Consider the following 57,513-nt stretch of genomic DNA (forward strand, 5'->3'; position numbering starts at 1 on the left):
GTTGGCTGGTGGCAGGACAAGCTAACCTACCTAGCGATGTAGTTTCCCGTTCCCTCGCCGTGCCAGAATCCGCAAAGCGCAATGCTATGGGTCGACAGCTCGACCCGGCGGCATATGTGCGCTCCCGCAGTTGGGTAAAGGAAATGGTAATGCTAGTTCTGGACGATCCCAATGACCCTACCCCTTACTGGCTTGTATCCACTAAGAACCCAGAGGCCATTCTCAAGGCTTTCCTTCCTCACCAAGCGGAAGAAGCTATCAAAACACTACAAAGCTAACTGGCCAATTTAAAAAACCTCCAACTACTTCCTTTAGCTCGAGCGTAGTTGGAGGTTTTTCCTTTTCACATGTTTTAGGCGCAGTCTAGGCAGACTGGGTCACCATTGTCCTCAGTGTGCGAGATTCGCTTATTGGACTGCACGAGGAAGCAGATGGAGCAGGTGAACTCATCAGAGCGACGTGGGACAACCGTCACATTCAGTTCCTCACCAGAGAGGTCATCAGCTGGAATGTCGTAGGCTTCAACGATTTCGCCGTCATCGTCCATGTCATTAGTTGCCTCTTGGGCCTTCAACCCCTCGAGGGAATCAGTTTCGATTTCGTCCTCTGCACGGCGACGAGGCGCATCGTAATCGGTTGCCATGAGACACAGCTCCTTATGGTTCTAAACGTATGGCTTCAAGGATGAGAAAAGGGCTTCACCGGGTTCGTACCACTGGGTTCATTCGACATGTTCCTAGGAGGGCTAACCGGCGAAGTAAATGGTTGTCAACGCGCATATTAAAGCACACATCGTCAAAAGTCATAACATTTGAAAAAATGCGTGTCCCTACCCCATACCATTGATGCCGCGACCATGGTTTAAATCACGCCCAGTTTACTTGACCAAGGGTTCCGGAAAACCGCTAATAAGCTGGCGAAATTGATCGACCACCCCGGGCGTGGAGGCCCAAATCAACCTACCCTCATTACCACTGACACTCAGAGCGGGGGCAACCACGTGGGCACCTGCTTCTTCAGCAATGATTCGCCCTGCAGCATAGTCCCAACTATTCAGGCCGTGTTCGTAGTAACAATCCACCATTCCTTCGGCGAGTGCGCACAAGTCCAGCGCCGCGCTGCCAAGGCGGCGGATGTCACGCACCGTGGGGAGCACGCTGCCTAGTATGTCTGCCTGCTGGGCGCGTCGGGAAGCACTATACGAGAACCCCGTGGCCACCAGTGCTTGGGTCAAGTCGGTTTCCTTGGTGGTCTCAAGGCGGGCCAACTGCCCCGCCGCGGTGACCTTGTGGGCACCGTGCCCACGGGCAGCGACAAACAAATCACCCGTAGCCACGTTAACCACCGCACCAGCGACAACCTCTCCGTCGATAGCTGCAGCGATAGAGACCGCGAAATTGGGGATTCCGTAGATAAAGTTCACCGTGCCGTCAATGGGATCCACCACCCAGGTCACGCCACTGACCGACGTAGCAAAAGATCCCTCCTCGCCAATGATTCCATCGCCCGCGCGCCTAGAGGCGATGCGCTCTGAAATGAGGTCCTCAGCTAGAGAGTCCACTACCGTCACTGGATCCACACTGGAGGATTTAGTCTGGGAGTATTCCCGTAGATCTCCGAGTTCGTTGCGCTTCTCTATAATCGCGGCGGCCGCTTCAATCGCGGTCTCTACCGCAAACCGGGCCAGCGATGCCCCATCGCGAGAGCCCGCCTCCACCGCCACATCAGCTATAAAATGAGGCAATTGGTAACTGGACAAGCTATGAGAGCGGTACATGATATCTTCCTCCGTGCAGTCAAGTGTCACTGTAAGGTCCTCTCTATTGTAGGGAGACCGCCACGATGACGCATCGACTACTCAACCTGAGACGAAAAAATAGCTACCATGGAAAACCATGACGAACATTGGTTTTGGAATTGACGTTGGCGGATCAGGCATCAAGGGCGCGAAAGTTAACCTTGACACCGGTGAGTTCATAGGTGAGCGCATTAAAATCGCCACGCCTCAACCCGCTACCCCAGATGCAGTGGCTGAGACCATCGTTGAAATCCTTCGCCTTGCACAGTGGGACGGCCCCGTAGGAGTAACCCTCCCAGCTGTAGTCTCCCACCAAGTTGTTAAAACTGCTGCGAACATCGATAAGTCATGGATCGGCACAGACGCTGCCGAACTTTTTCAACGTTATCTTCCTGAACGCGAGATCTCAGTGCTTAACGACGCCGACGCCGCCGGTGTGGCCGAGCTCGCCTTTGGCGAGCCACGTGCCAATGACGGCGTAGTCTTGCTACTTACTTTGGGTACTGGAATTGGTTCGGCACTGTTTGTCAACGGCACCCTTGTACCCAACACTGAGCTCGGGCATATGGAAGTAGGTGGCGAAGAAGCCGAACACGTTGGGGCATCCTCCGTTCGCGAACGCGAGGAGCTTTCCTACAAAAAGTGGGCTTCCACTCGCGTCTCTAAAGTTCTCACCATGTATGAGAACCTCTTCTGGCCCGATCTCATCATTGTGGGCGGTGGAGTAAGCCGTAAATTCGACAAGTGGGGCGAGTACCTCAACTGCAGGACAGAAGTTGTCCCGGCCGTCCTGCGTAACCGCGCTGGTATTGTGGGCGCCGCGATGGCCATCCAGGCCGGAGTCAAACCTTAACGTGCACTCATCCACCACGAGCCGTAGAGAAGAAATTGTAGAATCTCCTGCCAGTCAAAACAGCACGACGCAGTGAAATGTTTTATAATGGCAGATTGATCGAGACAAAGGTCTTGTTTACAGAAGTGATTAATGCTAGGAGCATGTATCGCTGCAGGTAAAAGGACTTTCTTGGGGGCTTATCTGAGGCCACCAAGATCGGCACTGCCGAGGTTTCAGACGAGATAATTTCACTCCACTGCTCGTAGATCAGCTATCTACGCAAGAAAAAATCTCAAATATTTGGAATTTTTTTGGCGCAAGGTGGTTTGGGAGAACTGAAAATGATTGCCCGCCTTTATAGCTCTTGGCTTTGAAGGCGGTGCATGATTTTTAGTCCCTCTCAACCAAGAATTATCCGCCCGCGATCTTTTAGCTCGTGCTCGGTTGTTTAGTGTTCGATTGTGTAGTTTCATTTTCCCAAAGCGAAAGGGCGTACGTGGCAGCCACCGATAACCCAGAATCTTCGGCATCCGCACCTACCCGCAAAGCAGTAAAGAAGACAGCAAAGAAGTCAGCCCGCAAGGCGGCTCCTCGCGTCGCAGCTAAAGCGGCTGACGTGCCCAATCTGACTGCAACTGAAGTTACTGCAGCCTCGGAAGTAGGTGCAGGAGATGAAGCACCTGCGAAGGCTCCAGCCAAGAAGGCAGCTAAGAAGACCGCTAAGAAAGCAGCAAAAAAGACGGCCAAGAAGGCAGTGAAGAAGACTGCCAAGAAGGCAGCAAAGAAAACTGCTCGCAAGTCGGCTGCCAAGGCCAAGGCTCCAGTCAAGGATGAGAACATCACTCCTGATGATGATCTCGACGTCAATCTAGATCCTCAGGACGATGACAACGACGACTTCAACCCTGACATCGATGATGACATGGATGATGATTACAACGATGACATCGAACCAGGTCTAGAAGACGACTCTGACGACTACGATGACGATGACTCCGACGATTCTTCTGCAGACGATGACGATGAAGACGACGGCTCCTCTGTCTGGGACGAGGACGAATCCGCCGCTTTACGTCAGGCGCGCAAAGACGCCGAGCTCACTACGTCTGCGGACTCCGTTCGCGCCTACCTCAAGCAGATTGGTAAGGTTGCCCTGCTGAACGCTGAGCAGGAGGTTTCCCTAGCAAAGCGCATCGAGGCGGGCTTGTACGCCACCTTCCGTATGGAACAAATGGAAGAAGCCTTCAACGCCGGCGACAAGGAAGCAAAGCTCACCCCTGCAGTTAAGCGTGACCTAAGGGCTATCGCCCGCGATGGCCGCAAGGCAAAGAACCACCTCTTGGAAGCAAACTTGCGTCTGGTGGTTTCTCTTGCGAAGCGCTACACCGGTCGCGGTATGGCCTTCCTGGATCTGATCCAAGAAGGAAACTTGGGTCTGATCCGTGCAGTTGAGAAGTTCGACTACACAAAGGGCTACAAGTTCTCGACTTACGCCACGTGGTGGATTCGCCAGGCCATCACCCGAGCCATGGCAGACCAAGCACGTACCATCCGTATTCCGGTTCACATGGTTGAGGTCATCAACAAACTCGGTCGCATCCAGCGTGAGCTCCTGCAGGATCTTGGCCGAGAGCCAACGCCACAGGAACTGGCTAAGGAAATGGACATCACCGAGGAGAAGGTACTGGAGATCCAGCAGTACGCTCGTGAGCCAATCTCTCTTGACCAGACCATTGGCGACGAGGGCGATTCCCAACTGGGTGACTTCATCGAGGACTCCGAGGCTGTCATTGCGGTGGACGCCGTCTCCTTCACCCTGCTGCAGGACCAGCTGCAGGACGTTCTCCACACGCTTTCCGAGCGTGAAGCCGGCGTGGTTAAGCTGCGCTTCGGCCTAACTGACGGCATGCCACGCACTTTAGACGAAATCGGCCAGGTCTACGGCGTTACCCGCGAACGCATCCGCCAGATCGAATCCAAGACGATGTCCAAACTGCGCCATCCATCGCGCTCTCAAGTACTGCGCGACTACTTGGACTAGGATTGCTAGGACGTACAAAGGCCCGCACCAACATGGCGTTGGTGCGGGCTTCGCGTATATGAGGTTGCAGCCTCTGGCATAGGCTTTAGTTTCGTGTGGATTCCATTCCGCTGGGACGCTTAGTGGAAGCTTGGTTATACGATTGAGCGATTACCCAGTAACTAACGGCCCATGATCAACAAACGTTGATCATGGGCCGTTTGCCTAAGTCTTACTGCTGGGTGTTCACACGCTCGTTCACGTAGTCGTTCACACATTCGGTTAACTGAGCTTCGTTGAGCCCCTGGCAGGCTTGCCAAAGATCAAGGCCAACGACAACGCCCAGACCAACTATGACGCCTGAGAAGACGGTGACCAGAATGGAAACCACCAGCGCTGCGATGGACATTCCCTTACGGCGCCCATTACCCGCGATCTTCTTGGCCTTGGACAGTGCCACAAAGGAGAGGATCACGCCAATGAGGCCTGGTATGAAAGCAAAAATGCTCAATGCCACGGAAATGAGCATGACAAGCGCGAGGAGAGCAAAGACGAGTGCTGCAATAGCCACGCCGTTCTTACGGGTGTCCTCTACCGCAAACGGCGAGTCGTATTGCCCGTACTGAGGTACACCGCCGTAGGCCTGCACGTTCTGCCCTTGAGTTGGGTACTGGCCGTAGGATGGAACACCGCCCGCAGGGTCCTGCTGGTTGGGATCGAGCCCACCGTAGTCCGGCAGATTTCCTTCCTCCCGAGGCGCCTGTGGATCTTGGGAGTTGTAGGGTTCGCGTGGGTTAGTCATAATCTTTGCGCCTTTCGGTTGGTTTCGCTCCCTAGCCTATACGAATCTGCCGTAACGGACCGGAGGGAAGTAAGCCGTGTTCCCCACTCTCCTACGTTACTTAAGACCCGTCAACGCGGGGACCTTAAGTCCTAGAACCGCTTCAAGTAAGCGATGCGTTCTTTAAGTTGCTCGGCGGAACACATGGCGGTTGGCGGACCACCGCATTTCTGGCGCACTTCAGTATGAATAGCACCATGGGGGCGGCCGGTGCGCGACGCATGGATGGAGACGAGGGCGTTAAGCTGCTTACGCAACTGAGGAATTTCCTGGCTGGCCACCTGCGGTTGCTGATGGAGTTCATCCGCTTTGCGCTGTGCTTCTTCTTTCCGCCGTTTCTTTTCAGCCGCTTCCCTAGCGTCAAGCTGCTCACTTTGTCGCTTGCGTAGAAGCGTGCGCATCTGATCAGCGTCAAGAAGCCCAGGAAGTCCCAAGTACTCCTCTTCCTCAGCGGAGCCTGCTATAGTTCCTGTACCAAAAGATGAACCGTCAAAGATCAACGAGTCAAGTTCGGCCTCAGCACCTAAGGACTCGTACGCTGGAAGATCGTCTTTTTCAGTCTCCTCTTTATTAGCTGCCGCAAGAAGATCATCATCCCACCCTTCTTTCGGTCGATCTGGTTTACCCAAAACGTGGTCACGGGAGTTCTCCAGCTTGGCGGCGAGATCCAGCAGCACTGGGACGGAGGGAAGGAAAACGGACGCGGTCTCACCCTTTTTTCGAGAACGCACAAAGCGACCAATGGCCTGAGCAAAGAATAGCGGCGTAGAAGAGCTCGTCGCATAAACACCCACGGCAAGCCGAGGCACGTCCACACCCTCAGACACCATGCGGACGGCCACCATCCACTCGTCCTCGGACGCGGAGAATTCATCAATGCGCTCGGATGCTCCAGCTTCATCAGACAGAATCACCGCAACAGGGGTAGATGACAGGGTCTCCAGAATGCGCGCGTAAGCGCGTGCTGTCGTCTTGTCAGTTGCAATGACGAGCCCTCCAGCGTCAGGGATGTGGGTCCGCAGCTTCATTAAGCGCTTATGAGCTGCGGTGAGCACCGCAGGAATCCAATCGCCCTTTGGATCCAGCGCGGTTTTCCACGCGCGCGCAGTCTGCTCGGCATTGAGCGGCTCGCCCAGGCGAGCCGCATATTCCTCGCCGGCACTGGTTCGCCAGCGTGCTTCGCCTGAGTACGCTAGGAAAACTACGGGTCTGACGACGCCGTCGTTAAGCGCATCAGAGTAGCCATAGGTGTGATCAGACTGGGACACCAGGTGCCCCTCACCATCTTCCTCATAGCGCACGAACGGGATAGCTGCGTCATCGGAACGAAACGGGGTACCCGTGAGTGCTAGGCGACGCTCAGCATCACGATAAGCCTCGCGAATGCCGTCGCCCCAGCTCTTCGCGTCGCCACCGTGGTGGATCTCATCCATAATTACCAAAGTGCGCTTTGACGTAGCCACTTGATAATGCTTGAACGGGTGCATTGCCACTTGGGCATAGGTGACAACCACACCGTCGTACTGAGGGTTGACCGCATCCGTATTCTTGAAGTGCGGATCTAGCGAAAGCCCAACTCGCGCTGCCGACGCAGCCCACTGCACCTTTAGGTGCTCAGTTGGCACAACAACGATGACGCGATCAACTGTCCGATTAGTTGTTAATTCTGTAGCCACGCGCAGCGCGAAAGTAGTCTTACCGGCACCTGGAGTCGCCACCGCAAGGAAATCCTTGGGCTTGTTCATCAGGTACTTGGTCAGAGCCTTGCGCTGCCAGGCGCGAAGGTCACCACTCACTTCTTACGCAGACCCCTGTAGATTCGCTCGCAGTCTGGGCACACAGGGGAACCCGGCTTGGCTTGTTTGGTCACAGGGAAGGCCTCGCCGCAAAGAGCAACGACCATTTTTCCGCTAACAGCCGAATCCACAATCTGGTTCTTCTTCACATAGTGGAAGAACTTCGGTGTGTCATCACTCGTGCCACGATCCTCGCGCACATCTGGGCGTTCAATAGTTTTTGTCGTTGTACTCACCTCAACCATTATGGCGCAACTTATCGCATTCGGCACATATCCGGTCTAGGCTTGGGAAATATGACAGGCAAGTTTGAACGCGACGGCGAAAAGTATGACGAAACCGTCTACGACGCCCAGGAAGCCCCGCAAGAGGTGGATTCTAGGAAATCGCGTTTGTCCAAGTTTAAGCGCAAAGCAAATGTTGCGCTCGTAACTAATGTCACCAAATCACCTGAACAAAACCTCCACAAACGCGAAGTCCAATACAACTGGCTGCAAGGGTCCCGCATTCCCCTCCTACTGGGATCAGCCCTAGCGTGGTGGCTAGGTTATATTTGGCTCGCAGTTGTCTTGTTCGTGATCTCAGTACCAATGCCATGGATTGCGGTGGTGGTAGGTAACGCCCATGGTGAAGCACGCGATCCCCGCGCCCCAATCGTGTACAAGCCGCAGGCTCAGCGCGACTACTTCAACCATCAATTAGACGCTGGTAACGCTCAGGCACTACCACCTGGGCCTCTTACTGACGAGGATGGTAAGGCGATTGATCTCATTAGGGAGCAATACCGATTCGCGGAGCGCCCGGCGCGCCCAACACCTCCTCAGTCAGATGATGATTCCGGTATTGAGTATAAAAACTCGCGCGGGATGTTCTCCTGAGTTTTCGGTTCGGAAGGTAATTAAGCTTTGTGCCGTTTTCAGCACGCTGTGTAGCGATTAAGTGGAAAACGCCGTGGAAGTTAGTTTCGAGACCCGTTGCTGGCATACTCTTAAACCCAATGTTGTACTAAAACCGCGTATGCGGTGAGAGGTTGGTGTTGGTGATGGTGGCAGTGGAGCCCACCCGTACTCAGCTGGGCCTGGTTGCTCAGGATCTTAAGGAAGCATTGGTGAGGCACGGCTTTACTGCCGCGGGAGTAGCTTCATTTTTGGGGCCTCACGCCAATGATGCATTATTTCGTGGTGAGCCAGGGGCTGTTAGTTTTTCGCTGCGCGGCCGCGAAAATGCTCCTCTGTCAGTCTTGATTCGTCTCTTCTTGCTGCACTTGCCCACTGACCGCTCTTTGGTCGATGACGTGTTGGGCGCTGCGCTGACACGCAAGATCATCGACGCCGGTGTTGTGGGTTATGTTGGCACACGTATTGGCAACATTGGCCAGCCAGGTATAGCCAGTGGCGTAGTTGACGAGTCGCAGCTTCATGCGTTGATGGATGTGCGCCCACATGTAATTAATGGCGTTAACCGCATCGTGTTCTCAGATATGGATGCTTCCATGGTCCTTGGACACGTGCCGGGAGCAGATCATGTCTTAGGTGTAGGGGCAGCTAGTTTGTCGCTTTTATCCACCTCTGCAACAACCCCAGTGGAATCTGTGCTCGATGTGGGTACTGGATCCGGAATCCAGACGCTGGGTCAATTGCGCTGCGCTCAGCGGATTGTTGCTACTGATGTACATCCGCGCGCTCTGGATCTGGCGGAGGCCACCTTAGTTGGTGAAGATGACGCTTCCGGCCATGCGTCCGTATCTCTTCGCGAGGGATCTTGGTTCGAGCCGGCTAGTGGTGAGCGGTTTGACCGGATCGTTTCTAATCCGCCGTTTGTCGTAGGCCTGCCGGAGGTCGGTCACGTCTACCGCGACTCAGGGTTGAATCTTGATGGAGCCACCGAGATGGTTGTCTCCCAATCACCTGATTACCTCAATGAGGGAGGCACCGCACATATTTTGGGTGCGTGGATCCACCAGGAAGGTCAATCGTGGCAGCAGCGGGTAGCGTCTTGGATACCGAGCCACGGTGTAGCAGCATGGGTTCTGCAGCGTGACATTGCAGATCCTGCGTTGTACGTGGGCACTTGGCTCAAAGACGAGAGTATCGATCCTCGCAGCCCCGAAGCCGCTGAACGCACCCAGGCTTGGTTACAGCATTTTGCCGACAACAAGGTATCCGGAATCGGTTTTGGCTACGTAGCTATTCAGAAATTGGATGACGATACCCCAAGCGAGATAGTGGCTGAAGATCTTGCAGGGAACATAGTGGGCACCCTAGGCGAGGAGATCGAAGAATACTTCCTGCGAACCGGATGGCTTCGAGATGCCACAAAGGAGGATATTCTTTCTTCCCAGTACGCTCTGCGCCCAGGCGTGGCAAAGGAAGAGATCGCTATTCCAGATGCTTCTATTGGGATGGGTTTTACACCGTTTGCCATCCGCCTTAGCCGAACCGAGGGCCCGTGCTTTAGCCATGAGGTGGACGAACACATTGCAACCATTGTGGCGGGTCTTCACCCGCAGGGCATGAGTCTTGCTGAAGTAGTGGAACTCTACTCGATGAGCAAGGGAGTTGACGAGGAAGATCTTTTACAAGCCGTAATCGCCCCAATAGTGGACTTAGTACGCCACGGATTGTTACTTCCAGCCGAGCTGCTGAGCCAGAACTAGATGATTTTGCAATAGGAGATTTCCGATGAAAGCAGTTCTCACCCGAGTTAGCGAAGCCAGTGTCACCGTAGATGGCGAAGTCGTGGGCCAGATTCATTGTCCGGAAACCGGAGGCATCCTCGCACTGGTAGGCGTGGGCGCACAAGACTCCGATACCGCGTGGGAAACCGTTGCCCGCAAGATTGCCGAGCTACGCATTCTCGATGGAGAGAAGTCGGTTGTGGACGCTGGGGCACCCGTGCTCCTAGTAAGCCAATTTACGTTAATGGGTAAAACAGCCAAGGGCCGCCGGCCCTCGTGGTCTGATGCAGCCAAAGGTGACATTGCGGAACCAGTGATCGAAAAGATTGCCCAGAACTTGAGGCAGCGTGGAATCACCGTTGAAGAAGGCCGTTTTGGAGCAATGATGAAGGTAGCCAGTGTCAACGAAGGACCTTTTACCGTTTTGGTAGAGGCTAATTAGTAACCCTTGCCCCCTTCACTCACCCCCAGGCGCTCATTTTTTTGTGATTCTCGGAACTAAAGTATCAACAATGGCGTTACAAGAGGGTAGAAACCTTAAACACCATGAGGAGGTCATCGGATGGCTAGTAACCAGGCCACAGCGGTCGAGACTGAAGAAGTGGATCGCGGAAGCCGTCGAGGGCACACTAACGACAATCCTTCTGCTGACCTAGTGCGTGTTTACCTGAATGGAATTGGTAAAACAGCACTCCTTACCGCTGAAGACGAGGTTGAGCTATCTCAGGCAATTGAAGTAGGGCTCTATGCCGAGCACTTACTGAAGCATTCCGAGGAACCACTCACTCGTGCTATGAAGCGTGATCTAAAGGTTTTAGTGAAGGAAGGCCGTAAGGCTCGCTCCCACCTCTTGGAAGCCAACCTTCGCCTAGTTGTGTCCTTGGCTAAGCGGTACACAGGCCGCGGAATGCCACTGTTGGATCTCATCCAAGAAGGGAACTTGGGTCTCATCCGCGCAATGGAAAAGTTTGACTACGCCAAGGGGTACAAGTTCTCCACTTATGCCACGTGGTGGATCCGCCAGGCTATCACCCGAGGCATGGCGGACCAGTCCCGCACTATCCGCCTCCCAGTGCACCTAGTAGAGCAGGTAAACAAGCTCTCCCGGATCAAGCGTGAGATGTATCAGCACTTGGGTCGCGAGGCCACCAATGATGAGCTCGCAGAAGAGTCCGGCATTGATGAGTCCAAGATTGAGATGCTGCTACGTCAATCCCGTGATCCGGTGAGCTTGGATATGCCAGTGGGTGCAGACGAAGAAGCTCCATTAGGAGATTTCATCGAGGATTCTGAGGCAGCTGACGCTGAGGCCGCTGTAGTAGCGTCCCTACGTCACTCAGATATTCGTGACGTACTTGACACCCTCGAACAGCGCGAGCAAGACGTCATCCGCATGCGTTACGGATTGGATGACGGCGTTCCTCGCACCTTGGATCAGATCGGCCGTCAATTCGGTCTCTCCCGTGAGCGTGTTCGCCAAATTGAGCGCGAGGTGATGGCAAAGCTGCGCGACGGTTCCCGCGCTGACAAGTTGCGAGAGTACGCACTGTAGAAAAACCGTACGAGGGCGTGAAGTTTCAGTCGACTTCACGCCCTTCGTGTTGATTCACCACTGTTACTCACCATTAGATGTAGACTCTGTTCAAGAGCACGTTCTACAAAGCAGAAAGGTCCATTGTGCCGTGAAGGATTTGGTCGATACCACTGAGATGTATCTGCGCACCATCTACGAACTTGAAGAAGAAGGTATCACCCCTCTCCGTGCCCGTATCGCAGAACGATTGGAACAGTCTGGCCCAACCGTGAGCCAGACCGTTTCACGCATGGAACGTGACGGACTAGTCAGGGTTGAACCTGACCGATCACTCCACATGACAGAGCAGGGTCGTGAACTCGCCACCCAAGTTATGCGCAAGCACCGTCTTGCGGAAAGGCTCCTTACGGACGTCATTGGCCTCGACGTGGCTAAGGTCCATGAAGAAGCCTGCCGGTGGGAACATGTTATGAGTGAGGAAGTTGAGCGCCGCCTAGTAGAGGTTCTCCCAGGCGTCGATTCCTCCCCTTTTGGAAACCCAATTCCAGGATTGGCGGATCTGGGTGTGCCTGAGACCACCACCGCTTTGGGCATTCGTGCAACTGATATTCAGTCCGGTGAGCGCGTTAAGGCTCGCATTGCCCAAATCAACGAGATCTTGCAGGTGGATGTGGAACAATTTGATCTGCTTCTGACAGCAGGAGTCCAGGTGGGCAGCGAGGTAGAGATTGAAAACGACATCGAGCGGGTTGTGCTGTACACCGGCACCCACGAGGTAGAGCTCATGTACGATCTGGCCCACGCAATCCGCGTAGAGCTGCTGTAAATAGCCTGTCAGGGACGTACCGCAGGCTTCCCTCACAACACTGCGCCCGCCCCAGTGAAATTCTCACACCGTGCGTAGTAGCTAACGGTGTTGCTTAAGTAGGAAGTATTTTGGAGGAAGAATGAAACTTCTTGTAACCGGTGGCGCTGGATATGTTGGATCGGTCTGCGCAGCGGTATTGGTAGAGCAGGGACACGACGTCACCATCATCGATAACTTCTCCACCGGAAACCGCGAAGCTGTTCCAAATCAGGCAACCATCGTCGAAGGCGATGTCCGAGACAAAGCTTCTGAGGTTCTCGCGCAGGGTGGCTTTGAGGGTGTCATTCACTTCGCCGCTCGTTCTCTCGTTGGCGAATCCGTCCAGAAGCCCGATGAATACTGGCAACACAACCTCGTCACCACTCTGGCGCTGCTAGACGCTATGCGTGCGCACGGCGTGAACAATTTGGTGTTTTCATCCACGGCCGCAACGTATGGCGAGCCAAAGGAAGTTCCTATTACGGAGGACTTCCCTACTCAACCTACCAACCCTTACGGCGCATCAAAGCTGGCCATTGACTACGCCATCACCTCCTATGCCAACGCGTTTGGACTGGGCGCAACTAGCTTGCGTTACTTCAACGTAGCTGGTGCATACGGAAACATTGGTGAGAACCGTGAGGTAGAAACCCACCTTATTCCTCTCGTCCTACAGGTAGCCTTGGGCCACCGCGACAAGATCATGATGTTTGGTGATGACTGGCCAACTAAGGATGGCACCAACGTCCGTGACTACATCCACATCCGCGATTTGGCCGATGCACACCTTCTCGCGCTTGAATCCAATACTCCAGGAAAGCACCGAATCTTCAACTTGGGCTCCGGCGAGGGCTACTCTGTGAAAGAAGTAATTGAGACCTGCCGTGAAGTTACCGGTCACGAAATTCCGGCTGAGGTTGCGCCACGGCGAGCAGGCGACCCAGCAGTGTTGATAGCTTCTTCCGAAAAAGCCATGAAGGAGCTAGGTTGGAAGCCAACCCGCACCGACCTTCGAACCATCGTGGAGGATGCATGGGCCTTTACTTCCCAGCTTGGAGATAAGGCACACAGCGCCAAGTAGGGTACAAACGTTTAAGGACCTTGGGAAAATCAAGGTCCTTTTCCTATGCCGCGTTCTCGTGCCCTTGGTCAATCAAGGCACACAGGCCCGGTAACGGGTCGGTGACGTCAACGTCAAGAAGTTCCAACAGCTGTGGCAGAAGATTGGCTTTGAGTTCACTGCCGCCGCGCACAATAAAATCGTAGACGCTACGTGCGGCAAAGCTAACGGCGCTCGGGTCACCGTCGGCCATGTCCATGACCGCGCCCTTGTACATGACCTCCGCAAGCAATTCGGAGCCACCTCGTGTGTATCCCACCGTCATCAATTGACTCAGGCGGTGCCCCGGCTCTTCTTTCTGGGCCGCAGACAGCGCCGGCATGAGGCGATGCGAGGTAGGTGAGCCCAAAATGCACAACGCGTAGCAGCACAAAGCGTTGGCACGGGCTTGGTCTGGAAGAGTCCGCGCCACCGCCAAGCTGATGTTGCGCACTGTATCTTCCATACCAAAGCTGGCCATGATTATGACATCACGCAGCCTAAGCACGCGAAAGTAGGTACCAAAGAACTCGATGGCATCCTCATCTTCCATAAGCTCCTCCGCGCTAAAGCCCTCGCACTCTTTCAACCGGCAAAGCAACGCCTGCCTGGCCTCATCCATCATGTGGGCATTATTGCTAACCAGCTCGCCTAGCTGATTGGCTCTGATGCCGGTGAGTTCGTTCAGCTTGTAAATGGTCATGGGTTCTAGGGCCTTAGTGGTGCGATCAAAAAATGAGTATGCCTCTGCCCGCGTGAGCTCGGGCAGTTCCCCTGTCTTCACTAACTCTCGCATTGTCACTGACTCCGTGATTTCACCCACCGTGCCATCGCGGAACGGGCTGCCCTGGCTGAACACACCGTCGAGCCCAAGCTTATGGAACTCTTCGTTGCCAAATAGCAACGTGTACTTGGCTCCAGTTGATATCTCATCCACACACCAACACCCCAGCACTGGCATCATCTCACATGACACGGCGTGCATGAGATAATCAGGCAGTGCTTCTGCGAGCCCAGAGCGGTTTGAGGTAACTACGAACATCATCACTAGGTCTGGAGCAACGGATTCCATGGCATCTGCGATGTCCGGAATTCGATGCATTTCCAGAATGTCTAGGCGGAAAACGGGGCCTATGGTCATCGTGGTGGTTACCGAATCAGAATCTGGCTGGGTGGTGTCAGTGGAGTCATAGAGACAAACGAACACCAGAGAATCCGTTGGGTAGTATCCAAGAATGCCCGGGAGGTTAGTGAGTATCGTCGATGGTGTGAACAGACCATGTGCGGCTGCCCCTTGCTGAGAATGATTATTTTTGGTCATAGACCCAATCAATCACCCCGAGCGTACGGTTGATAAGACGCTTCCTCCAAAACCGCGGTTTTGTGTATAACTGCGCTAGTAGCAGAAGTTCTATCCACAGGTTTTATTGCGGATGGAACAAATATCCACCTGCTGGCGTTTTAAAAGGCATCGCAGCCGTGTAATGAGCAAAGCACACAATCCAAAACACGGTAATGTGGAAAGCCATTACTCTTGGCAATGCGTTTATCACACGGTAGGAGGAAAACATGTCACAAGAATCCCAGCACATGTATGAACTTGAGTTCCCTGCGCCAAAGATCTCTGACAAGGGCGCCACCGGACCTACACTCGTGGTTGCACTCCAAGGCTATGCTGATGCGGGGCACGCTGTAGACGCCAGCGCTGATCACCTGCGCGCTGCCCTTGATAACGCGCCGGTAGCATCGTTTAATAATGATGAGCTCATGGACTACCGGTCCCGTAGGCCAGCCGTACTGATTGACCACAACGAAGTAGTTGAGGGAGAGGATTTACGTCTCGCCATTGACGTAATCCGAGATACCAACCAAAAGCCTTTCCTTCTACTTTCAGGCCCTGAACCTGATTTGCGCTGGGATGGCTTCACGGAAGCTGTGGCTGACTTAGTAGAAAAGTTTGGTGTGGCTCAAACCATCTGCTTGTACTCCGCTCCTATGGCGGTGCCACACACCCGCCCAATGGTTATCAGCGCACACGGCAATGACGCCAAGCTGATCAACAGTCAGTTTACGTTGGACACCAAGATCACCGTTCCAGGTTCCGCGGCGCTCCACTTGGAGCGCCTACTCAACAAACGCGGTCTGAACGTTGCTGGTTACACTGCTCACGTGCCGCATTACTTGGCGGCATCCACGTACCCAGAAGCCACCTTGAACTTGCTTCGTTCCGTCGCCACCACCGCTGATTTGGAGTTCCCTCTTGGCGCGCTAGAGGAGGACGCAGCCCGCATTGCAGAACAGATTGACGAGCAGGTGCAGGGTTCCCCTGAAATTCAGCACGTGGTTGGCATGCTGGAGCGTCAATACGACGAAGAACTGGAACGCTATAAGGAGCGTAACCCTCAGGCAGTCCTACCAGGTGAATCCGCTTTACCAAGTGGTGAGGAGCTTGGGGTGGAGTTTGAGCAGTTCCTAGCTGGGTTGGATGAAAACATTCTGGATGCTGAGGTGTCTGACCATGAATCAGAGGTAACCCCTCCACAGGATGACTCCGAGGATCCTACGGACCCCAAGGACTAAGGTTTATTAGTGCTCGCCTATACGTGCCGCAATGAGAGTGCACGTGTGGGCGGGTTTTTCCACTAGGGTAGTACAGTGTGAATCTTTCCCAGATGCTGCCTGATTTAGAAGAAGTACCCGAGTCCTTAGTAGACGAGTCCATTTTTGATTCGTTCCTAGCTTGGACCAGGGAGAAGAACATCACCCTCTACCCTGCCCAAGAAGAAGCAGCGTTAGGGATCTTGGCCGGTGATAACGTCATTTTGGCCACTCCTACGGGCTCCGGAAAGTCCATGGTAGCTATCGCGGCACACTTCATGGCTATGGCCCGAGGCCAGCGCAGCTTCTACACCGCCCCGATCAAAGCGTTGGTGAGCGAAAAGTTCTTCGCGCTGTGCGATATCTTTGGGCCAGAAAATGTGGGCATGATGACCGGTGACGCCACCGTCAACGGGTCTGCACCTATTATTTGCGCCACCGCTGAGATCGTGGCCAACATCGCACTTCGCGACGGTGCACGAGCCGACATTGACCAGGTAGTAATGGATGAGTTCCACTACTACTCTGAGCCAGACCGCGGCTGGGCATGGCAGGTTCCACTGCTTGAACTACCCACAGCGCAGTTCCTCCTTATGTCTGCAACGTTGGGGCACACTGAAAAACTAGAGGAAGACCTCACACACCGTACGGGACGCACTACGTCCTTAGTTGGCAGCGACGCAAAGCGCCCCGTGCCCCTAGATTTCACCTTTGTGTACACCCCCGTGCACGAAACCATTGAGGAACTGCTGAAAACAAACAAAGCACCTGTGTACGTGGTGCACTTCACCCAACGTGAAGCAGTCGAGCGTGCCTCCGCGCTCACGAGCATCAAAATCATAAGCGATGAGGATAAACAGAAGATCGCTGATGAAATCGGCGACTTCAAGTTCACCACCACCTTTGGCAAAACCCTTTCCAAGCTGCTCCGCCGCGGAATCGGCGTCCACCACGCTGGAATGCTGCCTAAGTACAGGAGGTTGGTAGAGAAGCTTTCCCAGACTGGCCTCCTCAAGGTCATCTGCGGAACAGACACCCTAGGTGTGGGCATTAATGTGCCTATCCGCACCGTGCTGTTTACCGGTCTCGCAAAATTCGACGGCACCAAGCAGCGCATCCTCGCCTCCCGTGAATTCCACCAGATCGCGGGTCGAGCAGGCCGAGCTGGCTACGACTCCGTGGGGCACGTTATCATCCAAGCCACGGAGCACGAGATCGAAAACTGGCGTGCCCGCGAGCGGGCCGGCAGTGACCCTAAAAAGCTTAAAAAGATCCGCAAGAAGTCTGCCCGCGACGGAGAGGTAACGTGGACTGAGAAGACCTACGAGCGCCTGATCAACGCAGAATCCGAGCCACTTACCAGCCAGTTCCGAGTATCAAATTCCATGTTGCTCAACGTGATTGCCCGACCGGGCGATGGCTACGACCACATGAAGAAATTGCTGCGAGACAACCATGACTCAAGGGACAAGCAAAACGCAGACATTCTCAAGGCATTGGAGCTCTTTCGCGGTCTGGTCAACGCCGGAATTATCGTGCGGCTGGACCAGCCTGATGAAGCTGGCCGACGTTACAGCCTCACACAGGAACTGTCGCGGGACTTTGCGTTAAACCAGCCCCTAGCGCCATTTGCACTGGCAGCTCTGGAACTTCTGGATAAGCAATCTGATTCTTTCACTCTGGACGTCATCAGCATTTTCGAATCCATCTTGGATGATCCTCGTCCTTTGCTGATTGCGCAGCAGAAGGCCGCACGTGGTGAAGAAATCGCTGCTCTCAAAGCGGATGGTGTTGACTACACCGAACGCATGAACATCGTGGAAGACATCACCTGGCCGATGCCACTCCACGATCTGCTGGAGAACGCGTATCAGGTATACGCAACAGGTCACCCATGGGCTAAGGAGTTTCACCTGAGCCCCAAGTCAGTGGTACGCGACATGCTGGAAAATGGCATGACTTTTAGTGATCTCATTGCCACATACGGCTTGGCTCGCGCCGAGGGCGTGGTACTGCGCTACCTCACAGATGCCTGGAGAACACTTACCCATACGGTCCCAGAGGATTACCGTACCGAAGAACTCGAGGACATCATTACATGGCTGGGTGAGTTGGTCCGTCAAGTTGATTCGTCCCTAGTGGATGAATGGGCACAGATGGCAGATCCTGATCAGCCTATTGACAAAGAAACTCTCGCCCGCGAGCTGGCCTTTGGTGTGGAAGATCCCAACGCACTCACAGCTAACATGCGCGCCTTCCAAGTCATGGTACGTAACAGTCTGTTCCGCATTGTTCAATTGTTTGGCCTTGAGAAAGAAGATGAGCTAGATCTAGCCTTCGAGTACTTGGAAGATCGTCCCGATTGGGGCGCAGCCATGGATGATTACTTTGACGAATACAACGACATCGATACATCTCCTTCGGCGCGTGGCCCTGAATATTTCCGCATTATTAAAGAGGTCAATGGAAATAAGCGCCTGTGGGCAGTTCGCCAGATCTTGGCGGATCCGGAAGGCGACAATGCTTTCGCGTTTGATGGTGTTATTGACTTGGATGCTTCAGATGAAGCCGGGGATGTCAGGTTCTCTCGACTAGAGTTCAGTCAGAGTTAAGAACGTAGAGATTGCGTGTATCCCCACTATTGGGGTTAGTAGCGTGCAACGGCAGCTCACTGTGTGTGAGCTGCCGTTTTCGCTTACCCGTGAAAGGTAATAACTAAACTAAAGGTTTCCCCTATCGTCACAGCTCAGCGACGATAATAATGTTCACTCAGTGAGCAACTATAGTAATAAGCTATGAGCAATAAGGAGTACCGACCAACGCTGGCGCAGCTGCGGACCTTCGTTACTATCGCCGAGAACAAGCACTTCGGCACCGCAGCAGCGAAGCTGAACATCTCCCAGCCTTCCCTCTCACAGGCACTCGTTGCACTCGAAGCTGGCTTGGACGTCCAGTTAATTGAGCGCTCTACTCGCCGCGTGATTGTGACGGCTGCCGGTGAGTCACTGCTCCCCTATGCAAAAGCAACACTTGAGGCAGCAGACGCGTTTATGGCACATGCTCAGGGCGCATCCGGCACACTAGCAGGCCCACTAACCCTGGGTGTAATCCCGACGATCGCTCCCTACATCCTGCCTGGCCTCATTTCCATGGTGAAAGATGACTATCCGGAATTAGAGCTTCGCATAGTTGAAGACCAGACTAAGTACCTTATTCAGTCCCTGCGCGATGGCCAACTGGATTGTGCTGTGATGGCATTGCCATCTGAGACTCCAGGCCTCATTGAGCTTCCTCTTTACTCAGAAAATTTCGTCATGGTAGTTCCTGATGACCACGCCTTCGCGCAGCGCACGGACTTGCAGCTTATTCACCTGCGCGACGTTGATTTGCTCCTGTTAGATGACGGGCACTGCCTGCACGATCAAGTTGTGAACCTGTGCCGCCAAGTTGAGGTAAACCCTGAGAACTCACCGATGGGCGAGACTCGGGCCGCGTCGCTTACTACCGTGATTCAGCTCGTAAGCGCTGGAATGGGTGCCGCGCTGGTGCCCGAGTCCGCACTCGCTATTGAAACGAACCGACCAGGGATTTCGGTCGCCACCTTCGGTCGCGGCGTTACAGCCGCCCGGCAGGTAGGCATGGTCTTTCGAGGCTCCAGTTCACGCGCGGACGAATATCAAAAGCTTGGAACCCTCGTTGGGGCGTCCTTTCACAAGCTGGTGCGCAACGACGCGTAGTTAGCGAACAAGTATGGCTCCGCAGATCAATTAGACTGCGGAGCCATTTATCCAGCCCAAGCACTAATGTGCGACTGGTCGCACACCACCAGTAATGGAGCGGAATACGTAACACGTTGCATTAATGAGGAATGGCAGCATGATGAGCAAGCCAATGCCCAGCGTGAAAAGAATACCGATCATACAGATCACTGTTGCCACGATATAGAACCCCAGCAACGGCAGATAGTGTGCACCGACAACTTTGAAGCCCTGCGAGAAGCTCTGCGCTACACTCGCGTCGCGGTCAATCGCAAACAGCTGGATAGCTGAGATAAATGGAGAGATCAAGGTACTTCCAAGAAGCATCAAGGCCATTCCGCCGAAGAATCCACCCCAGCTTACTTGGGATAGGACGGCATCCGAGTTAGCATCTGCCGCAAGAGTATCGGTAGCTAACAGGAGATCTGACGCTGAACCGATGAGTAGGATAAGGCCAGGCAGCATAGCAGCGAAACTGAGCAAGCCAGCAAGAATTGCTACTAGGAGTGCTCGGGGGAAGCTGTACCCCTTAACTGTGCCACCAATACTGAGCTTTTCACCATCTAGCGCGTTAAACGCCAGCCTGTAAGCACAGATGCCAATAGCCAGGGAGAATGCTGCGGAGATAAGGGCAATCAAAGCTCCTGCACCACTGGTTTGAGAAAGCTGCCCCTCCACAGCGGAAAGAACGACGGTGACGACAAAATATATAAACGTTCCGAGGATCCAAAACAGGCCATTTTTAAAAGTTTCTTTGAAGCCGTAGGTAATTGCTGCGCCGATGGGCACTCCTGTTGGCTCGCCTTGATACATTGGCCATCCGGCCGTTGGGTGCAAGCCATGACTGTCTACCCCGTAGGCATTAAATGATGAGTGTGGCGAAGCTGAATCGGTGGATGGTGATGAATAATCGCCGTACTGCGGCAGGGAGCTCCCCCGATCACCGTACGGGTTCGTGCCAAAATCCGGCCGATCTTCAGGGTGTTGGGATGGCGGGTAGGGATTAAAGTTGTCATCCCTTGAATCGCCGTTACTTGGATCGTATGGGTTAGTCACTGTAGTAGTTCTCCTGCTTTAACGATGGCTAGTGAGCCGCTTGCCAGCTCACCTCCGAGCCTACAGCGAACCACAGTCACGAGCATCTGGATAAGCTCACTTCCGTCCATTCGCCGCAGCCTCACGAGGATAAGCACATATTACTCTCCATGAATATAATCTGGCTACGGTTCACCGCCGTTCGCTGTTACCTAAAAAACTCACTAGACTTAATCGCTGATTATGACTAAACAACCTGCGACTGACTCCTCAGCCAATACTGCTAAAACTCGTCCTTCTCAGCCACGCCACCACCAGCGCCATAAGAATGCTGGTGAAGGGCCAACAAAGAAGGAGCTGTACGCCAAGCTAGGTAGCGTGGCCGGCAGCGACGTACGGTGGTTTCGCAAGCGCTTGAGCAAGGCTAAGTCCTCGAACGCGCTGGCGCAGATTAATAAGGACATTGAGAAATCAATCGCTTCTCTAGTCAAGCGCAAGGCAGCGTTACCTCACATCACTTACCCCGAACAGTTACCTGTCTCCCACCGAAAAGACGACATTAAAGAGGCCATTGCCAACAACCAGGTGGTCATCGTGGCCGGTGAAACCGGCTCCGGTAAGACCACTCAGTTGCCCAAGATTTGCTTAGAGCTAGGCCGCGGCATCACCGGCCGCATTGGCCACACGCAACCGCGTCGTCTTGCTGCGCGCACCGTTGCGGAACGCATTGCTTCCGAGTTGGGCCAGGACATCGGCGAGTCCGTTGGCTACGCCATCCGCTTCGATGATCAGGTGTCTGATACCACTGCGGTGAAACTGATGACCGATGGCATCCTGCTCGCCGAGATGCAACGCGATCGCTACCTCAACGCCTACGACACGATTATCATCGACGAAGCACACGAGCGAAGCCTTAACATTGACTTCCTCCTGGGTTACCTCAAACAACTGCTTCCTAAGCGCCCAGATCTCAAGGTGATCATTACCTCCGCGACCATTGATCCGGAACGCTTTGCTGAGCACTTTGCAGATAAAGACGGCACCCCTGCGCCTATTATCGAGGTCTCCGGTCGCACCTACCCAGTGGAAGTCCGCTACCGCCCGCTAGTGGCCGAAAACGGTGAGAAACTCAAGGATATAGACCCTATTGACGGACTCATTGCCGCTCTTAAGGAGCTGATGAACGAAGGCGACGGCGACATCCTGTGCTTCTTTGCTGGTGAAGCCGACATCCGCGAAGCCCGTGAAGCCATTGAGGGGCAAAAGTGGAAAGGCGTGGAAGTCACCCCACTCTACGGTCGACTTTCCAACCAAGAACAGCATCGCGTATTCACGCCACACTCCGGCCGCCGAATTGTTTTGTCCACCAACATTGCGGAGACTTCGCTGACGGTCCCCAGTATCCACTACGTTGTAGATACCGGCACCGCACGTATCTCGCGTTATTCCAACCGAACAAAGGTACAACGCCTGCCCATCGAGGAAATCTCTCAGGCAAGCGCAAACCAACGTTCTGGCCGCTGTGGGCGCGTAGCCGACGGCATTGCCATCCGCCTGTACTCCGAGGAAAACTTCCTCTCCCGCCCTGAATTCACGGATCCTGAGATCCTGCGCACCAATCTAGCCAGCGTCATCCTCCAAATGGCTAGCCTACGCCTCGGCGATATTGAGGATTTCCCATTCATCCAGAAGCCAGATACCCGAGCCATCCGAGACGGCGTACTGCTTCTCCATGAGCTCGGGGCGCTGGATAATGAGACGCTTGCCGACGGCACCCCGAAGCTCACGGAAACAGGTCGCACAATCGCACGGATCCCAGTGGATCCGCGCATGGCGCGGATGCTTGTGGAGGGTGAGCGACTAGGAGTCCTGGGCGCGATTTACGTCGTCGTTGCTGCTCTGACCATTCAGGACGTGCGCGAGCGCCCCCTTGAACACCAAGCCCATGCGGATCAGCTGCACGCACGCTTCAAAGACACGACGAGTGATTTCCTGAGCTACATCAAGCTGTGGGATTATCTCAAAACCCAGCGCAACGAACTGTCCGGCAACGCTTTTAAGAAATTAGTACAGCGCGAATACTTGCACTATATGCGCATACGCGAATGGTGGGACTTGGTTCGCCAACTCAAAAACATTGGCGATCAGCTAGGTTGGACAGATCCAAAAGACAACGTCACTGAACCTGACGCGGACGCGATGCACCAAGCGCTGCTTTCTGGCTTGCTCTCTCAAATTGGACTACGTGATGGCAACTCCAAGGAGTTTATAGGTGCACGCAACACTCACTTCATGATTTTCCCTGGTAGCTTTCTGGCAAAGAAGCCGCCACAATTCGTGATGGCCGCGGAGCTCGTAGAGACTTCCAGGCTGTGGGCACGCGACGTTGCCGCCATTGATCCACGGTGGGTGGAGAGGCTGGCAGGTGACCTACTCAGACACCAATACTCCGAACCCCACTGGTCCACCAAACGCGTGGGCGCCATGGTCTACCAGCGTTCTACGCTGCTGGGAGTGCCGGTTGTGGCGGACCGTGTAGTCCCGTTCCACAAGGTAGATCCAGTTGCAGCCCGTGAGATGTTCATTCGCCACGCACTGATAGAGGGTGAGTGGACTACCCACCACAAGTTCTACAAACTCAACCAACAAAAGCTCGCCGAGGCTTCAGAAGTTGAGGCCAAGGCGCGTCGTCGCGACCTCCTAGTAGATGAAGAAACGCTCTTCAACTTCTATGACTCCAAGCTGCCAAACAACATCACTACCGGCAACAATTTCGACCGATGGTGGAACCGCACGAAACAGAAGCATCCACACCTGCTCGACTTTGATCCTGATAAATTGCTCAGCGACGAGGCAGGGCAGGTCACTGAGGAGCAGTTCCCAGACACATGGAAAAAGGGTTCCGTGGAGTTGGAGCTTACCTACCGCTTTGAGCCGGGAACAGCTGACGACGGCGTGACCGTCAATGTCCCTATCCCTCTACTTGCTGGCCTGGATACAGACGGCTTTGAGTGGTTGGTTCCGGGTGTTCGTTTGGAGCTAGTCACTGAGCTCATCCGAACCCTTCCTAAGGCACTGCGACGCACGGTAGTTCCTGCTCCAAACTATGCTGAACGCGTGTTGCCACTCCTCGATCCTTCGGAGGGGCCACTTCTGCACCAGATTGCAGATAACCTGCGAAAGATTGGTGGCAAAGGCATCAACGCAGAAGACTTCAACGAGGCCGAGCTGCCTGATCACTTACGCGTACGCTTCGCCGCCATTGATAAACGTGGCAACGTTGTGGATGCCGACCGCGACTTGGAAAAGCTTAAGCACCGACGCGCCGGTCAGATTAAGTCGTCCGTATCAAAGGTATCGCGTGCAGTAGAACATGAGACTGCAAAGGAATGGACACCGGATACCCTAGGGGAGATCAAGGACAAGGTAGTAACCAAGGTTGATGGACAAAGTATCACCACCTACCCGGCACTCGTAGCTACCAAGGATGGTGTGGCTGTCAAAGCAATGCCAACCAAGGCGGAAGCAGACGCATCGATGATGCAGGCCACTCTCACGCTGCTCATGCGCGAGATCACCGTTAACACCCAAAAAATGCTCAACGGACTGCCCATTAAGCAACGAGTGGGCGTGGAAAACTACCCTCACCGCGGTTCGCAGGGCCTGGTAGATGATGCGCGCGTAGCCGCAATCCGTGATCTCATGATCGAACATGGAGGGCCTACCCGCAGCCCAGAAGGATTTCAGAAACTAGTCAGCACCATTCGCCCTCTAGTTCCTGGGCGAGTTCGTCAAACGGTTGTAGCTCTGGCTCCAGGCTTGGTTTCGTACGTGGACATACGCAATGAGCTCAAAGACTGGGATGGCCCAGCCATTGATGATATGAAACGCCAACTGGACTTTCTTCTACCAAAACACGCTGTTTCCATTCACGGGTCGGCGCGCCTTAAGCATCTACCTCGCTATATTCAGGCCATGAAGATAAGGCTGGAGGACATGGGTCGTGAGCCTGCCAAGGACGAACAGCGCCAAATGACCGTGAATAATTTGGAGCGGCAACTGCGTGACAAAATCAACTCCCTACCCAACAAGCGTGCCAACGCTCGCGCGGTAAAGGACATCCAGTGGCTCATTCAAGAGCTCCGCGTGAGCCTGTTTGCACAGCGTCTGGGCACTGCACAGTCCGTATCTGAGCGCAAGATATCTAAAGCTATCAGCGCCCTCAAAGCCTAGAGATTTTTGTTAAAGCCTAACTCTCTTGGCGCTCTCGGCGTCTCATCAGACGAATCTCAGATTCGAAGTCATCCGCGCTTTCAAAAGATTTGTAAACAGACGCAAAGCGCAGATACGCGACCTCGTCCAGCTCCCGCAGGGGATCCAGAATTGCCAAACCAATGTCATTGGCGTTGATCTGTGAGCTCCCCTTCTGGCGCACCGTCTCCTCTACGTCTTGGGCTAGGCGTTTAAGCGCGTCTTCCGGCACATCACGGCCCTGACAAGCGCGACGCACACCCACGATAACTTTCTCACGAGAGAATGGCTCAGATATACCGTTGCGCTTGATTACCAGTAGCTGTGCTTTCTCTAGCGTAGTAAAACGGCCCGAACATTCATCGCATTCGCGTCTACGTCTAATGGCGGAGCCAGCCTCAACAATGCGAGAGTCAATAACCTTGGAATGACCATGGTGACAGAACGGACAGTGCATGAAAGAGTGCTCCTTGTGGCGCCGGTATGAACTACAACTAAGCACATACTAACAGTGCCCGTAAGGCCTATTTATTCCAGAGAAAACGGCCTCACGTGTGTTAGAGCTTACTGCCCAACAGAAGAAACACCGGCAGAAAAGGAATTCACTGGCGGCTGCTCAAAAGATTCATCCTGGGCTCCCATAGCCACTCCAAAAGTAAGCGTTAGACCAAATAAAGCGCCGAGGATAACGGATGCCCTAGCATCCTTCCGAATTTCATTACCTCCCGTATCTTCCACCACACGCGCTTCGCTCCTACGCAACGTGCGTGGATGTGGAAGTGTATGGGAGTTCTCTAACGGAAGGCCACCATCCCACGTGGAAGCACTAGGAACGACCATTGCGTGATTGCGCCCGCGGGAAGAGTAAGAAGCATTAGGGTTAATAGGAGATACGATAGTCATTTTATCCTCTCAGTTTTAGGCGTTGCAGTTCTACTGCCAACCTGCAGCCACAGTACTTACTGATGGCACCATCACTATCAGTTTCAATCGCCTAAGTGTTCGAATTTCGTTCAACTGTTCGAATTATCGAACAGTTTTCGAACATTGTCAAGAGTTTCAAAATTTTTTCGAACGCTTGTCCCGTTTTCGAACAAATTACGCTAAGGTAGAACCAATAACTTAAGAAGGCGGTTCGAACACCTACAGTGCGCAACATTAGCGCGCCGGTGAAGCAGTAGCTCCAGTTTCGCCGTCAGAAGATCCCACCTTCCCATCGTTCATTAAAAAGCCCATAGCAGCACAGGAAAAAATCTGTGACGCAGTAAAAGGAACGTCTACCCATGGCAGCCAAAGAAAAGAAGACCAGCAAACCCAACGCCCGACTAACCGAACGGCAGCGCAGAATCCTAGAAGTAATTCGTGATGCGGTTGTGCTTCGCGGTTATCCGCCCAGCATTCGCGAGATCGGAGATGCAGCAGGCCTGCAATCCACGTCTTCCGTCGCCTACCAACTAAAGGAACTTGAAAAGAAGGGCTACTTGCGCCGCGACCCCAACAAGCCACGGGCCGTGGATGTTCGCACCCTTCCAGAGGAAAAACAAAAACCAGGAAAGAAGACGGTAAAAACTCCGGACACAGTATCACCTGCACCGGAAATTGCAGAGATTTCTTCCTCCGCTAACTTTATTCCTGTCGTTGGCTCCATTGCCGCCGGATCGCCAATTCTTGCCGAGGAAAACATTGATACTTATCTCCCTCTACCAGCCGACATCGTTGGCGATGGAGAGCTTTTTATGCTCCAGGTAGTTGGAGAGTCAATGCGTGACGCCGGAATTCTGAACGGTGACTGGGTAGTAGTTCGATCCCAGCCAGTAGTAGAGCAGGGCGAGTTCGCCGCGGCAATGATTGACGGAGAAGCCACCGTTAAGGAGTTCCACCGCGACAACTCCGGTGTATGGCTGCTGCCACATAATGATTCCTTCGACCCCATCGACGGTACCCACGCCGAGATCATGGGCAAGGTGGTCTCAGTAATGCGTAAGCTCTGACGCCCAACAAACTCTAGTCGGCCAGGATTCGTACGAATCCTGGCCGACTCCGCGTTTCCTCACCCCTTATAGGGGCAAGATGGGTTATCGGGGACAATCTCACATTTGTGTTGGTTTTTAGCCGAATACAAATGCTTTGCGGAAGTTTTTCCTGTGGTTTTACGCCTTTCTAGAACCCAAGGATGCCCGATCACTACCGAAACCACGTTGTCAAAACAGACAAACCTCACCCACACGTGACACAATAAGAGACATTAACCGTACGCCCTCTGCCCTGATTCGGACATCCCCCACCCACCCAGTGTTGTTTTCCGTTATCAAGCCATGGCGCACGTTACCCACGTAGATAAAAAGGATGGTTTCGAAGTCATGTATTCAGAGGAACGCCGCAGGCAAATTGCCTCCCTCACGGCTGTCGAGGGACGCGTAAACGTCACTGAGCTTGCGGAACGTTTCGATGTGACTGCGGAAACCATCCGCCGCGATTTAGCGGTACTTGATCGCGAGGGAGTTGTTCACCGCGTGCACGGTGGCGCAGTAGCAAACCAAACCTTTCAGACCGCAGAGTTTACCCTCGACGCCCGCGCAAGATCAGCGTCCGGAGCCAAGAACTCCATCGCCCAAGCAGCATGCAAGTTCCTTCCCAAACCAGGCGGCGGCATGTTCCTTGATGCCGGCACCACTACAGCCGCGCTAGCAGATCTCCTTACTTTGCAGCCCAATGCAAAGCAATGGTCTATTGTGACAAATTCACTGTCGATCGCTCTTGCCTTGGCTAATTCCGGTTTAGATGAAATTCAGCTGCTTGGCGGTAGTGTACGTGCGATTACGCAAGCAGTTGTGGGTGATACCGCACTGCGTACGCTGGCCCTGATGCGAGCGGACGTAGCCTTTATTGGCACCAACGCTCTGACTCTAGACCACGGCCTATCCACCGCGGATTCGCAGGAAGCCGCTATCAAATCAGCGATGATTTCCAATGCTCGCAAGGTGGTAGTCCTGTGCGACTCGACCAAAATGGGGACGGATTACTTGGTCAGCTTTGGCGCCATCACCGATATAGATGCGGTGATCACGGATTCCAACGCCCCAGACTCTTTTGTTTCAGCACTGCGCGACGCCGGCGTTGAAGTTGTGATAGCAGACTAGGTAATCCTTCTATCCCAACCACCCCTGCATTTGAGAAGCGATTGGTTTTTGCGTGTTTTTGGTTTTGCCTGAAACATCGGATAAATCCAACAAATGATGTTGCGATCAAAAAGAAAACAACATAAATTGGGTATTCAGTTGTTTTTGTTTAATTTTTACCAATTGCTGAGTCTCACCCGACTTTTTACGTTGGGGTGAACCTGACTCAATCACTGAATTAGGAGGCCGTGGTGGCAACATTCGCTGAAGTAAGCGATCGCCAAGTCGCCATTGCCACCCTCACTCACAGCTACGGACGCTGCAGCGTCAGCGATCTGTCAACACAGTTTGACGTAACTCCCGAGACCATCAGGCGTGATTTACGGGCGCTAGAGGCCAGAGGACTCGTTCAACGTGTCCATGGCGGAGCAGTTTCTCTGCAGTCCTTTGCACACCCGGAGCGCCTAGCCTACGAGGATGACGGACTACCCGTCCATCAGTCACAACGCAGAAAGCAATCAATCGCTCAGGCCGCTCTCGCGGAGATCCCCAGTCCAGAATCTTCGATTTTCATTGACGCCGGATCGACCACAGAGGCCTTTTCCCATGTGCTAGCAAACAGTTTCTTGGGACAGAACTGGTCCATTGTCACGACTTCCCCCAACGTTGCAGTCACCTTAGCTACAGCCGGAGTTCCAAACGTGAATGTCATCGGCGGTGTTGTCAAAGCTCGCACCCAGGCGATTGTAGGCGACCAAGCCGTGCATGAGATGGACCAGCTTCGCGCCGATGTGGCGTTTATTGGAACATCAGGGTTGAGCGTTCATGGTGGATTCACTACTTCTGATCCCAAAGAGGCGGACATCAAAGCCAAAATGATTCAGAGTTCGCTTAAATCTGTAGCGCTGTGCGATTCTGCAAAAATTGGCGTGGACTCTATCGTGCGGTTTGCTGAACTGGAATCCGTAAACGTTGTTGTAACGGACCGCTTTGCGCCACAATCATTTAGGGATGCGATGAAGAATTCCACAACGAGCTTGGTGATCCCATGATTCTAACTTTTACTGCGAATCCGAGCATTGACTCAACGCTCCAACTTTCCGGAGAACTCACTCGTGGTGAAGTTCACCGTCTGCAGCTAACCACCATCGTGGCGGGTGGCAAGGGAATCAATGTCTCCCATGCCTGTACTTTGGCCAACGTGGATAATCTGGCCTTTTTCCCAGCGAACCCCACCGACATCATCCACCAACTGATGAATGAGACTGGTATTCCCTACCAAACATATTCGGTATCTGGTTCAACTCGTGTAAATACTTCGATTACAGAGCCAGACGGTACTACCACCAAATTCAATGGCTCGGGGTCTGCCCTCCTTCCGGAAAATCAACGCAAGATTGAACAAATTTTGGTGGCTTTGTCGCAAGACTGCTCATGGGTTGTTCTCGCAGGTTCCTTGCCGCCCGGAGTGGAACCAACGTGGTACGGCCATCTAGTATCGCTTATCCGCGCGTCCAATAAGGACGTAAACATTGCGGTTGACACCTCAGACAAGGCTCTCATCGCTTTGGGTGATCAGCTCAGCAAGGATGTCAGACCAACTCTTCTGAAGCCTAATAGCACTGAGCTTGGCCAGTTGGCACACATTGATCCTCACCTGCTAGAGCAGAAAGCGCTCGAAGGCGACTTCTTGCTGGCAGTGACCGCCGCACGCAACCTGATTACCGCTGGCGCGGAAATGATCCTCGTTACTCTGGGCGCCGCCGGGGCCCTGATCGTCACAGAAGATTCTTCTTGGCACGCTGTGGCCCCTGCACCACAGGTAGTGTCCACCGTCGGCGCAGGTGACTGCACCTTGGCTGGGTTCATTATGGGCCGCAATAATGGCGAAGATTTGCCCACATCTTTGGCACGTGGCGTAGCCTACGGCACCGCTGCAGTGAGCCTTCCAGGCACCACCATTCCAGACCCAGAACTCATCAACATCGCTGATACGATTATTACCGAAATCGATTAATTAACCGTGGCGAAAGTGGTGTTCCTATGGGCAACGAGTCATCAGCGTTACAAGTAACGTTGCGTTACTTAAAGGAAACTACCCACTCGGTTGAAGGAGTCCTCGACGCAGCGGTTGTGGATTTGGTCTCTGCTGGTCTGTGCACCGCCCCTACCACGCTCCTCCGAGACGCTTTAGCTCGCCAAGAGCAGTCGCCTACTGGCATGGCGGGCCAGATTGCCATCCCGCACTGCCGGTCCACCGGCGTGAGCAGCCCAGCTGTGGTTATTCTCAGGCTGGAGAATCCAGTGGATTTTGGTGGGCCCGACGGCAACGCCGATATTGTCTTCTTCATCGCCATTCCCGACGGAGCCGATAAATCTCACATGAGAATCTTGTCGTCACTAGCCCGAGCGGTGGTACGTGCAGACCTCGCCAACAAGATCAGGGATGCTCGTGACGGAGAAGAAGTCACTCAGCTCGTTCGCTCGGCGCTAGCGCCCAAACCCAAGGCTGATTCATCGCAAGTAAAACAGATCGAGGATGCTCCCGTTAGGCGGCGAAGCATTGTGGCGATTACCTCCTGTCCCACAGGGGTTGCGCACACATATTTGGCAGCTGACGCGCTAAAGAAAGCGGCGAAGCAATCAAATATTAGTCTTGCCGTAGAGACGCAGGGGGCGACAGACAATAGCGTTGTGTCGAACGAAGACATCGCCCGCGCAGAGGTTGCCATTATTGCCAGTTCCGTGGGCATAGCGGGCGAGCACCGATTAGATGGGTTACCGGTGCTGAGAGTGGACGCGCGCGCGGCCGTGGACGATCCAACTGCGGTCCTAGCACGGGCACTCGAGCTGGTGGAAAAGCAGTCACATAATGGGGAAAGCTTTACCAGGGGACTGAGGATTGGCCAAGCACTGCTGTCCGGAGTATCTGCACTCATACCGGTACTGATGATTGCCGGGGTGGCCCTCAGCCTCGGACGGTTGGTAAGCCCCGCCACTCAGTCTGGCTTATCGTCGCTCCAACTTCTTTCCAGCGGCAATGACCAAGTCCAGTTTCTTGGAACGGCTCTTGCTCAGGTTGAGACACCAGCAGACATGCTTGTCGCTGTAGGGCTCCTGGGGCTGCTTGGCTCCCCAGCGGTTATGGCCATGGCCGTGGCTTCGTCACTATCCCCTCGCGTTGGGAGCACGCCCGGCTTGGTGCTGGGGGTGCTGGCGGTTGTACTGGGCACGGGATTTCTTGGCGGTCTTGTGGCCGGTGTTCTGGCAGGTATCGTGGCCCGCGCACTTCAGCGGTGGAAGGCGCCACCATCGGTGTCCCCCGCGGTGCCTATAGTGGTCATCCCTGTTGCCGTCACAATTACTGCTCTTGCATTCTACGGTGCTTCGTCAAGCCTTGGTTTCCTTTATGACACCGCCCTTGCTGCTTACCTTAACGTTCCCACCGCCGTCACCGTGGGCGTAGCAATTGCCCTTAGTGTGGCCGTGAACTGGGATTTTGGTGGCCGTATTAACAAGGTAGCCTACGGTATCGCTGTGGTAGGACTGAGCACTGCTACCCCATCAGCATTCGTGCTGATGGCGGCGACGATGGTTTCAGGAATGGTGGCACCGATTGCGCTGGGTATCGCTACCAAAAAGAAATCAACGGTTATTTCTGGCTTATTATTCATCACGGAGCCGGTGCTTGAGTTCATTGCTTACCGACCACGCGCAGCGTGGGCAATGCGAGCAGGCGGCGCTGCCAGCGCCGCGATCTCAGCAGGCTACGGTGCAGGAACGTTGCTACCACACGGCGGTGTCTTTGCTGTCGTCGGCACCCAAGCATACCCCATGGCGTGGATGGGCGCGCTGCTAGTTGGTGTCGCAGTCACGGCCGTAGGAATAGCTGTCACGCAAAATAAAAAGCGCGATGCGAGTGCACCGCGCTAAGAAGCGTGAAGGTTAGTCGTAGAACTTCGCGTTCTTACCTTCTCCCAAGTTGACGTAGAGCCACTTGAGGATTGGGTAAAGGATGATAACACCGAGAGAGCCCCACGCGATGCCCTCTAGTTCAGTCCCAAAGATGGCAATGGTGAGATTACCGATACCGGCAACAAGACCGATGCCCGCGATGGTGAGGTTCACGGGGTTGGTGAAGTTGACCTTGTTGTCCTGCCAAATACGGATTCCCAGCATACCGATCAGGCCGTAAAGCACCAGACAAGCGCCACCCAAAACACCGGTTGGGATGGTAAAGATCAGAGCGCCAAACTTAGGAATGAACGCCAGCGCGATTGCAGTAAGAGCCGCCACCCAGTACGCGAGGGTGGAATACACGCGCGTAGCAGCCATCACGCCGACATTTTCGGCGTAGGTGGTAGTGCCGGAGCCACCACCCAAGCCAGCCAGTGCAGTTGCTACACCGTCAGCGATCAGCGCGGTGCCAGCTAGGTCATCCATATCACGCTTAGTCATCTCAGAAACGGATTTCACGTGGCCCACGTTCTCTGCGATGAGCACCACCAGCACAGGCAGGGCCACTGCGATGGCGGAGAAGTTGAACTCTGGGGTGTGGAACTCCGGCAAGCCAATCCATGGCGCGGCCGCGATAGTCTCACCCGCGCCATCGGCCAGGTTGCCGGTCAGCGCGGCGAATACCCAGCCAACAACTACACCAATCAGGATGCCCAAGCGGGAAATCATTCCGCGGCCTGCGACTGTGGCCAGCAGGATTGCAATCAAAGTGATGATCGCAACCATTGGCTGCGACTGGAAGTTGCTGGCCGCAGTAGGTGCCAGATTAAAGCCGATCAGGGCAACAATGGCGCCGGTTACCGCAGGTGGCATGACCGCGTCGATTACCTTACGGCCGGCAGCCTTCACGATGAAGCCCACAATCGCCAGCGCAATACCGGTAACAAGAATGGAACCAGACTGCGCTGCGATACCGTACTGCTGGGAAGCCATCAGTGGCGCAATGAACGCGAATGATGATCCTAAGTAGGAAGGCAGACGGTTGCGCGTGAAAAGAAGAAATAAAGCAGTGCCCACGCCTGAGAAGAAGAGCGTGGTGTTTACTGGGAAGCCGGTGATAGTTGGCACCAGCAAGGTGGCGCCGAACATGGCCACCACGTGCTGCATACCGATGCCGATGGTTCGGCCCCAGCTGAGTCGCTCATCAGGTGCTACTACCGCACCTGGCTTGATGGTCTTGCCATCGCCGTGAAGGGTCCAACCCCAGGAAGTAGTGCTCACGAACCCTTATTATTTACCAAACCACCTTGTAAGACCAAAGCACCACCCCCAATTTCTATAAACCTTTAGAAAATGGGGGCGGTGTTTTAGGAGTTGGGCGTAACTGACGCGAAGCCTGTACGCCTCGCAGAATCCGCATCTTGGATTAGCCCCACCATGGAGAAAGGATGGCTAACTTTTTCCAGTCGAGACAGACACTAAGAGCGACACTAAGTGTTTTCCTGTCTAGTTAGATCTGAAACTCGCGGAGCTCATCAGCCAACTGCTGTGGCAGGCGCACATCCACACGGGTTCCTTCCGCTACATACTCTTCAGCTAGTACGGTTCCGTACTCGTGCAGACGAGAAACGATATCACCTCGGGTGAATGGGATGAGTAGTTCAACGTGCGCATCAAGGGAGTTGAGGAACAGTTCGACGCGGGCTTCAAGCTCAGGAATTCCCTCACCAGTATGCGCAGAGACGAACACCACGTCATCCAACGCGTGGCGCAGTTCCGCTAAAACTAGCGGATCAGCTGCGTCGATCTTGTTCACCACGATGATCTCCGGTGGCGCTTCAACCTTAAGCTCGCGAACGATATCACCAATAACACTGTTGACGGCCTCGATCTGCTTGAGCGGAAATGGATCAGAACCGTCTACTACATGCAGGACCAAGTCTGCTTCAACCACTTCCTCCAAGGTCGAGCGGAACGCTTCCACCAACTGAGTTGGAAGGTGACGGACAAAGCCCACGGTGTCGGTAAAGACCACAGCGCGGCCGTCGGCAAGTTCGGCGCGACGAGTTGTGGGGTCCAAGGTCGCGAACAAGGCGTCTTCCACCAGCACGCCTGCACCGGTCATGGCATTGATCAACGAAGACTTGCCGGCGTTAGTGTAACCAGCGATAGCAATCTGCGCGATGGTTGATTCACGGCGGGACTGCCGCTTGACCTCGCGCGCAGTCTTCATCCCCGATATTTCCTTGCGTAGCTTTGCCATATCCGTTCGAAGGCGACGGCGATCTGCCTCAATCTTGGTCTCACCGGGACCACGCAGGCCCACGCCACCATTGGATCCAGCGCGGCCACCAGCCTGACGGCTCAAGGCTCCACCCCAGCCACGCACACGGGTGATCAGGTACTCCATCTGCGCCAGCGATACCTGCGCCTTACCTTCCCTGCTCTTCGCGTGCTGTGCGAAGATGTCGAGAATCAGCATGGTTCGGTCAATGACCTTCACGTCCAGAGCCTTCTCCAGCGCAATCATCTGGCCAGGAGAAAGCTCACCGTCGCACACCACCGTGTCAACACCGGTAGCAGCGACGATATCCTTTAGCTCGGCCACCTTACCGGAACCAATGTAAGTACCAGGGTCTGGTCTGTCGCGCTTCTGGTAGAGCATTTCCACCACCTCAGAGCCCGCGGTCTCGGCAAGAGCCGCAAGCTCATCCATGGTTGCCTCAATCTCTGCGGTGGTGCCCTCGGTCCATACTCCAACCAAGATCACCCGCTCAAGGCGAAGCTTTCGGTACTCAACGTCATATCCGTCATCCTGATCAGTTGCGCGGATTTCCGAACCACGAGTGAGACGGCGAAGGGAGGAACGAGCCTCCAAATCCAATTCACCCACGGTTGGTGATGTCGCGGCCATCTCATCGGCTTCCGGATGCAAGAGACCCGAAAGGTCCTTACCTTCTGCATCCCGGCCGCCTTCAGGCACCGTCGGAAGGTGGTCAGCAAAAGCCTGTGCCAGCAAATCATCGTTGTTTGCGCGTGACTCAGGGGTGTTAAAAGCTTTGCTCAAAAGTTGTTCATTCCTCAATTAAATTGATGCGCACGTGCGCGGATAAGAAGGTAAATGAGAATACATCGCCCCAGTTTATAGTAGGAGCCACCCAACGTGCCTTAACGGTGGAAAGTGGACGTTGTACCGTCCTTACCTGCGGACTAGCCATCGTCGTCTCCTTGGAATTATCCATTGCCTATAGCGCTTTGTCATGTGGCTATATTCCCCTCGACCGTGTGATATAAGGAATCGCCACGAGAAGATGTAGAATCGCGCAGTATGAGTGAAGATCTTCGTAGCCTAGGCATGAATTTTGACAAGTGGCAGGACGCCGTGGAGGCGGCTATCGCTACCAATAAGCTGTCCGTGACCGGCGAAGTCCGCGGAGGCCAGCTTATCCAATACGCAGATTCCTCCGGCGCACAGATCAACATCCTCGCGGTTGAGCCTTTCGCTACTTTCGCTGGCTTTGCCTCCCAAGTACAGTGCTTTGCCCATGTGTCTATGTTGAATGACGTGCTGGCGCTGTGCGACATTGTCGACTACAACGGCCAGCCAGTCACGAGCGTGACCTGCAACTTGGCACAGGGACCGCTGCTTGTCGACGAACCAGAGCAGCGTTGGCAGCAGTTGGCCATGACCGCCCTCGTGACCGAGCACGAATATTTCGAATCCGTTGAAGCCTACGAAGCAACCCACGATGGCCCAGTTGGCATCCTAGAGTCACACGGCGCAAAGGCCATTGGCAACGGCGCGGTCGTCCCAGATGCCTCCGCCACGTTCACCGCCCGAGTGCTAGAAGCCGACTTTAGAACCAACGCACTGACTGGTGATCGATTCATTCACGCAACAGTAGACGGCTCTTTCGCGTTTGATCTGTGCATCCCAGATTCCGGTGTACTTCCAGCCAAGAACTCCGTCATCACAGGCAAGGCGCTGATGGCAGGGTCCCTCATCGCGCCACAAGGATGCGGTGGCGATGGTGGTGGCTGCGGTTCCGGAAGCTGCGGTTGCGGTGGGCACTAATATTTAGGCCACAGCCCCAACCACAAGCCATATTAAAAAGCTAGCTCACAGCACGATCGATGCGCTGTGGGGCTGCTCATTATCACATCCCCCACAGCGCTATTGTGTTAGATTGGCACCTGATATGCCGGAACTAGATAACATCTCTCCGCAGCCTAATAGGCCACGAGTCCTGTTGGCAGCGCTGCTCATTCTGTGCATCGTACTCATTATTCTTCTGAAAATGTGGGGTGTAGTCCTAGCACTGCTCCTCATAGGTTTTTCCGCACTTTTTATCTTTTTCCAACCACGAAACCGGGAAGCCGAAGCACTACGCTTATCCATTGAGCTGTCTCTGCAAGATATTGAGACCACTTTGGCCGCGTTCGAACATTTCAAGTACTCCGGTGACGCTGACGCGATCGCTGATCGAACCCTACACCGCCCAGCCCTCCTCAACACCGATTCCACAAACAAGGACATCGAGGAATTCCACTACTTAGAATCCACCAGCAAGCGTTTCATCAACCGCGTCCACGCAAAGCTGGCAGGCGAGCTCAGCGTGGGCCAGCTTGAGTCTCTCCTATCTATCGCCGACCGGCGCTCTGACCAACTTGAACAAGCATGGGTTGCAGCACGGCGTGCGGCGTTGGAATTGGGATCTGAGTAAATCCTTTTTGCCTGCCTAATTACCCCCAGGTTGGTGGAAACTAGCGCCATTAAGAGTTTTCAAATCAAATTTTCAGAATGCGAATGCAAATTCTTAGAAATGCAGTTCAGCAGTGAACGGAAATTCTCAGAAAACTAACGCGGCCACGCCTCTGTGTTGCCCAGGTCACTTAATCCCCTGAACGGCACCGCTTTGACTTTTAAGATGAGACGCAATTACTTCCACTTATCTCTCGAGGCTTGGAACATTCTCCTCACCCAGGTCTCAACAGAATTTGAAAGGTAATCTCATGGGCAATCCGGCTTTCCAGGCTCCTCACGCTGACTCCTTTACTACTGACGAGTTCGGCATCATCCGTCTCCGCAAGCAACACCATCTCACCGATGCCGCGTCTTCGCTAGCCGAAGCAGCTGGCTCTCAGCGGATCATCCGCCTCAGCCGGTCCTCATTCATGGACTTCGCCCAGTTCCACAACGCACTACCGTGGCACCAGCACCTACTTTCCACAGCAGCTAACGCTGGCGATTTTCACAACGCAGTAATTGTGGGCCACTCCGCAGCTCTGTGGCATGGACTGTGGATTTACGATCACGCACCAACCGAAGTAGAACTACACCGCTGCCCCGCCACCCGAGGCTTTGACACTGGAATTCGCCACTACGATGCGCCGGTGACAGAAGAAGATGAAACGATAGTTGACTCCCTACCTGTCACCACCGTTGCACGCGCCATCCTGGATGTGCACAGGATGCACGGCCCTGGTGCTGCTTTTGTCACGCTATGCAGCGCCCTCAAACTAGGGCTATGCACTACAGCTGACATCCAAGAGGCGTACGACAAAGTAAGTTGGAAACAACGCCTCAGTGGTCTCGACCGTGTACTAAAGCACGCTACCGGCAGCCATAACTCTCCACTGGAGGCAATTGCCCACGCACAAACTGCACTCACTCAGTTTGTGGATCTCAACCCCCGTAAAGAAGGCAACACCTTTATTCTTTCAGAAGGAACCACCTTCACTGTGGACACCACAGCGTGCCCACTGAATGATCAAGCCCTAGCCCAAGAGCAACCTCAAGATTCTATCGATGGCAACGCCACAACTGCACATACCACCGGCCCCGATTCCAAGGTCGTTAACGCAGCCAGCATTTTCAGTGGTGGTTTCCTCACAGACATCCTCACACCGCTGTGCGAAGACGATAATGAGATCGTTCCATTGAACGAACGTATCAGGGCCGAGTTGGCCAACATGTTCTTTTAGCTAGTCTCCGCTCACTTCCGCGTAGTAGCCTGCCGGTAAAACAGCCAACTTTTCCTGTCACCGGTATGTTCCTGATCAGGCGGAGAGAACGTGGACTAATTCCAGAGAGGAAGTTCTCCCTACTTCTGGATGAAGCAGGGAGTCTTCGTGAATGTCTTATTCCGCACAACAGTTTCGGGGTTCCAGATGAACTGGGGCAAAGCTACAATGCAGGCGATTACTGGAGCTGCTCGTGTCCCTCGATATCGATTGTTCCTTCAAACACAATCTTTGACGGCCCCGTGAGGGTTGATTCATCGCCATCAATAGTAACTTCCACCGTGCCACCTGGCACATGAACGGTGACAGTGCCGTCAACGTGGCCAGCATCTGCTAATGCGCTGCGGGCTGCGGCTACAGTGCCGGTTCCACAGGATCGGGTCTCGCCACAACCACGCTCATAGACGCGCATATGTACGGCGCCATCCTCTAGCGGGGTGAGGATTTCAACGTTGACGCCCTGCGGGAAGAATTCAGCATCAAACTTCGGTTCTACTAGATCAAGGTCGGCCAAATCCCCAGCAGTGAGGTCAGGGACTACACACGCAAGATGTGGGTTACCCATGTCCACGCCCAAGCCTGCGAACTTTTCCTCATCTATGAAAGCGCTTGACACTCCGGTGACCTCTGCGGGCCCCATGCCCACGGAAACGGTTGCATTAGATGTATCGCAGTCGCTCACCACCACAGGCTTTGCCCCGGCGCGCGTTCCTACCACGAACTCGTCAGAAGCAACGAGGCCACGGGATCGTACAAAGTGAGCGAAGACGCGAGTGCCGTTGCCGCACATCTCGGCGATGGATCCGTCGGCGTTGTAATAGTCCATGAAGTAGTCGTCATCATCAATGCCCTCCTCCACAGATTCAAGTACACCAGCTTGTTTCAGCGCACCGGCAGTGGCTACTCGGAGCAGACCATCACCGCCAATTCCTGCGCGGCGATCGCACAGCTGGGCAACGAACTCGGGCGTGAGGCTAAGCTCAGCATTCTCGTCGTGGAGGATGACGAAGTCGTTTTCAGTGCCGTGGCCTTTAGTGAAATTTAATTTAGTCATGGAGTTCTCCTTTGATGACGGCGAGTGCTTGGGCCAAGGTGTCGTCCTTGGCGTCGAGCCAATGAATACGTTTATCCCGATTGAACCAGCTGCGCTGGCGGCGAACGTAGCGCCGTGTTCCGGTAACGGTGCGTTCGAAAACCTCGTCCCAGGTAAGTTCGCCTGCCATTGATTGAAGTACTTGGGCGTAGCCAATGGCACGGCCGGCGGTGGATTCAGCGATCAGGCCGCGGTTGTCCACCAAGTCTTTAACTTCGTCAATCAAGCCTTGGTCGAACATCATTCTGGTGCGCTGCTCAATACGGGGGTTGAGCCACTCGGGTGTTGTACGCAGGCCAAGGATAATGGTGTCCCAGCGAGGCGGAGCGTCCTTGGGCGGTTGGCTGGCCTTGAACGGCTGGCCCGTTAGTTCGATTACCTCCAAGGCCCGCACGGTGCGACGAGGATCTTTGTCCTCAATGATCTCGGCTGCGGCTGGGTCCACTTGCTTCAGCTGCGCGTGGAGGGCATCAATACCCAACTCTTGGAGCCTTTTTTCCCAGCGTGCACGCACTTCAGGATCTGTAGGTGGGAACTGCCAATTATCCAACAGTGCCTGGGCATAGAGCATAGAGCCGCCCACGATGATCGGCGTCTTTCCGCGTGCCATGATATCTTCCACATCCGCCACGGCGTTTGTCTGATAGGTGGCCACGCTTGCGGTTTCAGTTACGTCCAATACATCGAGTTGATGATGCGGGATACCCTCGCGTTCGGCTTCGGTGAGCTTGGCGGTGCCGATGTCCATGCCGCGATACATCTGCATGGAATCCACGTTCACTACTTCACCGTCGAAATGCTTGGCCAAGGCAATACTCAGAGCAGACTTGCCGCTGGCTGTTGGGCCGACCACTGCAATGGGGCGAATAGCCATCATGCTTCACCTCTCACAAGGCCTACATAGCGTCCGACACCCAAGGTGGTGTCATGGGCTAACAATTCGCCCTCTACTTCACGCTTTCCGACGATCTCCGCAAGCTGGCACCACGGCACTGGGTCCATCACACCACGGTCTGAGAGCCAGGCGGCGTCCGCTGAACCGTCGCAGTCTCCTGCCACCAGCCTGCGGCACCAGGCGTCGGCTTCGATTGCACCGCTCACGAGCGCCAGCGGCGCTCGGTCCGTGAGCCCTGCGGAGCCATCTGCAACAACGACGGTCAGCACACCAGCAGCCAGCGTGTCTACCTCCTGCCGAACGTCGGTAATGAGGTGCTCGTGTTCGCCCAGCGCGTAGCGTGCCACTAGCTCCCCCAGCTGGTGCCCGGCAGATACGGTGACGTGGGGTGCTCCCCACGCGGCGAATGATCCATCGATTTCAGTACGGTAACTAGAGTCCTCGTGCACCACCAATTCAATCCGCTCCGGACGAATCGAGTTCACAGCCCGCCTAATGGCCGTAATCAGTTCATGCGACGGTTGATGGGCTGGGGCGAGTTCATGAACCAGCGCAGGTGAAGATGGAATTACGAGCAACGCACATTGAGATGGTTCGAGTGGCGCCTGATCTACCGAGGGCGCGGATACGGCTGTGATGTTCAATCTCCCTTTGCCATATAAATCTGAATGTTTAACGCACACCATCTTAACGCCCCGTCACCCCAGAACGGTGAACAAACCCTATACGCAACCCTCGCCAACCGAGTATGTTTTTAGATGACATATGTGTGCCTTTAGGGAAACCTTTCGAGCAGAATGTGTCACTAGCTAATTTTTTCGGCACCCGCGTCGCGCGGGATGATTTTTTAGGCAAGGTAATTCACATGAGCACTCCTTCTGCACCAAAGCCAGGCCCAAAGCCAGGCCCAAAGCCAGGCGCACGCCCTGGTGTAAAGCCAAGTGCCCCAGCAGGCCACCGTCCGGCCCCTTCCCCTGCCCGCACAAGCAGCGATCCATCCAAGTTTGGTCGCTACGATGACGAAGGCAATGTCTACGTCACAACCGCCAACGGTGAGCGTCTGGTAGGCAACTGGCAGGCGGGAACCCCAGCAGAAGGTTTGGCACATTACGGTGCTCGATATGATGACCTTGCCACCGAGATTGGTCTGCTAGAAGCTCGTCTCGTCAGCCACCCCTCTGATGCACAGCACATTAAGGAAAAGGCCACTGAAATTCGCGAGACGCTACCCGAAGCCGCCGTCGTTGGTGATATAGACGCGTTAGACAAGCGCCTCGGTGCCATCATTGATAACGCAGATGACGCAGACTTGAAGGCTAAGGAACAAAAGCAGGCTCGTCGCGAGCAAGCCATCGCACGTAAGGAAGCATTGGCCGCTGAGGCGGAGGAAATAGCAGAGAATTCCACCGACTGGAAACTTGCTGGTGACCGAATCCGTGAGATCCTAGAAGAGTGGAAGACCATCCGTGGCATCGATCGTAAGACTGATGATGCACTATGGAAGCGCTACTCCCGCGCACGCGATTCCTTCAACCGACGCCGTGGTTCGCACTTCGCGGAGCTGGATCGCTCTCGCGCGAAGGCAAAGCGGGTGAAAGAAGAATTGGTAGAAAAGGCTGAGGCCTTGAAGGAGTCCACCGATTGGAATGACACTGCACGCGCTTTCCGTGACCTGATGGCCGAATGGAAGCAGGCTGGCCGAGCACCGCGCGATGTTGATGACAAGCTATGGGCAGCATTCAAAGGTGCACAGGATTACTTCTTTAATGCCCGAAACGCACTCAATGAGGAGCGCGATCGCGAGTTCGATGAGAACGCGAAGGCCAAGGACGCGCTCATCGCTGAGTATGACTCTCAGATCGATCCCGACAAAGATCTAGAGGGTGCTCGGACCAAGTTGCGTGAGTTGCAGGAAAAGTGGGAAGAGATCGGATACGTTCCACGAAACAAGGTTCGCGAGTACGAGGATAAGATCAAGAGGCTAGAAGCACGCGTTGATGAGGCAGCCAACTCTGAGTGGCGCCGCACCGACCCAGAAGCTCAGGCACGCGCTGCTCAGTTCCAAGCAAAGGTAGATGAGTTCACCGAGCAGGCCAAGGCCGCCGAAGCCAAGGGTGACTCCAAGAAAGCTGCGGATCTACGCGCCCAGGCAGCGCAGTGGCAGGAGTGGGCAAACGCCGCTTCCTCCGCTGTTGAAAACCGCTAATCATTAGATATTGGCCTCAACCGGCGTCCTGTAGACAACGATCAGCTGTTGTCTGCAGGACGCTTCATTTTTTAAAGCGCTGAGCACAAGCCCCTCTCCCATCTAGCGTCATTTTCGGGCCTTGAGCTGCTACTGAGTGGTCAGTGCGCTTAGACTCCTTCTGCACGGTCGAGTCGCGTTCTCAGGCCTATTTACCAGAACCGATGCTTTTAGCATGTAAAGAAGAGACATCATGACGCAACGCACTCGGGCTTTCGCATGGCGCGCTCGAGCCAACAGTGGCGATCTTGCTTTAGCAGCTGCGGTTGGCGGCGGTGTTGCCCTGGAAGTGTGCCCACGGCTTTTGGCTTGTGCACTCAACCTGCGTGGGGTTTAGGTAAACTCGCAATTCATGAATGCACCCAGGCAGATCGTCACCGTTGACCGCCCATACGAGGGCCAAGAACCCAGCAGTTTCCTTAGGCAGTTTCTGTTTTCCGCAAACATGCAAACCCAAGATCTCACTGGGGATCCATTACTAAGTGAGTCGGCTGATTCCCTGATCGAGGAGCTCAAGGGGACCCCAGTTAAGGACACCATCATCCTTGGTCTATGCGACGAACCTGCCCGCAACGCTATGGGGTTAATGCCCGCCACTGTGGCACAGTCCGCCACCGAAGCCGAGGATCCTCTTCCAAGCACACTCGGTTTTGTGCATGCCACCGCACCGCTGGACACCAACCGTGAAGTATTATGCTGCGAGGTCATCCTAGACGCGGAAGTTCTTCCGCTACCGGATGAGAAAGTGGATGAGGCGGTCATTGGCATTCTCCGCGAGCTGGTTGAAGCTAGCATTGCCCTTGGCATGCGGCTGAATCGTCCCGCTATCCAGTTCTGGCTGCGCTGTCCCGTTGAAACCTCTACCCTGCACGAGGCCCTCACTAACGTGCTTTCTGCAGAAGGCTTTAGCCAAGTGTATGAGGACGTCCACGGTTTCATCCCAGCTAGTGCGGTGGAGCCTCGCAGTTTTGTCGCCGGCGAAACTGCCGAACTTCGCGATGGATTCGATGTCCTCTCCTACCGCGAACACGATGTTCCAGAGCACCTATTGGAATCAGTCCTTGAATTGTTCAATCAAGGAGACACAGACGTTCCCACCGGAGAATTGGTCCACACCCCCAAAAAGTGGACAGCGGAGCGCGTTACTACTGCGCGTGACATCACGCTTGACCGAGGCGATGAGATTATCTCTACCGTGCTCATCAAAAACGGGCAGGCAGTCGCTATTACTGACATCGCCCGTCCCGCCTATAGCGACAAAACAGTGGCGGAACAGACCTTCACGCTTGTACACCGCAATTACCGAGGACAGGGCGCGGGATTACTCATCAAGAAAACTGGGCTGGCGCGCGCCAAACACCTATGGCCAGAGGTTAAGAAGTTCTACTGTGACTGTGCAAGCAACAACTTCGCCATGTTGGCAGTGAATAGGAAACTTGCCTTTGATGGAGGCGCTAGCACCATCGTTTACCAGAAGGTTTTTAACTAAGAAAAGGAAAACGGCGCAGACCTGTGGGGCCTGCGCCGATTTTTAAGACCTTCGAATGAGTTTCACTAACGATTCTGATGGCGCTCAGTGGCCCTCTTACGGCGGTCATCCACCAGTAACGGGTTGTAATCGCCCACGTTATTCTGCTTGGTCACCATGGCCGAACGTTGGGCGTAGCCAACAGCATCAAGATTTTCGTGTTGCGCGCGCTGTTCAGCCAAGTCCTTCTGCTCCTCCGTGCGACGGAAGATCAGAATGGAGTAGCTGATCACTAGCAAGATAACGGCAATAAGCTCAAAAATGATACCGACGCCTACACCCGGTGCGCCATCAACTTGTTGATGCTGGATCCGCATCCACAGCCCGAAAAGCGAGCTGAACAAAGACATACCAGACAAAATGTACGCGATGGAGGCTACTACTGTGCGGCGGGTCAGGATTGCGAGTCCGTTAAATACAACTACCGCAGCAAAACCAAGGATGACAAACACGCGCTCGGCAAGACGAATGTCGGCCTCTGAGGCGGCCTCTAGGCCAAAAATCGCCTCATAGCCTCGAACCTCACCCGCGTGTGGGAGGAACATGCCCACGACGAAAATCACAAACGCGATGATCAGCGCGATCCCGTATCCGTTTTTGATGCTAATGGACCTAGCGGCTTTCTTCTCCGCAGCGGCAAGTTCAGCCACAGTCACGGATTCCTGCTTGTAGTCAGCCATGAGTTTTCCTATTCCTTGGTATGCGTTACTCAGAGTCTAGTCGCAGTCATACAGCGTTTAGGAGCAACCGCAGCCTTCACCGGTTGGAGCGGATGCTGGCCTGCCGATCTTTGGCAAGCCAAGACCAACGCCCACCGGCGCCGTAGTTGGCACCTTACCTGCCTCACTCATATCTCCAGCCTTGGTACGTCGGTGAGTCTTGACGCCCGCATCGGCAACGAGGAAGAAAGGCGCGGCCTTGGTAACGGTGGTGGTGACAACGTCACCTGGGCGGATCTCTCCGTCAAGCTCACCCTCTGGCTTAAAGTGGACCAAGCGACCGTCGCGTGCACGTCCGGTCATGCGGTGCGTTTTGTTGTTCTTGCGGCCGCCGCCAGCCTGAACGAGCAACTCGACCTCAGACCCGATAAGTTTCTCGTTCTCCTCCAAACAAACCCGTTCCTGAAGCGCGAGCAGTCGCTCGTAGCGTTCCTGAACCACTTCTTTAGGAATCTGGTTCTCGTACTCCGCTGCAGGAGTACCTGGGCGAGGTGAATACTGGAAAGTATATGCAGAGGTGAAACGCGCCTTTTCTACCACATCAAGGGTTGCTTGGAAGTCTTCCTCAGTCTCGCCAGGGAAGCCAACAATGATGTCAGTAGTAATAGACGCATGAGGAATCTTGGTGCGGACCTCATCCAGGATCGCCAAGAACTTCTTGGAGCGGTAGGAACGACGCATCTCTTTAAGCACCTTGTCTGAACCAGACTGCAGTGGCATGTGCAACTGCGGACACACGTTTGGAGTTTCCGCCATTGCGTCAATGACATCGGAAGTAAACTCAGCTGGATGTGGGCTTGTGAAACGAACACGCTCGAGGCCCTCGATCTCACCGCAAGCACGCAACAGTTTGGAGAAGGCGGACCTATCACGTTCCATGTCTGGGTCAACAAAGTTCACGCCGTAGGCATTGACGTTTTGTCCCAGCAGTGTCACCTCGGAAACGCCCTGTTCAACAAGCGCCTTCACCTCAGCCAAGATGTCTCCTGGACGGCGATCCTGCTCTTTACCGCGCAAGGATGGGACAATGCAGAAGGTGCAGGTGTTGTTACAGCCTACGGATACTGATACCCAGCCGGCATAAGCAGACTCACGTTTTGCCGGGAGCACGGATGGGAATTGCTCAAGAGAATCAACAATCTCCACCTGAGCTTTCTCATTGTGCGCCGCGCGGTCCAAAAGCGCAGGCAGCGAGCCGATGTTGTGGGTACCGAAAACAACATCTACCCAAGGCGCCTTATCTACAACGGTTTGCTTGTCCTTCTGTGCGAGACAGCCGCCAACGGCAATCTGCATACCGGGTTGGTTCTCCTTGACAGTACGCAGCTGGCCAAGGGTCCCGTAGAGGCGCTTATCGGCGTTTTCACGGACAGCACAGGTATTAAATACCACCAAATCAGGCTCAATTCCCTCAGGAGCTGGGGTGTAGCCGGCGTCTTCGAGCAGGCCAGCTAGACGCTCAGAATCGTGAACGTTCATCTGGCAGCCGAAAGTCTTTACCTCGTAAGTGCGAGCTCCGTCGATGGAGAGATCGCTTGGGTTTTCATTCAACTGTTCTTGCACTGAAATTCGGGTAGACACGAGGTCACATCTTAGCGGAGAACACCGTAGTTCCCTAGTCACCGCCTCAACCACAACACTGGTGTTCTTTCACACACCGCAATTGGGTAAACAACGAACGTAAGTCCCGTGTTGAGGGTCGTACATCACGACTCAACGTTGCCTCAGGATCCGGCTCAACGGGGATCTGCGCCTACAGGGTGTTAATCCGATCATCAAGTGCCTTCTTGGCAATGTGCAGGCTCATTGATTGGTTGAACCCACGCCGAGCTAGGACTCCCACTACCCTGCGCAAGGCCTTATCGTAATCAGCACGCCCAGCCGGTTTAGCTTTAATGGTGCGGGCTTTCTTTTCTGCCAAACCGCGAGCTATATCTTCCTCAGATTCGGCGGTGATCTGCTCCAAGGCTGAAGATCTTATTGACTGAGCAATCCCCTTATCCTTTAGCTCCCGGTCTAGAACTGTTCGCGATTTCCCTCGACGCTGGTGACGCTGGCGCACCCATTCAAAAGCAAACATCTCATCATCGAGCAGCTTTGAGGCTTCGAAGTCATCCAAAACCATATCCACCAGAGCATCTTCAAACTCTAAGGCGATAAGGCGTTGCCGCAACTCCGAGCGTGATCGGGCTCGCTGATCAAGCAATAACAAACCGCGGCGCCTAACTTCCGCCTTATCCTCTTCCAGCTTGCGATCAAACAGTTCACTGCTGTTGGAATCAAAATTTTCTAAAGCTTGCTTGAGCTGGAGAATTTTTTCTTCTTGAGTAGTCATTGTGTTGTGTCACAAACTAATGGGAAAGCGTATGTTTAGATCGCCACGGTTATCAAACTCGTAGGGCGCGATTTTACTCGTCGTCCTCATCATCGAAGTCGATGTTAGGAACCATATCCACCGGGTCATCAGTGAGCTCATCAGACTGTCCCGCGTACTTGCCAATGGAAAGCTTGCGGAAGATTTTGTCCTCAATCTCGTCTGCAAGTTCGGGAGAATCCTTCAGGTATAAGCGCACTTTCTCTTTACCTTGCCCCAGCTGATCCCCCTCATAGGTAAACCAAGAACCGGACTTCTTTACAATCCCGTTCTCTACCGCCAGGTCAATGATGGAGGACTCGCGTGAGATACCCTCACCGTACATAATGTCGAACTCAGCAATCTTGAACGGCGGGGAAACCTTGTTTTTTACCACCTTCAGACGAGTACGGTTGCCAATGGCATCTTGGCCGTCTTTAAGAGTCTGAATACGGCGAACATCACAACGAACGGATGCGTAGAACTTTAGGGCCTTACCACCGGTTGTAGTTTCCGGTGACCCAAACATCACGCCAATCTTCTCACGGAGCTGGTTAATAAAGATTGCAGTCGTGCCGGAGTTGTAGAGCGCACCGGTCATTTTACGTAGCGCTTGGCTCATCAGGCGGGCCTGCAGGCCGACGTGGCTATCACCCATCTCACCCTCGATTTCCGCCTTAGGGGTGAGGGCTGCGACGGAGTCAATGACGATGATGTCAATGGCACCCGAACGGATCAGCATATCTGCGATCTCTAGTGCCTGTTCACCAGTGTCCGGCTGAGATACAAGTAGCGCGTCTGTATCAACGCCAAGTTTACGAGCGTAATCAGGGTCAAGGGCGTGCTCCGCATCAATAAACGCGGCAATACCTCCGCCCTTCTGCGCTTGAGCGATAGCGTGTAGCGCGACGGTAGTCTTACCAGAGGATTCTGGGCCGTAAACTTCAACAACACGACCACGGGGGAAACCGCCAATGCCAAGCGCCACGTCAATTGCCGTGTTTCCAGAAGAAATTGCTTGGATAGGTGGACGATTATCATCCCCCAAGCGCATGACTGCACCTTTACCAAAGTCCTTCTCAATCATCTGCAGCGCAGCATCAAGTGCTTTCTTGCGGTCATCACCAGTTGCTGGGCCTGATTGTGCCTTTTTCTTAGCAGCCATAGTAAGTTCTAATTCCTTTTGATAAATGTTCTACTTTTTAGGGCGCGGAGCCGGATTCCATTGTCCGCGAATTACCTGAAGCTTTTTGGTAGCAACGCCTCAACTTAGTTGGACTGTTTTTAGAACCATTCGGTTCCCGTATGCAATCAACTAGCGGCAATCTTAACGCCACCTCTCGACAATACACACCAAGTTACACGCACAAATGTTCGAAACTCAAGTTTGTTCGAAATAACATTTTTAAATCACTACATCGCGGCTTCAGCACCAAAGCCCTACAGCTTCTCTCCGTAGACTTAAGCTCCGTCAGGCTCATACATCCCTACCTAGCCTGCGCTCCTCAGGCACATCGAAATCATCACAGAGCCCTCGCCATACATCGCTCGGGTTAACACCCTTTTCAATAAGCTCACGCGCAGTCCCACCTAGCTCTAAAATCACGTGCGAGTCTTTAATCCACTGTGCTTTCTGGTTGCCAAATTCATCCGTGACAAGCTGGTCGAATTCCGTAAGTCGCATGGGGTCAATCATACTCACCCTAGATCGATTGACCTGAACACTGTTCAATTATAAGCTTGACCACCATGAGCACCGTTTCTACCGAGCGTTCAAAGGCACTGGACCTCGCCTACATCGCTGTATTCGCGGCTTTACTCATCGTCCTTGCTTTTGTCTCTATTCCGGTAGGCACCGCCGGGGTACCTATCGTTCTCCAGAACGCTGCGATAATCCTTACTGGCCTCGTTTTAGGGGCTAGGCGTGGGTTTCTAGCTACGGGATTGTTCTTACTCCTGGGCTTGTTTGGCCTCCCCGTACTCGCTGGTGGCCGTTCAACGTTGGCTGCATTAGCGGGATCTACGATCGGCTACGTCGTTGGTTATCTCATCTCCGTGGCCGTGGTGGGCACGATCGCTTACCTGGCCCCGCGCAGCTCCGCACAACGATTCTCCGCATTCGCTCTAGCCGGCATCGCAGGTATGGCTATTCAGTATCTTTGCGGAATTGTTGGGCTCCATCTAAGAGCGCAATTAGATTGGGCCCCTGCATTCGCCGCCCAGATCCCATTTCTCTTGCCAGATATGGTCAAGACTGGCGTCGCCGTTGTCATAGCTCACGGCGTGCATTCAGCGTTCCCTCACTTGATAGGCAAGAAGCGCTAAGATCTAACGAGTCTGCTCTCCACGCCGTAGCCAAGGATCTCACAATGCCAAAGATTCAGTTCCAGAATGTCTATGTGAATTTTGACGAGCGTAGCGTTTTAAGAGACATCAACTTGGAGCTCACACAAGATCGCATTGCGATCATTGGGGCCAATGGTGGCGGTAAGTCCACTCTGGTACGGCTGATCAACGGACTCCAAGATCCGTCTCAAGGAACGGTAACGGTTGACGGCTTGGATGTGGCAAAAGCTGGGAAGCAAGTTCGGCAGAAAGTGGGCTTTGTCTTCTCTGATGCAGACAATCAAATCATCATGCCCACTGTTGGAGAGGACGTGTCATTTTCTCTCCGCAGACTCGGACTATCCAAAGCTGAGCGCAAGGAAAAAGCCCGAGAAATACTGCGCCAGTACGAGCTAGACAGCCACATTGACGACTCTCCCCACACTTTGTCCGGTGGGCAGAAGCAGCTCTTGGCGCTGGCGTCGGTGCTGGCGGTGCGCCCAGATGTGATCATCGCCGACGAGCCAACAACTCTGCTTGATATGCGCAACAGGCTCATGATCGCCGAAGTTTTTAAGTCTCTCCCCCAGCAGCTAATTACTGTTACGCATGACTTAGACTTCATCCAGGATTTTGATCGCGCCATTCTTATCCACCAGAACGAGGTTGCCGCTGACGGTGCACCACCCGAAGTTACACGCGAATACGTGGGTTTGATGGAAAGCAGCGCACCATGATCCAGGAAGTGCCACTAGGTGTCTATGTTCCTGGTAATTCCGTTCTGCACCGCGCGCCCGCAGGGGTTAAGATCGCGTGGCTTATAGTGTTTATTCTTCTGACAATGGTGCTTCTGCACACCGTTACTTTAGTATCGGCCTCGCTCGTTTTCGTGACTGCGCTCTTTGTTATTGCACGAATTCCAGCTAGGACGGCGTGGAACCAGATTTGGCCAGTCTTGCCATTGCTGCTTGTGCTGGGCGCGTTCCAATGGTGGCACAACAGTTTCGTTTTCGCTTACGAGGTTGTCGGAAGCATTTTGGTGGGCCTTCTCGCCGCCATCGTTGTTACGTTGACGACGCGGCTTGAAGATACCATTGACGCGGTGTCTAAAGGGCTTAAGCCGCTTGACTCAGTAGGTATTCCCTCAGCCAAGATCAGCCTAGCCATCTCTCTCACCTTGAGGCTGCTCCCGTTGATGCTCGCTACGGTCAGTGAGGTGCTCGATGCCCGCAAGGCGCGCGGTGCACACTTTTCAATTCGCGCCTTTGGTGTCCCCGTTTTAGTGCGCTCACTCAAAAGGGCGGAAAAGATGGCCGATGCCCTCATAGCTAGAGGCATAGACGAACTGTAAAACAGCAAAAGGACTACCTCCTCAGAATGAAGGAGATAGTCCTTATATATTTCCTACTAGCCTATTCCGGCATTGGAAAAGTTACTCGCCCCGCAGCTCGCGCAATTTCTGGGCCACGGCGTCGTCGGAAGCAGATGGCTGCGCAACGTCAGAATTAGACTGTGGCGCCTGCTCGATGGACTGCTGAGAAGTAGAAGCACCCTTGCCCAGCTCACCGGCATTCATCTCGGCGCGGATCTGCTCAAGACGAGAATGTCCTGCCAGCTGCACCCCTGCCTGCTCGATCTCAGCCATGCGGTTTTCAACGGAATTCTCTGCCAACTCCGCAGAACCTAGCGCGTTGGCGTAACGACGCTCGATCTTCTCGCGGACCTGGTCCAAACTTGGGGTGTCGCGGTTGGTGATCGAGTTCATGGACTGAAGAGACTCTGCAACCTTTTCCTGCATCTTTGCCTGCTCCAGCTGGGAGAGCAGCTTGGTGCGCTCAGCAACTTTCTGCTGCAGCACCATGGAGTTACGCTCTACTGCCTTCTTTGCAGATTCAGCCTGCATGAGAGCTTGATCGTGCAGCTTCTTGGTGTCTTCCACACCTTGTTCTGCGGTGACGAGCTGTGCTGCGAATGCTTCAGCGGCGTTCTCGTACTCGGTAGCCTTCTTAGTATCGCCCTCTGCGCGTGCCTTGTCTGCCAGCTGGATAGCCTGACGGGTGTTTGCGCCCAGTTTTTCAATCTCAGCGAGACGACGGTTCAGCTGCATCTCCAGCTGACGCTGGTTACCGATAACTGCCGCAGCCTGCTGGGACAGTTCTTGGTGCTGGCGCTGCGCATCTTCAATCGCCTGCTGGATCTGTACCTTCGGGTCTGCGTTTTCTTCGATCTTGGAATCGAAGAGTGCCATCAGGTACTTCCATGCCTTGACAAATGGGTTCGCCATTTCTTTGGTGGCCTTTCAGATAGAGAGGGTTTTTACTAAGTTTTTAACTGGCCTAGCACAGTGAACTAGGCGATGACTGCCATCATAACGCAGTGATCGGTATGTCGTGGGAGACGTCGGCTCTTAAAAGAAAGGAAGCAGGTCTACTCCCCGTATGTGGGGAGGAAACCTACTTCCGCACCGAACACCGACATCACACCTTTACTCTCCACCAACCTCAAGCATTGATGTGTCAGGTGGAGGCGGATAACTAGACGCGAGCCAGATCAGCTTCAGCATTGCGAACTACCATGGAGCCCGCTGCCTCAATCAGAACATTCGAAACGCTGGTTCCCAGAGCATGGCATACAGATGCAAGGAGCTCGGAGGACACTTCCTTGCGTCCGCGTTCCAGCTCAGAGAGGTAACCGGGAGAAACACGAGATGCTTCTGCGAGTTCGCGGAGGGTAATTCCTTTGTCTGCACGGAATGAGCGCAGTGCAGCACCCAGTGCTTCACGCAGCAGCGGCTCTGGAGTCGATGTCTTCTCTGAAGCGATCGGCTTTTCTAAAACAGCTGTATATTTCATCATCGTTTAGTTAAACGCACCTTTTCCTTATTTTGTTCCCAGAAGCGCAGAAAAGTTGCGCGGATTTAACTCAACCTTCATTTCCTGCTCGAATAATAGCACGTCAGTTAAAGCCACATTTTGTGCAACCAGATCTTATTCGCTGCTCAGCCCTGGTGCTGAAAGCACATCGAGCAGTACTTTTAGGGCATAAGTAACACATCGGTTGCGGATCTCGTTACGCCCGCATTCCCCTAACGGTTTCTTTTCATCGACTGGCCCATCGGGCTCAACACGCCCAACGTGTGCTACTCCGCTAGGCCCTGCTACAGCAATCCACACTTCCCCGACTGGGTGGCCGTCTTGCTGGGTGGGGCCAGCGACGCCGGTCAGCGCCACAGCCCAAGTGGTCCGACACCGCTCGCGAGCTCCCAGAGCCATCGCTTCGGAGCACTGCTTACTCACTACCCCGAAAGAATCAATTACGCTGGCAGGGACTCCCGCCAGCTCGCGTTTCTGCGACTCACTGTAGGTAATCAGACCGCCCTCTAAAGCGGCACTGGCACCTGGGATTCCGGCGATGGCAGCACTGAGCAATCCCGCGGTGAGCGACTCACACGTGCTGACGGTTTCCCCACGCGCGATAAGCGCGTCTACCACGGCTGCTGCTAGGTGCTGTTGGTCTAGCACTACGGCCTCCCGTTCCATTGAAAAAACCCGCCGATACGATCGGCGGGCAACCATTATTGCTGCTTCAACTTGCGGGCGTCGAGAAGATACTGAACACCCGTGACCACGGTTACTGCAACCGCAATCAACATGACGATGAACACCGGAATAGCGGCCCAGATTGGCAATGGCAGCAAGTAAAGGGCGACGGCAAAGGACTGCAGTACAGTTTTGAGCTTTCCCCCCTTGGACGCCGGTACAACATTGCCTTGACGCAGCTCAATCATGCGCCAGAAAGTAATTCCTAGCTCACGCACCAAAATCACGATGGTGATCCACCACGGCAGAGCACCCACTACGTTCAAGCAGATGAGTGCGGTGGCCATAAGCGCCTTGTCAGCAATCGGATCAGCAATCTTTCCGAAGTCAGTGATCAGATTGCGCTTGCGGGCTATGTCACCGTCCAGTTTGTCCGTAATCATCAACGCAGCGAAGCAGATAAATGCCCACCACATCCAGCCGGTGTGTTGATTGTCACCTTTAAGCACCAGCCACGCAAAAAGCGGAATGACAATGATGCGCAGGCTAGTGAGCACATTGGGCAGGTTGAAGTTGCTCGGAGCGCTTCGCTGGGACTCTGGATGGTGTTGCTGATTCACGCTAACCCACTGTACCCGCTCGCCTAAGCTAGCTGCCAAGCGCGCCCCAATTTGATGAAAGATTTCCTAAGCTTAAGGAATGACCATCTTTGCAGTTACATACAGCTACCCCGCGGATTCCTCGAAGATCACCGAGATCCGCCCGCGCCACCGAGAGTTCCTTGGTGAACTTAAAAAGGACGGCAAGCTCATAGGATCTGGACCGTTTACTGACGGTGACGGAGGCGCGCTCATCGTCATCTCGCTTGCCGACGACGCCACCATCGCAGATGCACAGGCGCTCATGGATCAGGATCCGTTCCACACCGAATCGGCCCTTACGGGCCGCACGTTCCAAACATGGAATCCGGTGCTCAACGTATTTGGTTACGAGGCCTAAAATAGAGCCTTGACCTGCTAAGTTGTTAAAGTGGTGCCTCATTGGTTAATCTTTAGCAAGTCGAAAGACAATCGCCCCCTTAGCTCAGTCGGCAGAGCGTTTCCATGGTAAGGAAAAGGTCGACAGTTCGATTCTGTCAGGGGGCTCTCTTTATGCCCTCATTAAGGCAAAAATAATCCGGCGCCGCAACTTCGCGGCGCCGGATTATTTGTTTTTATTTAGCGTTTGGTTCCCTTGCGATTGGAGTGTGCTTCCGTCTCGGGGAGGTCGCCACTGTCATCGGTGGTGTTGTCATCATCAAAACGCATCTTTGCTGGGGACTTGTGCACTTGGATTGCGCCTTGTGCTTCATCCCGCTTGGTCTTGATCAGGGATGCAACGACCGCGATCGTCAGGATACCGATGATCACAAGCAGCGATACGACGGTTGGGATCTCGACAACGTGTACTGCTTCACCGCCATTGACGAACGGCAGGTTGTTCTCGTGCAGCGCATGCAGAATCAGCTTCACGCCGATGAAGCCCAAAATAGCGCCTAGGCCGTATGGCAGGTAAACGAGGCGGTCCAGGAGACCGTCGAGCAAGAAGTACATCTGGCGGAGACCCAGCAGCGCAAACGCGTTGGTGGTGAATACGATGTATGGCTCAGAGGTGATGCCGTAGATAGCTGGGATAGAGTCCAGCGCGAACATGACATCGACCATGCCAATGGACATCAGCGCTACGAACAGTGGGGTGACGGCAAACTTAGCGTTGTGTTTGCTGAACAGTCGGTCCTTGTCGTAGTTAGGCGTCACTGGGACAACCTTGCGCAGCCACTTAATAACGCGCATGTCATTAGGGTCGGTCTCAGGCTCGTCCTTGATCTCATCAATGATGAGCTTGACGGCGGTGTAGATGAGGAAGATGCCAAACAGGTAGAACACCCACGCCCACGCGTTAATAGCAGCAGCGCCCAGGAGAATGAACACCAGACGGAAGATCAGCGCTAGCGCGATACCGATGAGCAGTACCTTCTGCTGGTACTTGCGCGGAATCTTGAACGAGCTCATGATCAGCGCGAACACAAACAGGTTGTCTACCGACAGTGCCTTTTCAGTGATGTAGCCAGTGAAGAACTCTAGGCCGTGCTGGTGCGGATTGCCCGGCTCGCCCCATGTAAACCATAGGAATACGCCAAACAGGCAAGCGAGGACCACGTAGAACAGAGACCACCAAGCAGACTCTTTCAGAGTTGGTTCATGCGGGGTACGTACGTGGGAGAAAAAGTCGAAAATGAAAAAGCCAAGGATCACGACACCCGTGATCAGCCAAACAGTAAGGTTTACTTCCATAAAAAAGACCTCCGGTCTCATTCGGAAAAAGCGGATGAACCGGAGGTCTCCCCCGCCCACATCAAAAATGTGGACCGATGCGACCGGGAAAGGTAACCACTTACCTCATGGTTTCTTTGCCGTGTTGACGACCAGCATCGTAGATTTGGGGTACTCCCCTCCATAACGAGACACCACTTTACACAATCTCGTTAAATTTGCCGACTCTCGCGCGTAATTTTTGGGCTCTGGGATCACCTATTCGGAGCACGCTGCCTGCTCATTAGACCGCCGCACAAAAACGCCAGCCGCTGAACCAAAGGTTCAGCGGCTGGTAGGTGCGTTTTTAATTAGAAGGCATTGTTCGACGGGTTGTAAGTGGCCTGCTGCGTAGTGCTGCTTACATCTGCGGCGGGGGCCTCAGGATCCTCCTCCTTTGGCGCGGTAGCAGGATCGGCGCCCTTGATCATCCAGATCGTTGTATCCAGCTCCTCCGGCTTCACCAACACCTCGCGGGCCTTGGAACCTTCGGACGGACCGACCACGCCACGAGACTCCATGAGATCCATCAAACGACCTGCCTTAGCAAAGCCGATGCGCAACTTACGCTGCAGCATGGATGTAGAGCCTAGCTGGGAGGTGACCACCAGTTCTACGGCCTCGAGGAGATCATCCATGTCCTTGCCAATGTCATCGTCGATGTCCTTCTTGGCATCGGACTGCTTGTCCTCCGTAACACCCTCGGTATAGTTGGGCTCACCCTGCTGCTTGGCCGCATCGACCACTGCTTGAATCTCCTCATCGGAGACAAAAGCACCTTGGATGCGGATGGCGCGACCGCCTTGCGGAATAAAGAGACCATCGCCCATACCAATGAGCTTTTCAGCACCCGCTTGGTCCAAGATGACTCGGGAGTCTGTGAGCGATGAGGTAGCGAATGCGAGACGCGATGGCACGTTGGTCTTGATCAGGCCGGTAACCACGTCCACGGACGGACGCTGCGTTGCCAGCACGAGGTGTATACCAGCGGCGCGCGCCTTCTGGGTGATGCGGACGATCGAGTCCTCGATCTCCTTAGGCGCGGTCATCATCAGGTCAGCCAACTCGTCCACGACACACACGATGAATGGGTATGGACGGTACTCACGCTGGGATCCCGCAGGGGTCTGAATCTCGCCTGTGCGCACCTTGCGGTTGAAGTCTTTGATGTGACGTACACGGGCGTTTTTCATGTCCATGTAGCGCTGTTCCATTTCCTCAACCAACCACTGCAAAGCGGCAGCGGCCTTCTTTGGCTGGGTAATGATAGGCGTGATCAGGTGTGGAATACCCTCGTACGGCGTAAGTTCCACCATCTTTGGGTCCACCAGAATCAGGCGCACATCATCAGGCGTTGCGCGGGTGAGCAAAGAAACTAGCAGCGAGTTCACAAACGCGGACTTACCGGAACCGGTGGAACCGGCGACCAGAAGGTGTGGCATCTTCTGCACGGAATGGGATACGAAATCGCCCTCAATGTCTTTGCCTAGACCGATCAACATTGGATCTGGATCGTTCTTAGACTCCGCGTCGTTGAGTACGTCCGCCAAGCGAACCATCTCACGGTCTGTGTTAGGTACCTCGATGCCCACGGCGGACTTGCCGGGGATCGGGGTGAGCAATCGAATATTGTCATTGGCCACGGCATACGCCAAGTTGGACTGCAGGTTGGTGATCTTAGATACTTTCACACCAGGGCCCAGTTCAATCTCGTAGCGAGTTACTGTCGGGCCTCGGCTAAACCCAGTGACATGAGCATCTACCTTGAATTCCTCGAACACATCACTGATTGCCGCGATCATGCGATCATTAGCCGCGGAATGTGTCTTCGGGGCGGCACCTGCAGTGAGCAGAGCTGTGCTTGGCAGTTCGTAAGTGGATTGTGGCTGAATCACCTGAGCTTGCTGCGGTTGTGGCGGTGTTTGTTGCGGAACAGCTGGCGTAGCCGTGGACGCCTGTCGGACCGCCGCAGCACCCTCTGCAAGGTTGCGGCCGGCTTCTATCACATCCTTGGCCGGCTTAGTAACACCCTGCGCAGCCCCTGCTGCACTCGCGGCAGCGCCGGCCGCCGCAGCACCTGCAACCTTTGCAGCCGTATCGACTGCCTGAGCGACGCCGGAGGCTGCAGAGCGTGCCGGACGCGGCCGCGGTTCCTTGACCACCGGCAATTCATCAGTGTCCGTGATGCTTCGCGGTGCGCGTGCTGATGCAGGCGCCGACTGAGCTGGTTTCGGTTTAGGGTTTGGTTGAGCGTCGAAAAGCGAAGTTTCCTCACC

The 57,513-nt window shown here is 54.3% G+C and carries 53 protein-coding genes and 1 tRNA gene (2 of these 54 only partly in view); 29 read left to right on the plus strand and 25 right to left on the minus strand.

The genetic code is table 11. From position 1 onward, the window contains the following. A protein-coding gene (locus tag ACXM2N_RS06895) for a DUF3093 domain-containing protein (RefSeq protein WP_458487192.1) crosses the window boundary here: on the plus strand, positions 1 to 278 show its 3' portion. It extends 253 nt beyond the left edge of the window; 278 of the gene's 531 nt are visible here — the last part of the coding sequence; its start codon lies beyond the left edge, outside the window; it ends in the stop codon at positions 276 to 278. A 74-nt stretch (positions 279 to 352) separates the two neighbouring features. Here the strand turns inward: ACXM2N_RS06895 and ACXM2N_RS06900 are convergent, their stop codons facing one another. Together ACXM2N_RS06900 and ACXM2N_RS06905 are read right to left on the minus strand one after the other, a co-directional pair. Next, on the minus strand, positions 353 to 643 hold the full coding sequence (locus ACXM2N_RS06900; RefSeq protein ID WP_458487194.1) for a DUF4193 domain-containing protein: 291 nt from the start codon (positions 641 to 643) through the stop codon (positions 353 to 355). A 234-nt stretch (positions 644 to 877) separates the two neighbouring features. Continuing rightward, positions 878 to 1,807, minus strand: coding sequence for an inositol monophosphatase family protein (locus ACXM2N_RS06905; RefSeq protein WP_458487196.1), 930 nt, complete (start codon positions 1,805 to 1,807; stop codon positions 878 to 880). 88 nt (positions 1,808 to 1,895) lie between these two features. Here ACXM2N_RS06905 and ppgK point away from each other — a divergent pair, with 88 nt between their 5' ends. Together ppgK and ACXM2N_RS06915 are read left to right on the plus strand one after the other, a co-directional pair. Then, complete coding sequence (ppgK, locus tag ACXM2N_RS06910) at positions 1,896 to 2,651, plus strand: polyphosphate--glucose phosphotransferase (protein ID WP_458487198.1); 756 nt, start codon at positions 1,896 to 1,898, stop codon at positions 2,649 to 2,651. 478 nt (positions 2,652 to 3,129) lie between these two features. Beyond that, a complete protein-coding gene (locus ACXM2N_RS06915) occupies positions 3,130 to 4,674 on the plus strand; it encodes an RNA polymerase sigma factor (RefSeq protein ID WP_458487200.1) in 1,545 nt (514 codons plus the stop codon). Positions 4,675 to 4,885: 211 nt separating this feature from the next. On the opposite strand, the gene ACXM2N_RS06920 is transcribed toward ACXM2N_RS06915, so the two are convergent. The 3 genes from ACXM2N_RS06920 to ACXM2N_RS06930 form a co-directional block, all read right to left on the minus strand. Continuing rightward, entirely contained in the window at positions 4,886 to 5,455 is a 570-nt protein-coding gene (locus tag ACXM2N_RS06920; RefSeq protein WP_458487202.1) for a DUF4190 domain-containing protein, read from the minus strand. Positions 5,456 to 5,586: 131 nt separating this feature from the next. Then, a complete protein-coding gene (locus ACXM2N_RS06925) occupies positions 5,587 to 7,290 on the minus strand; it encodes a DEAD/DEAH box helicase (RefSeq protein ID WP_458487204.1) in 1,704 nt (567 codons plus the stop codon). Next, positions 7,287 to 7,526, minus strand: a complete 240-nt coding sequence (locus tag ACXM2N_RS06930) for a DUF3039 domain-containing protein (RefSeq protein ID WP_458487206.1) — start codon at positions 7,524 to 7,526, stop codon at positions 7,287 to 7,289. Before ACXM2N_RS06930 ends, ACXM2N_RS06925 begins: the two co-directional genes overlap by 4 nt. A 60-nt stretch (positions 7,527 to 7,586) precedes the next feature. On the opposite strand from ACXM2N_RS06930, the gene ACXM2N_RS06935 reads away from it, so the two are divergent. The 6 genes from ACXM2N_RS06935 to galE all read left to right on the plus strand — a co-directional run bounded on the left by ACXM2N_RS06935 (position 7,587) and on the right by galE (position 13,429). Beyond that, on the plus strand, positions 7,587 to 8,168 hold the full coding sequence (locus ACXM2N_RS06935; protein WP_458487208.1) for a DUF3099 domain-containing protein: 582 nt from the start codon (positions 7,587 to 7,589) through the stop codon (positions 8,166 to 8,168). 164 nt (positions 8,169 to 8,332) lie between these two features. Further along, positions 8,333 to 9,946, plus strand: a complete 1,614-nt coding sequence (locus tag ACXM2N_RS06940) for a DUF7782 domain-containing protein (protein WP_458487210.1) — start codon at positions 8,333 to 8,335, stop codon at positions 9,944 to 9,946. Positions 9,947 to 9,971: 25 nt separating this feature from the next. Further along, positions 9,972 to 10,409 carry a D-aminoacyl-tRNA deacylase gene (dtd, locus tag ACXM2N_RS06945; protein WP_458487212.1) on the plus strand — a complete coding sequence of 146 codons (438 nt, stop codon included), beginning with the start codon at positions 9,972 to 9,974 and terminating at the stop codon, positions 10,407 to 10,409. Positions 10,410 to 10,529: 120 nt separating this feature from the next. After that, entirely contained in the window at positions 10,530 to 11,519 is a 990-nt protein-coding gene (locus ACXM2N_RS06950) for a sigma-70 family RNA polymerase sigma factor (RefSeq protein WP_458487214.1), read from the plus strand. Between the two features lie 130 nt (positions 11,520 to 11,649). Beyond that, entirely contained in the window at positions 11,650 to 12,327 is a 678-nt protein-coding gene (locus ACXM2N_RS06955) for an iron dependent repressor, metal binding and dimerization domain protein (protein WP_458487216.1), read from the plus strand. Between the two features lie 121 nt (positions 12,328 to 12,448). Then, positions 12,449 to 13,429: a UDP-glucose 4-epimerase GalE gene (gene galE, locus ACXM2N_RS06960; RefSeq protein WP_458487218.1), complete on the plus strand. Its 981-nt coding sequence runs from the start codon at positions 12,449 to 12,451 to the stop codon at positions 13,427 to 13,429. Positions 13,430 to 13,472: 43 nt separating this feature from the next. Here galE and ACXM2N_RS06965 read toward each other — a convergent pair whose 3' ends face one another. Next, the gene (locus ACXM2N_RS06965) at positions 13,473 to 14,768 is read right to left on the minus strand and encodes a DUF4192 domain-containing protein (protein ID WP_458487220.1); all 1,296 of its coding nucleotides are present in this window, start codon (positions 14,766 to 14,768) and stop codon (positions 13,473 to 13,475) included. A gap of 248 nt (positions 14,769 to 15,016) precedes the next feature. On the opposite strand from ACXM2N_RS06965, the gene ACXM2N_RS06970 reads away from it, so the two are divergent. From ACXM2N_RS06970 to ACXM2N_RS06980, 3 genes are all read left to right on the plus strand, one after another. Next, positions 15,017 to 16,027 carry a PAC2 family protein gene (locus tag ACXM2N_RS06970; RefSeq protein ID WP_458487222.1) on the plus strand — a complete coding sequence of 337 codons (1,011 nt, stop codon included), beginning with the start codon at positions 15,017 to 15,019 and terminating at the stop codon, positions 16,025 to 16,027. Positions 16,028 to 16,104: 77 nt separating this feature from the next. After that, positions 16,105 to 18,657: a DEAD/DEAH box helicase gene (locus tag ACXM2N_RS06975; protein ID WP_458487224.1), complete on the plus strand. Its 2,553-nt coding sequence runs from the start codon at positions 16,105 to 16,107 to the stop codon at positions 18,655 to 18,657. A 183-nt stretch (positions 18,658 to 18,840) separates the two neighbouring features. After that, positions 18,841 to 19,782, plus strand: coding sequence for a LysR substrate-binding domain-containing protein (locus ACXM2N_RS06980; protein WP_458487226.1), 942 nt, complete (start codon positions 18,841 to 18,843; stop codon positions 19,780 to 19,782). A gap of 63 nt (positions 19,783 to 19,845) precedes the next feature. Here ACXM2N_RS06980 and ACXM2N_RS06985 read toward each other — a convergent pair whose 3' ends face one another. Further along, positions 19,846 to 20,859: a hypothetical protein gene (locus ACXM2N_RS06985; protein WP_458487228.1), complete on the minus strand. Its 1,014-nt coding sequence runs from the start codon at positions 20,857 to 20,859 to the stop codon at positions 19,846 to 19,848. 222 nt (positions 20,860 to 21,081) lie between these two features. On the opposite strand from ACXM2N_RS06985, the gene hrpA reads away from it, so the two are divergent. Then, a complete protein-coding gene (hrpA, locus tag ACXM2N_RS06990; RefSeq protein WP_458487230.1) occupies positions 21,082 to 25,071 on the plus strand; it encodes an ATP-dependent RNA helicase HrpA in 3,990 nt (1,329 codons plus the stop codon). Positions 25,072 to 25,087: 16 nt separating this feature from the next. Here the strand turns inward: hrpA and nrdR are convergent, their stop codons facing one another. Both nrdR and ACXM2N_RS07000 read right to left on the minus strand, forming a co-directional pair. After that, positions 25,088 to 25,546: a transcriptional regulator NrdR gene (nrdR, locus tag ACXM2N_RS06995; RefSeq protein WP_458487232.1), complete on the minus strand. Its 459-nt coding sequence runs from the start codon at positions 25,544 to 25,546 to the stop codon at positions 25,088 to 25,090. Between the two features lie 107 nt (positions 25,547 to 25,653). Continuing rightward, positions 25,654 to 25,992, minus strand: a complete 339-nt coding sequence (locus ACXM2N_RS07000) for a hypothetical protein (RefSeq protein WP_458487234.1) — start codon at positions 25,990 to 25,992, stop codon at positions 25,654 to 25,656. Between the two features lie 380 nt (positions 25,993 to 26,372). On the opposite strand from ACXM2N_RS07000, the gene lexA reads away from it, so the two are divergent. From lexA to ACXM2N_RS07025, 5 genes are all read left to right on the plus strand, one after another. Then, a complete protein-coding gene (gene lexA, locus ACXM2N_RS07005; protein ID WP_458487236.1) occupies positions 26,373 to 27,080 on the plus strand; it encodes a transcriptional repressor LexA in 708 nt (235 codons plus the stop codon). A 369-nt stretch (positions 27,081 to 27,449) separates the two neighbouring features. Then, complete coding sequence (locus tag ACXM2N_RS07010; RefSeq protein WP_458491060.1) at positions 27,450 to 28,229, plus strand: DeoR/GlpR family DNA-binding transcription regulator; 780 nt, start codon at positions 27,450 to 27,452, stop codon at positions 28,227 to 28,229. Between the two features lie 230 nt (positions 28,230 to 28,459). Next, entirely contained in the window at positions 28,460 to 29,260 is an 801-nt protein-coding gene (locus ACXM2N_RS07015; RefSeq protein WP_458487238.1) for a DeoR/GlpR family DNA-binding transcription regulator, read from the plus strand. Next, positions 29,257 to 30,225: a 1-phosphofructokinase family hexose kinase gene (locus tag ACXM2N_RS07020; protein ID WP_458487240.1), complete on the plus strand. Its 969-nt coding sequence runs from the start codon at positions 29,257 to 29,259 to the stop codon at positions 30,223 to 30,225. The genes ACXM2N_RS07015 and ACXM2N_RS07020 overlap by 4 nt, the downstream gene beginning before the upstream one ends. A gap of 26 nt (positions 30,226 to 30,251) precedes the next feature. Further along, positions 30,252 to 32,141 (plus strand): PTS sugar transporter subunit IIA, encoded by a 1,890-nt coding sequence (locus ACXM2N_RS07025; protein ID WP_458487242.1) that lies wholly within the window; start codon positions 30,252 to 30,254, stop codon positions 32,139 to 32,141. Positions 32,142 to 32,153: 12 nt separating this feature from the next. Here the strand turns inward: ACXM2N_RS07025 and ACXM2N_RS07030 are convergent, their stop codons facing one another. Beyond that, positions 32,154 to 33,446, minus strand: a complete 1,293-nt coding sequence (locus tag ACXM2N_RS07030; RefSeq protein WP_458487244.1) for a uracil-xanthine permease family protein — start codon at positions 33,444 to 33,446, stop codon at positions 32,154 to 32,156. A gap of 229 nt (positions 33,447 to 33,675) precedes the next feature. Further along, positions 33,676 to 35,232, minus strand: a complete 1,557-nt coding sequence (hflX, locus tag ACXM2N_RS07035; RefSeq protein ID WP_458487246.1) for a GTPase HflX — start codon at positions 35,230 to 35,232, stop codon at positions 33,676 to 33,678. Positions 35,233 to 35,493: 261 nt separating this feature from the next. Between hflX and ACXM2N_RS07040 the strand changes: the two genes are divergently transcribed. From ACXM2N_RS07040 to ACXM2N_RS07050, 3 genes are all read left to right on the plus strand, one after another. Then, on the plus strand, positions 35,494 to 36,240 hold the full coding sequence (locus ACXM2N_RS07040; protein WP_458487248.1) for a hypothetical protein: 747 nt from the start codon (positions 35,494 to 35,496) through the stop codon (positions 36,238 to 36,240). A gap of 124 nt (positions 36,241 to 36,364) precedes the next feature. Further along, a complete protein-coding gene (locus tag ACXM2N_RS07045) occupies positions 36,365 to 36,889 on the plus strand; it encodes a hypothetical protein (protein ID WP_458487250.1) in 525 nt (174 codons plus the stop codon). 289 nt (positions 36,890 to 37,178) lie between these two features. Beyond that, positions 37,179 to 38,150 (plus strand): hypothetical protein, encoded by a 972-nt coding sequence (locus ACXM2N_RS07050; RefSeq protein WP_458487252.1) that lies wholly within the window; start codon positions 37,179 to 37,181, stop codon positions 38,148 to 38,150. Between the two features lie 217 nt (positions 38,151 to 38,367). On the opposite strand, the gene dapF is transcribed toward ACXM2N_RS07050, so the two are convergent. From dapF to ACXM2N_RS07065, 3 genes are read right to left on the minus strand one after another with little or no spacing between them, the layout of a single operon-like run. Continuing rightward, positions 38,368 to 39,243, minus strand: a complete 876-nt coding sequence (dapF, locus tag ACXM2N_RS07055; RefSeq protein ID WP_458487254.1) for a diaminopimelate epimerase — start codon at positions 39,241 to 39,243, stop codon at positions 38,368 to 38,370. After that, positions 39,236 to 40,159 carry a tRNA (adenosine(37)-N6)-dimethylallyltransferase MiaA gene (gene miaA / locus ACXM2N_RS07060; protein WP_458487256.1) on the minus strand — a complete coding sequence of 308 codons (924 nt, stop codon included), beginning with the start codon at positions 40,157 to 40,159 and terminating at the stop codon, positions 39,236 to 39,238. The genes dapF and miaA overlap by 8 nt, the downstream gene beginning before the upstream one ends. Beyond that, positions 40,156 to 40,662, minus strand: a complete 507-nt coding sequence (locus tag ACXM2N_RS07065; RefSeq protein ID WP_458487258.1) for a hypothetical protein — start codon at positions 40,660 to 40,662, stop codon at positions 40,156 to 40,158. Before ACXM2N_RS07065 ends, miaA begins: the two co-directional genes overlap by 4 nt. Before the next feature lie 380 nt (positions 40,663 to 41,042). Here ACXM2N_RS07065 and ACXM2N_RS07070 point away from each other — a divergent pair, with 380 nt between their 5' ends. The 3 genes from ACXM2N_RS07070 (at position 41,043) to ACXM2N_RS07080 (ending at position 43,911) form a co-directional block, all read left to right on the plus strand. Continuing rightward, a complete protein-coding gene (locus ACXM2N_RS07070) occupies positions 41,043 to 42,383 on the plus strand; it encodes a DUF349 domain-containing protein (protein ID WP_458487260.1) in 1,341 nt (446 codons plus the stop codon). Between the two features lie 232 nt (positions 42,384 to 42,615). Further along, positions 42,616 to 42,759 carry a hypothetical protein gene (locus ACXM2N_RS07075; RefSeq protein WP_458487262.1) on the plus strand — a complete coding sequence of 48 codons (144 nt, stop codon included), beginning with the start codon at positions 42,616 to 42,618 and terminating at the stop codon, positions 42,757 to 42,759. 15 nt (positions 42,760 to 42,774) lie between these two features. Continuing rightward, the gene (locus tag ACXM2N_RS07080) at positions 42,775 to 43,911 is read left to right on the plus strand and encodes a hypothetical protein (RefSeq protein WP_458487264.1); all 1,137 of its coding nucleotides are present in this window, start codon (positions 42,775 to 42,777) and stop codon (positions 43,909 to 43,911) included. A 65-nt stretch (positions 43,912 to 43,976) separates the two neighbouring features. Here ACXM2N_RS07080 and ACXM2N_RS07085 read toward each other — a convergent pair whose 3' ends face one another. The 5 genes from ACXM2N_RS07085 to ACXM2N_RS07105 form a co-directional block, all read right to left on the minus strand. Further along, positions 43,977 to 44,630 (minus strand): Rv2732c family membrane protein, encoded by a 654-nt coding sequence (locus tag ACXM2N_RS07085; protein WP_458487266.1) that lies wholly within the window; start codon positions 44,628 to 44,630, stop codon positions 43,977 to 43,979. Between the two features lie 57 nt (positions 44,631 to 44,687). After that, complete coding sequence (miaB, locus tag ACXM2N_RS07090) at positions 44,688 to 46,220, minus strand: tRNA (N6-isopentenyl adenosine(37)-C2)-methylthiotransferase MiaB (protein ID WP_458491062.1); 1,533 nt, start codon at positions 46,218 to 46,220, stop codon at positions 44,688 to 44,690. A 202-nt stretch (positions 46,221 to 46,422) separates the two neighbouring features. Then, a complete protein-coding gene (recX, locus tag ACXM2N_RS07095) occupies positions 46,423 to 47,004 on the minus strand; it encodes a recombination regulator RecX (protein ID WP_458487268.1) in 582 nt (193 codons plus the stop codon). Positions 47,005 to 47,077: 73 nt separating this feature from the next. Further along, positions 47,078 to 48,187, minus strand: a complete 1,110-nt coding sequence (gene recA / locus ACXM2N_RS07100) for a recombinase RecA (RefSeq protein ID WP_458487270.1) — start codon at positions 48,185 to 48,187, stop codon at positions 47,078 to 47,080. A 312-nt stretch (positions 48,188 to 48,499) separates the two neighbouring features. Beyond that, complete coding sequence (locus ACXM2N_RS07105) at positions 48,500 to 48,706, minus strand: DUF3046 domain-containing protein (RefSeq protein WP_458487272.1); 207 nt, start codon at positions 48,704 to 48,706, stop codon at positions 48,500 to 48,502. Positions 48,707 to 48,771: 65 nt separating this feature from the next. On the opposite strand from ACXM2N_RS07105, the gene ACXM2N_RS07110 reads away from it, so the two are divergent. Genes ACXM2N_RS07110 through ACXM2N_RS07120 form a run of 3 tightly spaced genes read left to right on the plus strand, consistent with a single transcriptional unit; the run spans position 48,772 to position 50,698 of the window. After that, positions 48,772 to 49,347 carry a biotin transporter BioY gene (locus tag ACXM2N_RS07110; protein WP_458487274.1) on the plus strand — a complete coding sequence of 192 codons (576 nt, stop codon included), beginning with the start codon at positions 48,772 to 48,774 and terminating at the stop codon, positions 49,345 to 49,347. Between the two features lie 44 nt (positions 49,348 to 49,391). Then, positions 49,392 to 50,084, plus strand: coding sequence for an energy-coupling factor ABC transporter ATP-binding protein (locus tag ACXM2N_RS07115; RefSeq protein ID WP_458487276.1), 693 nt, complete (start codon positions 49,392 to 49,394; stop codon positions 50,082 to 50,084). Further along, entirely contained in the window at positions 50,081 to 50,698 is a 618-nt protein-coding gene (locus tag ACXM2N_RS07120; protein WP_458487278.1) for an energy-coupling factor transporter transmembrane component T family protein, read from the plus strand. Before ACXM2N_RS07115 ends, ACXM2N_RS07120 begins: the two co-directional genes overlap by 4 nt. An 81-nt stretch (positions 50,699 to 50,779) precedes the next feature. On the opposite strand, the gene ACXM2N_RS07125 is transcribed toward ACXM2N_RS07120, so the two are convergent. From ACXM2N_RS07125 to pgsA, 4 genes are all read right to left on the minus strand, one after another. Beyond that, positions 50,780 to 51,631 (minus strand): PspA/IM30 family protein, encoded by an 852-nt coding sequence (locus ACXM2N_RS07125; protein ID WP_458487280.1) that lies wholly within the window; start codon positions 51,629 to 51,631, stop codon positions 50,780 to 50,782. Positions 51,632 to 51,881: 250 nt separating this feature from the next. After that, positions 51,882 to 52,202, minus strand: coding sequence for a helix-turn-helix domain-containing protein (locus ACXM2N_RS07130; protein WP_458487282.1), 321 nt, complete (start codon positions 52,200 to 52,202; stop codon positions 51,882 to 51,884). A 132-nt stretch (positions 52,203 to 52,334) separates the two neighbouring features. After that, positions 52,335 to 52,868 (minus strand): CinA family protein, encoded by a 534-nt coding sequence (locus tag ACXM2N_RS07135; protein ID WP_458487284.1) that lies wholly within the window; start codon positions 52,866 to 52,868, stop codon positions 52,335 to 52,337. Between the two features lie 53 nt (positions 52,869 to 52,921). Continuing rightward, positions 52,922 to 53,506 carry a CDP-diacylglycerol--glycerol-3-phosphate 3-phosphatidyltransferase gene (gene pgsA, locus ACXM2N_RS07140; RefSeq protein ID WP_458487286.1) on the minus strand — a complete coding sequence of 195 codons (585 nt, stop codon included), beginning with the start codon at positions 53,504 to 53,506 and terminating at the stop codon, positions 52,922 to 52,924. A 79-nt stretch (positions 53,507 to 53,585) separates the two neighbouring features. Here pgsA and ACXM2N_RS07145 point away from each other — a divergent pair, with 79 nt between their 5' ends. Both ACXM2N_RS07145 and ACXM2N_RS07150 read left to right on the plus strand, forming a co-directional pair. Continuing rightward, positions 53,586 to 53,885, plus strand: a complete 300-nt coding sequence (locus tag ACXM2N_RS07145) for a YciI family protein (RefSeq protein WP_458487288.1) — start codon at positions 53,586 to 53,588, stop codon at positions 53,883 to 53,885. 73 nt (positions 53,886 to 53,958) lie between these two features. Continuing rightward, a tRNA-Thr gene (locus tag ACXM2N_RS07150) sits at positions 53,959 to 54,031 on the plus strand. A 72-nt stretch (positions 54,032 to 54,103) separates the two neighbouring features. On the opposite strand, the gene ACXM2N_RS07155 is transcribed toward ACXM2N_RS07150, so the two are convergent. Further along, positions 54,104 to 55,219, minus strand: coding sequence for a TerC family protein (locus ACXM2N_RS07155; RefSeq protein ID WP_458487290.1), 1,116 nt, complete (start codon positions 55,217 to 55,219; stop codon positions 54,104 to 54,106). A gap of 329 nt (positions 55,220 to 55,548) precedes the next feature. After that, positions 55,549 to 57,513: the 3' portion of a DNA translocase FtsK 4TM domain-containing protein gene (locus ACXM2N_RS07160; RefSeq protein ID WP_458487292.1), read on the minus strand. The gene runs 1,185 nt beyond the window's last position; only the last 1,965 of its 3,150 coding nucleotides appear in the window; its start codon lies beyond the right edge, outside the window — the gene reads right to left on this strand; it ends in the stop codon at positions 55,549 to 55,551.

Source organism: Corynebacterium sp. ZY180755 (genome assembly GCF_054331495.1).

What these genes read in the sequence shown, in the direction of transcription:
- ACXM2N_RS06900 (WP_458487194.1), bottom strand. Translation starts at nt 643, where the DNA reads ATGGCAACCGATTACGATGCGCCTCGTCGCCGTGCAGAGGACGAAATC.
- ppgK (WP_458487198.1), top strand. Translation starts at nt 1,896, where the DNA reads ATGACGAACATTGGTTTTGGAATTGACGTTGGCGGATCAGGCATCAAG.
- ACXM2N_RS06920 (WP_458487202.1), bottom strand. Translation starts at nt 5,455, where the DNA reads ATGACTAACCCACGCGAACCCTACAACTCCCAAGATCCACAGGCGCCT.
- ACXM2N_RS06935 (WP_458487208.1), top strand. Translation starts at nt 7,587, where the DNA reads ATGACAGGCAAGTTTGAACGCGACGGCGAAAAGTATGACGAAACCGTC.
- ACXM2N_RS06940 (WP_458487210.1), top strand. Translation starts at nt 8,333, where the DNA reads ATGGTGGCAGTGGAGCCCACCCGTACTCAGCTGGGCCTGGTTGCTCAG.
- dtd (WP_458487212.1), top strand. Translation starts at nt 9,972, where the DNA reads ATGAAAGCAGTTCTCACCCGAGTTAGCGAAGCCAGTGTCACCGTAGAT.
- ACXM2N_RS06950 (WP_458487214.1), top strand. Translation starts at nt 10,530, where the DNA reads ATGGCTAGTAACCAGGCCACAGCGGTCGAGACTGAAGAAGTGGATCGC.
- galE (WP_458487218.1), top strand. Translation starts at nt 12,449, where the DNA reads ATGAAACTTCTTGTAACCGGTGGCGCTGGATATGTTGGATCGGTCTGC.
- ACXM2N_RS06965 (WP_458487220.1), bottom strand. Translation starts at nt 14,768, where the DNA reads ATGACCAAAAATAATCATTCTCAGCAAGGGGCAGCCGCACATGGTCTG.
- ACXM2N_RS06970 (WP_458487222.1), top strand. Translation starts at nt 15,017, where the DNA reads ATGTCACAAGAATCCCAGCACATGTATGAACTTGAGTTCCCTGCGCCA.
- ACXM2N_RS06980 (WP_458487226.1), top strand. Translation starts at nt 18,841, where the DNA reads ATGAGCAATAAGGAGTACCGACCAACGCTGGCGCAGCTGCGGACCTTC.
- hrpA (WP_458487230.1), top strand. Translation starts at nt 21,082, where the DNA reads ATGACTAAACAACCTGCGACTGACTCCTCAGCCAATACTGCTAAAACT.
- nrdR (WP_458487232.1), bottom strand. Translation starts at nt 25,546, where the DNA reads ATGCACTGTCCGTTCTGTCACCATGGTCATTCCAAGGTTATTGACTCT.
- ACXM2N_RS07000 (WP_458487234.1), bottom strand. Translation starts at nt 25,992, where the DNA reads ATGACTATCGTATCTCCTATTAACCCTAATGCTTCTTACTCTTCCCGC.
- lexA (WP_458487236.1), top strand. Translation starts at nt 26,373, where the DNA reads ATGGCAGCCAAAGAAAAGAAGACCAGCAAACCCAACGCCCGACTAACC.
- ACXM2N_RS07010 (WP_458491060.1), top strand. Translation starts at nt 27,450, where the DNA reads ATGTATTCAGAGGAACGCCGCAGGCAAATTGCCTCCCTCACGGCTGTC.
- ACXM2N_RS07020 (WP_458487240.1), top strand. Translation starts at nt 29,257, where the DNA reads ATGATTCTAACTTTTACTGCGAATCCGAGCATTGACTCAACGCTCCAA.
- ACXM2N_RS07025 (WP_458487242.1), top strand. Translation starts at nt 30,252, where the DNA reads ATGGGCAACGAGTCATCAGCGTTACAAGTAACGTTGCGTTACTTAAAG.
- ACXM2N_RS07040 (WP_458487248.1), top strand. Translation starts at nt 35,494, where the DNA reads ATGAGTGAAGATCTTCGTAGCCTAGGCATGAATTTTGACAAGTGGCAG.
- ACXM2N_RS07045 (WP_458487250.1), top strand. Translation starts at nt 36,365, where the DNA reads ATGCCGGAACTAGATAACATCTCTCCGCAGCCTAATAGGCCACGAGTC.
- ACXM2N_RS07050 (WP_458487252.1), top strand. Translation starts at nt 37,179, where the DNA reads ATGGGCAATCCGGCTTTCCAGGCTCCTCACGCTGACTCCTTTACTACT.
- dapF (WP_458487254.1), bottom strand. Translation starts at nt 39,243, where the DNA reads ATGACTAAATTAAATTTCACTAAAGGCCACGGCACTGAAAACGACTTC.
- miaA (WP_458487256.1), bottom strand. Translation starts at nt 40,159, where the DNA reads ATGATGGCTATTCGCCCCATTGCAGTGGTCGGCCCAACAGCCAGCGGC.
- ACXM2N_RS07070 (WP_458487260.1), top strand. Translation starts at nt 41,043, where the DNA reads ATGAGCACTCCTTCTGCACCAAAGCCAGGCCCAAAGCCAGGCCCAAAG.
- ACXM2N_RS07075 (WP_458487262.1), top strand. Translation starts at nt 42,616, where the DNA reads ATGACGCAACGCACTCGGGCTTTCGCATGGCGCGCTCGAGCCAACAGT.
- ACXM2N_RS07080 (WP_458487264.1), top strand. Translation starts at nt 42,775, where the DNA reads ATGAATGCACCCAGGCAGATCGTCACCGTTGACCGCCCATACGAGGGC.
- ACXM2N_RS07085 (WP_458487266.1), bottom strand. Translation starts at nt 44,630, where the DNA reads ATGGCTGACTACAAGCAGGAATCCGTGACTGTGGCTGAACTTGCCGCT.
- recX (WP_458487268.1), bottom strand. Translation starts at nt 47,004, where the DNA reads ATGACTACTCAAGAAGAAAAAATTCTCCAGCTCAAGCAAGCTTTAGAA.
- recA (WP_458487270.1), bottom strand. Translation starts at nt 48,187, where the DNA reads ATGGCTGCTAAGAAAAAGGCACAATCAGGCCCAGCAACTGGTGATGAC.
- ACXM2N_RS07105 (WP_458487272.1), bottom strand. Translation starts at nt 48,706, where the DNA reads ATGCGACTTACGGAATTCGACCAGCTTGTCACGGATGAATTTGGCAAC.
- ACXM2N_RS07110 (WP_458487274.1), top strand. Translation starts at nt 48,772, where the DNA reads ATGAGCACCGTTTCTACCGAGCGTTCAAAGGCACTGGACCTCGCCTAC.
- ACXM2N_RS07115 (WP_458487276.1), top strand. Translation starts at nt 49,392, where the DNA reads ATGCCAAAGATTCAGTTCCAGAATGTCTATGTGAATTTTGACGAGCGT.
- ACXM2N_RS07120 (WP_458487278.1), top strand. Translation starts at nt 50,081, where the DNA reads ATGATCCAGGAAGTGCCACTAGGTGTCTATGTTCCTGGTAATTCCGTT.
- ACXM2N_RS07125 (WP_458487280.1), bottom strand. Translation starts at nt 51,631, where the DNA reads ATGGCGAACCCATTTGTCAAGGCATGGAAGTACCTGATGGCACTCTTC.
- ACXM2N_RS07130 (WP_458487282.1), bottom strand. Translation starts at nt 52,202, where the DNA reads ATGATGAAATATACAGCTGTTTTAGAAAAGCCGATCGCTTCAGAGAAG.
- ACXM2N_RS07145 (WP_458487288.1), top strand. Translation starts at nt 53,586, where the DNA reads ATGACCATCTTTGCAGTTACATACAGCTACCCCGCGGATTCCTCGAAG.
- ACXM2N_RS07155 (WP_458487290.1), bottom strand. Translation starts at nt 55,219, where the DNA reads ATGGAAGTAAACCTTACTGTTTGGCTGATCACGGGTGTCGTGATCCTT.